The organism is Actinophytocola sp., from assembly GCF_009379765.1.
In the GTDB taxonomy this organism is placed as follows: Bacteria; Actinomycetota; Actinomycetes; order Mycobacteriales; family Pseudonocardiaceae; genus Actinophytocola.
The window spans coordinates 1-57,671 of record NZ_WHTD01000029.1 but is presented as its reverse complement, the minus strand read 5'-3'; the positions used below and the strand labels follow the sequence as shown (position 1 = coordinate 57,671).

Annotated in this window: 50 protein-coding genes and 2 pseudogenes; 23 read left to right on the top strand and 29 right to left on the bottom strand. The window is 71.0% G+C overall.

Annotated features, from left to right (window positions below; translation table 11 throughout):
• Window positions 1-127: 127 nt before the first annotated feature.
• Entirely contained in the window at window positions 128-3,610 is a 3,483-nt protein-coding gene (locus GEV28_RS11810) for a hypothetical protein (protein WP_291411608.1), read from the top strand.
• Here GEV28_RS11810 and GEV28_RS42245 read toward each other — a convergent pair.
• From GEV28_RS42245 to GEV28_RS11775, 7 genes are all read right to left on the bottom strand, one after another.
• Complete coding sequence (locus tag GEV28_RS42245) at window positions 3,588-4,487, bottom strand: diguanylate cyclase (RefSeq protein WP_367115088.1); 900 nt, start codon at window positions 4,485-4,487, stop codon at window positions 3,588-3,590. The two genes, GEV28_RS11810 and GEV28_RS42245, sit on opposite strands and share 23 nt — an antisense overlap.
• A 124-nt stretch (window positions 4,488-4,611) precedes the next feature.
• The gene (dnaB, locus tag GEV28_RS11800; RefSeq protein ID WP_291411604.1) at window positions 4,612-5,985 is read right to left on the bottom strand and encodes a replicative DNA helicase; all 1,374 of its coding nucleotides are present in this window, start codon (window positions 5,983-5,985) and stop codon (window positions 4,612-4,614) included.
• Between the two features lie 501 nt (window positions 5,986-6,486).
• Window positions 6,487-6,939 carry a 50S ribosomal protein L9 gene (gene rplI / locus GEV28_RS11795; RefSeq protein WP_291411602.1) on the bottom strand — a complete coding sequence of 151 codons (453 nt, stop codon included), beginning with the start codon at window positions 6,937-6,939 and terminating at the stop codon, window positions 6,487-6,489.
• Between the two features lie 14 nt (window positions 6,940-6,953).
• A complete protein-coding gene (gene rpsR / locus GEV28_RS11790) occupies window positions 6,954-7,205 on the bottom strand; it encodes a 30S ribosomal protein S18 (RefSeq protein WP_291411600.1) in 252 nt (83 codons plus the stop codon).
• A 43-nt stretch (window positions 7,206-7,248) separates the two neighbouring features.
• Window positions 7,249-7,740 carry a single-stranded DNA-binding protein gene (locus GEV28_RS11785; protein ID WP_291411598.1) on the bottom strand — a complete coding sequence of 164 codons (492 nt, stop codon included), beginning with the start codon at window positions 7,738-7,740 and terminating at the stop codon, window positions 7,249-7,251.
• A 17-nt stretch (window positions 7,741-7,757) separates the two neighbouring features.
• On the bottom strand, window positions 7,758-8,054 hold the full coding sequence (rpsF, locus tag GEV28_RS11780; RefSeq protein ID WP_291411596.1) for a 30S ribosomal protein S6: 297 nt from the start codon (window positions 8,052-8,054) through the stop codon (window positions 7,758-7,760).
• A gap of 73 nt (window positions 8,055-8,127) precedes the next feature.
• Window positions 8,128-9,135, bottom strand: coding sequence for a hypothetical protein (locus GEV28_RS11775; RefSeq protein ID WP_291411594.1), 1,008 nt, complete (start codon window positions 9,133-9,135; stop codon window positions 8,128-8,130).
• A gap of 192 nt (window positions 9,136-9,327) precedes the next feature.
• Here GEV28_RS11775 and GEV28_RS11770 point away from each other — a divergent pair, with 192 nt between their 5' ends.
• Both GEV28_RS11770 and GEV28_RS11765 read left to right on the top strand, forming a co-directional pair.
• Window positions 9,328-10,098 carry a deoxyribonuclease IV gene (locus tag GEV28_RS11770; protein ID WP_291411592.1) on the top strand — a complete coding sequence of 257 codons (771 nt, stop codon included), beginning with the start codon at window positions 9,328-9,330 and terminating at the stop codon, window positions 10,096-10,098.
• Between the two features lie 128 nt (window positions 10,099-10,226).
• The gene (locus GEV28_RS11765; RefSeq protein WP_291411627.1) at window positions 10,227-11,600 is read left to right on the top strand and encodes a glycosyltransferase 87 family protein; all 1,374 of its coding nucleotides are present in this window, start codon (window positions 10,227-10,229) and stop codon (window positions 11,598-11,600) included.
• A gap of 3 nt (window positions 11,601-11,603) precedes the next feature.
• Here the strand turns inward: GEV28_RS11765 and GEV28_RS11760 are convergent, their stop codons facing one another.
• The 3 genes from GEV28_RS11760 to GEV28_RS11750 all read right to left on the bottom strand — a co-directional run bounded on the left by GEV28_RS11760 (window position 11,604) and on the right by GEV28_RS11750 (window position 16,669).
• Window positions 11,604-13,115, bottom strand: a complete 1,512-nt coding sequence (locus tag GEV28_RS11760) for a glycosyltransferase 87 family protein (protein WP_291411625.1) — start codon at window positions 13,113-13,115, stop codon at window positions 11,604-11,606.
• A gap of 225 nt (window positions 13,116-13,340) precedes the next feature.
• On the bottom strand, window positions 13,341-16,193 hold the full coding sequence (locus tag GEV28_RS11755) for a transglycosylase domain-containing protein (protein ID WP_291411590.1): 2,853 nt from the start codon (window positions 16,191-16,193) through the stop codon (window positions 13,341-13,343).
• Between the two features lie 71 nt (window positions 16,194-16,264).
• Window positions 16,265-16,669, bottom strand: coding sequence for a DUF5318 domain-containing protein (locus tag GEV28_RS11750; protein WP_291411623.1), 405 nt, complete (start codon window positions 16,667-16,669; stop codon window positions 16,265-16,267).
• A gap of 247 nt (window positions 16,670-16,916) precedes the next feature.
• Between GEV28_RS11750 and GEV28_RS11745 the strand changes: the two genes are divergently transcribed.
• Both GEV28_RS11745 and GEV28_RS11740 read left to right on the top strand, forming a co-directional pair.
• Window positions 16,917-17,486, top strand: coding sequence for a PadR family transcriptional regulator (locus GEV28_RS11745; protein ID WP_291411589.1), 570 nt, complete (start codon window positions 16,917-16,919; stop codon window positions 17,484-17,486).
• A 98-nt stretch (window positions 17,487-17,584) separates the two neighbouring features.
• Window positions 17,585-18,676 (top strand): inositol-3-phosphate synthase, encoded by a 1,092-nt coding sequence (locus tag GEV28_RS11740; protein ID WP_291411586.1) that lies wholly within the window; start codon window positions 17,585-17,587, stop codon window positions 18,674-18,676.
• On the opposite strand, the gene GEV28_RS11735 is transcribed toward GEV28_RS11740, so the two are convergent.
• Complete coding sequence (locus GEV28_RS11735; RefSeq protein ID WP_291411584.1) at window positions 18,673-19,053, bottom strand: helix-turn-helix domain-containing protein; 381 nt, start codon at window positions 19,051-19,053, stop codon at window positions 18,673-18,675. The two genes, GEV28_RS11740 and GEV28_RS11735, sit on opposite strands and share 4 nt — an antisense overlap.
• A gap of 110 nt (window positions 19,054-19,163) precedes the next feature.
• On the opposite strand from GEV28_RS11735, the gene GEV28_RS11730 reads away from it, so the two are divergent.
• The 5 genes and pseudogenes from GEV28_RS11730 to GEV28_RS11710 all read left to right on the top strand — a co-directional run bounded on the left by GEV28_RS11730 (window position 19,164) and on the right by GEV28_RS11710 (window position 23,521).
• On the top strand, window positions 19,164-19,805 hold the full coding sequence (locus tag GEV28_RS11730; protein ID WP_291411582.1) for an LUD domain-containing protein: 642 nt from the start codon (window positions 19,164-19,166) through the stop codon (window positions 19,803-19,805).
• Window positions 19,806-19,850: 45 nt separating this feature from the next.
• Window positions 19,851-20,402 (top strand): sigma-70 family RNA polymerase sigma factor, encoded by a 552-nt coding sequence (locus tag GEV28_RS11725; RefSeq protein ID WP_291411579.1) that lies wholly within the window; start codon window positions 19,851-19,853, stop codon window positions 20,400-20,402.
• On the top strand, window positions 20,402-21,106 hold the full coding sequence (locus GEV28_RS11720) for a hypothetical protein (protein ID WP_291411577.1): 705 nt from the start codon (window positions 20,402-20,404) through the stop codon (window positions 21,104-21,106). The genes GEV28_RS11725 and GEV28_RS11720 overlap by 1 nt, the downstream gene beginning before the upstream one ends.
• A 13-nt stretch (window positions 21,107-21,119) precedes the next feature.
• A pseudogene (locus GEV28_RS11715) lies at window positions 21,120-22,773 on the top strand (PhoX family phosphatase).
• 67 nt (window positions 22,774-22,840) lie between these two features.
• Entirely contained in the window at window positions 22,841-23,521 is a 681-nt protein-coding gene (locus tag GEV28_RS11710) for an SDR family oxidoreductase (protein ID WP_291411575.1), read from the top strand.
• A gap of 146 nt (window positions 23,522-23,667) precedes the next feature.
• On the opposite strand, the gene GEV28_RS11705 is transcribed toward GEV28_RS11710, so the two are convergent.
• The 11 genes from GEV28_RS11705 to GEV28_RS11655 all read right to left on the bottom strand — a co-directional run bounded on the left by GEV28_RS11705 (window position 23,668) and on the right by GEV28_RS11655 (window position 34,291).
• The gene (locus tag GEV28_RS11705) at window positions 23,668-24,990 is read right to left on the bottom strand and encodes an amidohydrolase (RefSeq protein WP_291411573.1); all 1,323 of its coding nucleotides are present in this window, start codon (window positions 24,988-24,990) and stop codon (window positions 23,668-23,670) included.
• Window positions 24,991-25,012: 22 nt separating this feature from the next.
• A complete protein-coding gene (locus GEV28_RS11700; protein ID WP_291411571.1) occupies window positions 25,013-26,086 on the bottom strand; it encodes a nitric oxide synthase oxygenase in 1,074 nt (357 codons plus the stop codon).
• A gap of 32 nt (window positions 26,087-26,118) precedes the next feature.
• Window positions 26,119-27,639, bottom strand: a complete 1,521-nt coding sequence (locus GEV28_RS11695) for a PH domain-containing protein (protein WP_291411569.1) — start codon at window positions 27,637-27,639, stop codon at window positions 26,119-26,121.
• Window positions 27,636-28,124, bottom strand: coding sequence for a PH domain-containing protein (locus GEV28_RS11690; protein ID WP_291411567.1), 489 nt, complete (start codon window positions 28,122-28,124; stop codon window positions 27,636-27,638). The genes GEV28_RS11695 and GEV28_RS11690 overlap by 4 nt, the downstream gene beginning before the upstream one ends.
• Window positions 28,117-28,728 carry a TetR/AcrR family transcriptional regulator gene (locus GEV28_RS11685; RefSeq protein WP_291411565.1) on the bottom strand — a complete coding sequence of 204 codons (612 nt, stop codon included), beginning with the start codon at window positions 28,726-28,728 and terminating at the stop codon, window positions 28,117-28,119. The genes GEV28_RS11690 and GEV28_RS11685 overlap by 8 nt, the downstream gene beginning before the upstream one ends.
• Before the next feature lie 48 nt (window positions 28,729-28,776).
• Entirely contained in the window at window positions 28,777-29,409 is a 633-nt protein-coding gene (gene trmB, locus GEV28_RS11680) for a tRNA (guanosine(46)-N7)-methyltransferase TrmB (RefSeq protein ID WP_291411621.1), read from the bottom strand.
• A 73-nt stretch (window positions 29,410-29,482) separates the two neighbouring features.
• Entirely contained in the window at window positions 29,483-30,076 is a 594-nt protein-coding gene (locus tag GEV28_RS11675) for a hypothetical protein (RefSeq protein ID WP_291411563.1), read from the bottom strand.
• Window positions 30,077-30,504: 428 nt separating this feature from the next.
• Complete coding sequence (locus tag GEV28_RS11670) at window positions 30,505-31,266, bottom strand: ABC transporter permease (protein WP_291411561.1); 762 nt, start codon at window positions 31,264-31,266, stop codon at window positions 30,505-30,507.
• 5 nt (window positions 31,267-31,271) lie between these two features.
• Window positions 31,272-32,231: an ABC transporter ATP-binding protein gene (locus GEV28_RS11665; RefSeq protein WP_291411559.1), complete on the bottom strand. Its 960-nt coding sequence runs from the start codon at window positions 32,229-32,231 to the stop codon at window positions 31,272-31,274.
• Between the two features lie 242 nt (window positions 32,232-32,473).
• Complete coding sequence (locus GEV28_RS11660) at window positions 32,474-33,130, bottom strand: response regulator transcription factor (protein ID WP_291411557.1); 657 nt, start codon at window positions 33,128-33,130, stop codon at window positions 32,474-32,476.
• An 18-nt stretch (window positions 33,131-33,148) separates the two neighbouring features.
• Window positions 33,149-34,291, bottom strand: coding sequence for a sensor histidine kinase (locus GEV28_RS11655; RefSeq protein WP_291411619.1), 1,143 nt, complete (start codon window positions 34,289-34,291; stop codon window positions 33,149-33,151).
• A 131-nt stretch (window positions 34,292-34,422) separates the two neighbouring features.
• Here GEV28_RS11655 and GEV28_RS11650 point away from each other — a divergent pair, with 131 nt between their 5' ends.
• The 8 genes from GEV28_RS11650 (at window position 34,423) to GEV28_RS11615 (ending at window position 43,254) form a co-directional block, all read left to right on the top strand.
• A complete protein-coding gene (locus GEV28_RS11650) occupies window positions 34,423-34,857 on the top strand; it encodes a hypothetical protein (RefSeq protein WP_291411555.1) in 435 nt (144 codons plus the stop codon).
• Between the two features lie 3 nt (window positions 34,858-34,860).
• Window positions 34,861-36,471: a dynamin family protein gene (locus GEV28_RS11645; protein ID WP_291411553.1), complete on the top strand. Its 1,611-nt coding sequence runs from the start codon at window positions 34,861-34,863 to the stop codon at window positions 36,469-36,471.
• Window positions 36,472-36,479: 8 nt separating this feature from the next.
• Window positions 36,480-37,049, top strand: a complete 570-nt coding sequence (locus GEV28_RS11640) for a nucleotide exchange factor GrpE (RefSeq protein WP_367115087.1) — start codon at window positions 36,480-36,482, stop codon at window positions 37,047-37,049.
• A complete protein-coding gene (locus GEV28_RS11635; protein WP_291411551.1) occupies window positions 37,046-38,908 on the top strand; it encodes a dynamin family protein in 1,863 nt (620 codons plus the stop codon). Before GEV28_RS11640 ends, GEV28_RS11635 begins: the two co-directional genes overlap by 4 nt.
• Window positions 38,909-39,018: 110 nt before the next feature.
• Complete coding sequence (locus GEV28_RS11630; RefSeq protein WP_291411549.1) at window positions 39,019-39,756, top strand: hypothetical protein; 738 nt, start codon at window positions 39,019-39,021, stop codon at window positions 39,754-39,756.
• Window positions 39,757-40,087: 331 nt separating this feature from the next.
• The gene (locus GEV28_RS11625; protein WP_291411548.1) at window positions 40,088-41,938 is read left to right on the top strand and encodes a phosphoenolpyruvate carboxykinase (GTP); all 1,851 of its coding nucleotides are present in this window, start codon (window positions 40,088-40,090) and stop codon (window positions 41,936-41,938) included.
• A 137-nt stretch (window positions 41,939-42,075) separates the two neighbouring features.
• Window positions 42,076-42,309 (top strand): hypothetical protein, encoded by a 234-nt coding sequence (locus GEV28_RS11620; protein WP_291411546.1) that lies wholly within the window; start codon window positions 42,076-42,078, stop codon window positions 42,307-42,309.
• A gap of 360 nt (window positions 42,310-42,669) precedes the next feature.
• Window positions 42,670-43,254: a peroxidase-related enzyme gene (locus tag GEV28_RS11615; RefSeq protein WP_291411544.1), complete on the top strand. Its 585-nt coding sequence runs from the start codon at window positions 42,670-42,672 to the stop codon at window positions 43,252-43,254.
• Here GEV28_RS11615 and GEV28_RS11610 read toward each other — a convergent pair.
• The 6 genes from GEV28_RS11610 to GEV28_RS11585 form a co-directional block, all read right to left on the bottom strand.
• Window positions 43,251-44,177 carry a helix-turn-helix domain-containing GNAT family N-acetyltransferase gene (locus tag GEV28_RS11610; protein WP_291411542.1) on the bottom strand — a complete coding sequence of 309 codons (927 nt, stop codon included), beginning with the start codon at window positions 44,175-44,177 and terminating at the stop codon, window positions 43,251-43,253. The two genes, GEV28_RS11615 and GEV28_RS11610, sit on opposite strands and share 4 nt — an antisense overlap.
• A gap of 54 nt (window positions 44,178-44,231) precedes the next feature.
• The gene (locus GEV28_RS11605) at window positions 44,232-45,128 is read right to left on the bottom strand and encodes an ROK family protein (protein WP_291411540.1); all 897 of its coding nucleotides are present in this window, start codon (window positions 45,126-45,128) and stop codon (window positions 44,232-44,234) included.
• Entirely contained in the window at window positions 45,128-45,931 is an 804-nt protein-coding gene (locus tag GEV28_RS11600; protein ID WP_291411538.1) for a peptidylprolyl isomerase, read from the bottom strand. The genes GEV28_RS11605 and GEV28_RS11600 overlap by 1 nt, the downstream gene beginning before the upstream one ends.
• Window positions 45,928-50,025 (bottom strand): NEW3 domain-containing protein, encoded by a 4,098-nt coding sequence (locus GEV28_RS11595; protein WP_291411536.1) that lies wholly within the window; start codon window positions 50,023-50,025, stop codon window positions 45,928-45,930. The genes GEV28_RS11600 and GEV28_RS11595 overlap by 4 nt, the downstream gene beginning before the upstream one ends.
• Window positions 50,026-50,510: 485 nt before the next feature.
• Entirely contained in the window at window positions 50,511-50,669 is a 159-nt protein-coding gene (locus GEV28_RS11590) for a hypothetical protein (RefSeq protein ID WP_291411534.1), read from the bottom strand.
• Window positions 50,670-50,889: 220 nt separating this feature from the next.
• Window positions 50,890-52,086: an AAA family ATPase gene (locus GEV28_RS11585; protein WP_291411532.1), complete on the bottom strand. Its 1,197-nt coding sequence runs from the start codon at window positions 52,084-52,086 to the stop codon at window positions 50,890-50,892.
• 172 nt (window positions 52,087-52,258) lie between these two features.
• Between GEV28_RS11585 and GEV28_RS11580 the strand changes: the two genes are divergently transcribed.
• Window positions 52,259-52,768, top strand: coding sequence for a CHAP domain-containing protein (locus tag GEV28_RS11580; protein WP_291411530.1), 510 nt, complete (start codon window positions 52,259-52,261; stop codon window positions 52,766-52,768).
• Here GEV28_RS11580 and GEV28_RS11575 read toward each other — a convergent pair.
• Entirely contained in the window at window positions 52,765-54,042 is a 1,278-nt protein-coding gene (locus GEV28_RS11575) for an acetyl-CoA C-acetyltransferase (protein ID WP_291411528.1), read from the bottom strand. The two genes, GEV28_RS11580 and GEV28_RS11575, sit on opposite strands and share 4 nt — an antisense overlap.
• A 117-nt stretch (window positions 54,043-54,159) precedes the next feature.
• Here GEV28_RS11575 and GEV28_RS11570 point away from each other — a divergent pair.
• From GEV28_RS11570 to GEV28_RS11555, 4 genes and pseudogenes are all read left to right on the top strand, one after another.
• A pseudogene (locus GEV28_RS11570) lies at window positions 54,160-55,529 on the top strand (3-oxoacyl-ACP reductase).
• Between the two features lies 1 nt (window position 55,530).
• Window positions 55,531-56,385, top strand: a complete 855-nt coding sequence (locus tag GEV28_RS11565; protein ID WP_291411526.1) for a MaoC/PaaZ C-terminal domain-containing protein — start codon at window positions 55,531-55,533, stop codon at window positions 56,383-56,385.
• 10 nt (window positions 56,386-56,395) lie between these two features.
• Window positions 56,396-57,100 (top strand): YafY family protein, encoded by a 705-nt coding sequence (locus GEV28_RS11560; RefSeq protein ID WP_291411524.1) that lies wholly within the window; start codon window positions 56,396-56,398, stop codon window positions 57,098-57,100.
• Between the two features lie 67 nt (window positions 57,101-57,167).
• Window positions 57,168-57,536: a VOC family protein gene (locus GEV28_RS11555; RefSeq protein WP_291411522.1), complete on the top strand. Its 369-nt coding sequence runs from the start codon at window positions 57,168-57,170 to the stop codon at window positions 57,534-57,536.
• Window positions 57,537-57,671 lie beyond the last annotated feature (135 nt).

Below are 57,671 nucleotides of genomic sequence, written 5' to 3'. Positions count from 1 at the left end.
GTCTCCACGTCGACCCGTGTCCGGCCACCCGCCAAAACCCCCAAGGGAAATACGAAAGGAGCATCACACGATGCAAACCTGGGCGAAGCGGGGTCTCCAGACCGCGCTAGTCACTGGTGGTTTGCTGATGCTGGGTACCGGCATCGCTTCTGCCGACGAGGACGTCAACCCGGACAAGCCGGCATCGCCGCTTGACGGTTCGATCACCGTCCCCGTCCACATCGACAACAACGCGCTCGGCACGCCGTTCGGCCAGAAGGCCGTGCCGACGATCCACAAGGACCTCCGGGTCAGCGTCGCCGACCTGACCGGCGCCGTGCCGATGGCGGACAAGGCCGCCCCGGCCGTCGCGCCCGTGGTGGACAAGGCCCGGCAGGCCGCGGCCCCGGTCGCCGGCAAGGTCACCGACCAGGCCCAGCCCGTCGTCGACGGCGTCACCGCCAAGGTGACCGACCAGGCCCAGCCGGTCACGGACAGGGTCACGGACAAGGCCACACCGCTCACGGACAAGGCCGAGGCCACCGCCGCCAAGGCGGGCCTGAACGTCCCGAGCACCCCCGCGCTCCCGCGGACGCCCGGTCTGCCCGACGTCGAGGGCGTGCTGGCCGGCAACCGGGTCGACGGCGACGTGGTCGTGCCGGTGGTCATCACCGGCAACGCGGTCGCGATCGCCGGCAAGGCCGAGGTCGAGGACGAGTCCCACACGCGGTACGACGCCGGCCACGAGAACGTCGTGACCAACGGCGAGGGCACCTTCCTCGGCGGCAACGTGGTCGACCTCGACTACGCCGCGCCGATCCAGATCACCGGCAACGCGATCGCCGCGCTGGGCAAGGCGTCCGCGGAGAGCTCCGCGACGCACGAGACGACCGCGACGAGCGACGTCACCACCGACGGCAGCAACGGCTTCCTGGCCGGCAACGCCGTCGCCGGCCACGGTGCCACCCCGGTGCAGGTCACCGGCAACGCGATCGCCGGCGCCGGCAGGTCCGAGGCCATGTCCGAGGCGGAGACCTCGGCGACCTCGGGTGGCTACGTGCTCACCTCCGGCATGGACAGCGCGGGCTCGGGCAACGCCGCGGGCGTGCCGGTCGCCACCCCGGTCGAGCTCAACGGGAACGCGGTCGCGGGCCTCGGCAAGTCCGACGCGGAGTCCGACTCCACCGCGGACGCCCAGGCGGGCAAGGAGCGGCCCGGCCTCTACGGCGTGCCGACCTACATCGAGACCAACGGCGACCCGGCGCTGCTCGCGGGCAACGTCGCGCAGCCCGCGGCCAGCGGTCCGGTCCTGCTCTGCGGCAACGCGGGTGCGGCGGCCGGCGGCTCCTCCGCGGACTGCACCAGCAGCACCGAGACCGACGCGGGCGGCGGCAACCGCAGCACCGGTGAGGGCTCGGTCGCGTCCGGCTCGATCGCGCACGCGCCGGTGGCACTGCCCGCCGACGGCTTCGGCAACGCCGCGGCCGCTGTGGGCAACGCCGAGGCCACGGCCGACAACACGGTCGACTCGACCGCGGGCGGCGACTCGTACACGCGTGGCCACGACAGCGTGCTGTCCGGCACCACCGCCACCGCCCCCGTCGGCGGCCCGGCGGAGGTGTTCACCAACGCCGCGGCCGGCGCGGGTGCCGCCTCGGCCGACTCCGTCAACGACGTGACCTCGACCGCGGGCGGCAACACCGGTACCACCGGTGACGACTCCGCCGGTGGCGGCAACGCGGTCACCACGCCCGTCTCGCTCCCGGTCGAGGGCTTCGGCAACACCGGCGCGGCTGCCGGTGGCGCCCAGGCCGCGGCCGTCGAGACCAAGGAGACGACCACCGGCGGCGGCAGCAACACCGACGACGACAACGGTCTGCTCGCCTCCAACCTGGTGAGCACTCCGGTCGCGGGCGCGGCGCAGGCGTTCGGCAACAGCGCGGGCGCGGTGGCCTTCACCGAGGCCATGGCCGCGACCGACAACGTGGTCACGGCCGGCGGCGACAACAAGGCCACCGGTACGGCGGGCCTCGGCTCCGGCAACATCGGCACGGTTCCGGTGTCCGTCCCGGCCCAGGTGTTCGGGACCGGCGTCAGCGGTCTCGCCGCGGGCCAGCAGGCAGCCATCGCCGACACCGAGACCACCGCCGGTGGCGACAACATGAGCGACGGCGCCAACTCCGCCGGCTCGGGCAACGTCGTTTCGGCCCCGGTCGGCTCGGCCGCCCAGGCGTTCGGCGAGTCCGCCGCGGCGCTGGGTCTCAACGACTCGGCCGCGTCCTCGGACACCGAGTCCACCGCGGGTGGCGACACCGAGACCGACGGCACCGCCGGCCTCATCTCCGGCAACGTCGTCAGCCCGCAGGCCCTGCCGGTCGCGCAGAGCTTCGCGGCGGTCGCGTCCGGCGTGGGCGGGGTCAACTCGTCCGTGGCAGACAACGACAGCGACGCCACCTCGGGCGGTGACATCGACACCGCGGGTGACGCCGGCTTCCTGTCCGGAAACCTGGTCGACGTGCCGGCGGGCGCGGTCGCGCAGCCGTTCGGCGACGCGGTCTCCGCGGTGGAGAGCCAGTCGGTGGCGTCCGGCGACAACGTGAGCGAGGGCTCGGTCGGTGGCACGTCCACCACGAGCGGCGAGTTCGGCTCGCTCTCCGGCATCGACGGCACGCTGCCGGTCGGCGCCAACGCGCCGGTCTACGACGTGCCGGTGGAGGTGCTCGCCCAGGCGATCACCGAGTCGGCCAACGACAGCGAGCTGTCCGTCGGCGAGGGCCAGCCGCAGCTGGACCTGCCGGTGAGCGGCGGCCTCTCGCCGACCGAGCTGCCGTCGATCCTGCCGACGCAGGGGCGTTCGATGCCGCGTGACGTCGCGCTGCCGGCCGCCGAGCTGACCCCGTTCGCGGGGTCGTTCAGCGGGGTGCTGACCGGGTTCGCGGACGGCATGACCGGGCTCCCCGGCCAGGACCGGGTGACCGAGGTCGCCGACACGGTCACCGGTGCGGACGAGTACCACATCCTCCCGTACCCGATGCCGCGGTCCCGCCAGGACATCCCGTTCGAGACGGTCAGCGGCACGCTGTTCAGTGCCGCCGACCCGGCCGCCGACCCGGCCGCCGCCGTGCTGGCGGTGCCGGCCGGCGCGCTCAGCCTGGGCGACGCCCGTTCGGCGTCCGAGCTGCCGGTGGGCCTGCCCGCCGTCGGTGACGTGCCGATGAACGAGATCCCGCTGGAGGAGCTGCCGATCAGCGACGAGCTGGCCGGTGCGCCGACCATGCTGTCCGGTGCCACGGAGTCGTTCCCGGCCGTGGGCGACGCCACCGACGCGACCACCCTGCTGCCGGCGGTTCCCGCCGTGGGTGACCTCGCCGACGTGACCACCCAGATGCCCGCCCTCCCGGCGGCGCCGCAGGTGGCCGGCCTGACCGACGTCACCCAGGTGGTGCCCACCGTTCCGGCGGTCGGCGATGTCACCGCGGTGCCGGCCGTGCAGGCCCCGTCGCTGAACACCCTGCCGGTCGAGGCCCCGGCGCTGTCCGATGTCGACGCCACGTCCGCCCTGGACGACGCGTCGCTGTCCGACACGCGGGCCGCGCTGGCGAACCTGTTCACCACCCACCCGATCGGCTGATCGGGATCCATGACGAAGGGCCCGGGAGCCGTTGGGTTCCCGGGCCCTTCGCTATGCGAGCCGTCTTTGGGCCTGACACACGAGGTCGTACACGGTGTCGGCGCCGTGGCTGGTCGCCCACCCCACCCGCACCGGATGCCCGACGAGCCGGGAGACCCGCTCCGCGAGCACACCCCCGGCGTTCCGCGGCTGCTCCCCCACGACGGCGAACGCCGCCGCCGTACCGGGCGACGGTGTGGTCCTCACGCAGCCCGCCGGTCAGCCGCTCGGCGACCGTGCGCAGCAACCGGTCCCCGTCCTCGACGGGCAACGCAGCGAGCCCACGAAGATCGGCGAGCACGAACGTGACGACGGACCCCCGCGCCCGGCCTCGGCGCAACGCCTGGTCGAGCCGGTCGAACAAGAGCACGCGGTTGGCGAGCCCGGTTAGCGGATCGAGCAAACCCTTGCCCCGCCAGATATCCGTGTACACCGGCCGCAGCACGACGAGCACAAGTCGTTCCTCGCGAAGGGTTGCCGGGTAGAGCTCGAGCCACAATCTGCGTGGCGGCGGGTGCCGAGCGGTGACCACGACCGGGATGGTCGCGGGCGTGTCCGCGTCCCTTGCCTGTGCCGCAAGGACATGGAGTTCGGGCAGCGGTGCGCCGTGATCGTCGCGGAGCCGCCAGCCGTCCGGCCGCGCACCTCCGGGATCGCACCCGAGGAGCTGGGCCGCGGCCTCGGAGGTCGCCCGCACGGCGCCGTCCGCATGGATGAGCAGCAACCCGACCCCGAGCTCGGCGACCAACTCCGCCCAGCAGGCCTCGGCCAGGTGCGGCACACCGGCACGGCGACAGTCATCGACAACCTCGGATCCGCATGTGCCCCCGCACCTCATGACGAATGTCCGTGCAGCCTCTCGTGTCCACCATGGACAGAGCAAGCGCCGCATACCCCCGTAGCGGTGAATCCGTTGCCATTTGGTGCGCTTACATCCGTGGCGATGGCTGAAAGCGGCGGGGTCAGCCCTGGGCGAGGTCCGCGAAGCGGGAGTAGTGCAGCTGGTGCGCGACGGTCACCGTCGCGGTGGGGCCCGCTCGGTGCTTGGCCAGGATCAGGTCGGCCTCGCCCGCCCTCGGGTCGTCGCGTTCCCAGGCGTCCGGGCGGTTGATCAGGATCACGATGTCCGCGTCCTGCTCCAGGGAGCCGGACTCACGCAGGTCGGCCAGCATCGGCCGCTTGTCCGTGCGCTGCTCGGGGCCACGGTTCAGCTGGCTGATCGCCACGACGGGCACTTCCAGCTCCTTGGCCAGCAGCTTCAGCTGCCTCGAGAACTCCGAGACCTCCTGCTGGCGACTCTCCACCCGCTTGCCGGACGTCATCAGCTGCATGTAGTCGACCACGATGAGCTTGAGGTCGTGCCTTTGCTTGAGGCGCCGTGCCTTCGCGCGGATCTCCATCATCGTCAGGTTCGGGGAGTCGTCCACGAACAGCGGCGCCTCGCTGACCTCGCTCATCCGGCGGGCCAGCCTCGTCCAGTCGTCGTCGGTCATGCGGCCGCCGCGCATGTCGGCCAGGCGGATCTTGGCCTCCGCCGAGAGCATGCGCATCACGATCTCGGTGCGGCTCATCTCCAGCGAGAAGATGACGCTGGTCATCCCGTGCTTCACCGAACAGGACCGGGTGAAGTCGAGGCCCAGCGTCGACTTGCCGATGCCGGGCCGGGCGGCCACGATGATCATCTGGCCGGGGTGCAGGCCGTTGGTGACCGCGTCCAGGTCTTCGAACCCCGTTGGTACGCCCAGCGACGAGCCGCCACGGGAGGCGATGGCGTCGATCTCGTCCATGGTCGGCTGCAGGAGCTCCTCGAGCGCGACGTAGTCCTCGCTCATCCGGCGCTCGGTGACCTCGTAGATGGACGACTGCGCGCGGTCGACCACCTCGTTGACGTCCGCGCCCTCGGCGCCGGCGTAGCCCAGCTGCACGATCCGGGTGCCGGCCTCGACGAGGCGCCGGAGAATGGCCTTCTCCGCCACGATCTCCGCGTAGTACCCGGCGTTCGCCGCCGTCGGCACCGTCGCGATCAACGTGTGCAGGTACGGCGCCCCGCCGACGCGGAGCAGCTCGCTGCGTCGCTCCAGCTCCGCGGCCACGGTGACGGCGTCGGCCGGCTCGCCTCGGCCGTAGAGGTCGAGCACACAGTCGTAGACCATCTGGTGCGCCGGCCGGTAGAAGTCCCCTGGGCGGAGCACCTCGACCACGTCGGCGATGGCGTCCTTGGACAGCATCATGCCGCCCAACACGCTCTGTTCCGCTGCCAGATCCTGCGGCGGCTGCCGGTCGAGCCCACTCCCCGCGGGAGCGGCCGCGGGTGGCCGATCATCGGTCAGCGCCACCGAGAACCCCTCCTAGAACATCGCACAGGTGTTCGATACTACACGTTAGGCACCCGCGGCGATGGCAGCAAGGACCCCGGGCCCACCGGCGTGTCGCGAGTGGGGTGACGGGGAGCGCTGCGCCTACACAGAGCTAGGAGCCACGCGAGAGGTTAGGGGTCTTGATCGAGTCATGCCAAACCCTGCTGGGGACGCTTCTGTGGACAGCCTGGGGATGCATGCGCGCAACGAACCCCAGGGCGGAGAGAAGGTGGGGACAACTTGTGGACAGCTCTCTCAACATACGATAAACGCGCAGCTCAGGGCTTGTGTACAGGTTGTGGAAAAACTAACCGGTCCGACTGCGGCGTGTCGCGTGAAAATGCCTTGTCGGCGTGTCGTCCGGCGGGCTCCCCGTGCGGGTTAACCCACATGTGGATAACTCGACCGGACAGCATCAGCCCCGTGTCGCGCTCGGTGAGCCCGACACGGGGCTGAGGATGATCGTTACTCTCTGTCAGCTCAGCCGGCGGTGACGTCCAGGTTGAAGGCGACGGTGACCTCCGGGTGCAGCCGCACGCTGACCGAATGCTTGCCGACGGTCTTGATGTGACCGGTCAGCTCCACGGAGCGCTTGTCGAGCACCGGGCCGCCGGCGGCCTTGACCGCGGACACGACGTCGGCCGTGGTGACCGAGCCGAACAGCTTGCCCGAGCCGGCCGCGGCCTTGGCCCTGAACGGCACCGGGTCGATGCTCTGCAGGGTGGCCTTGACCTCCTGCGCGTGGTCCAGACCCCGGATCGACCGCGCGGTCTGCGCCCGGCGGATGGTCTGCACCTGCTTCTCCGCGCCCTTGGTGGCGACGATCGCCAGCTTCCGGGGCAGCAGGTAGTTGCGCCCGTAGCCGTCCTTGACCTCGACGATGTCGCCCGGCCCACCGAGGCCGGACACGTCGGCGGTGAGGATGAGTTTCATCTGCGGACTCCTGATCAGCGCGCGGTCGACGTGTAGGGCAGCAGCGCCATCTCCCGCGCGTTCTTCACCGCGATGGCGACGTCGCGCTGGTGCTGGCTGCAGTTGCCGGTGACCCGGCGGGCACGGATCTTGCCGCGGTCGGAGATGTACTTCCGGAGCAGCGTGGTGTCCTTGTAGTCGATCGCCTGGGTCTCGCCCTTGGACTTCTTCGACTTGCAGAACACGCAAACCTTCTTCTTGGGCTTGCGAATGGGTGGCTTGGCCACGGTTGGTCTCCCGAGTAGTCAGTGAAAGCGATGCGTGTCGGTGTCAGAACGGTGGCTCGTCGCTGAACCCGCCGCCGGAACCGGCGGGCGGGGCGGAGCCCCACGGGTCATCAGCGGGGGCGCCGCCGCCGGAGCCGCCGGAGCCGCCGAAGCCACCCCCGCCGGAGCCCCGGCTCACCTTGTTGACCTTGGCGGTGGCGTACCGCAACGACGGGCCGATCTCGTCGACCTCGAGCTCCACGACGGTGCGCTTCTCACCCTCGCGGGTCTCGAAGGACCGCTGCTTGAGCCGCCCGCTGACGATCACGCGGGCGCCGCGGGTGAGCGACTCGGCCACGTTCTCGGCGGACTGCCGCCAGATGTTGCACCGCATGAAGAGCGCCTCGCCGTCCTTCCATTCACCGCTCTGGCGGTCGAATGTCCGGGGTGTCGAAGCGACGGTGAAGTTGGCCACCGCGGCGCCGGACTGCGTGAACCGCAGCTCGGGGTCGGCGGTGAGATTGCCGATGACAGTGATGACGGTGTCGCCAGCCATAGCTGTACCTCCCGGTCTCAGGCTCCTGCGGGGTCGCGCCGCAGGACCTTGGTCCGCAGCACCGACTCCTGGAGTCCCAACTGGCGGTCCAACTCCTTCACCGCGTCCGGATCCGCGTTCACGTCGAGCACCGCGTAGATGCCCTCGGTGTGCTTGTTGATCTCGAACGACAACCGACGCTTGCCCCACACGTCGACCTTCTCCACGTTTCCGCCGGAAGTGCGGATGACGTTGAGGAACGTGTCGAGGGACGGAGCGACTGTGCGCTCGTCGAGCGTGGGGTCGAGGATGACCATTACCTCGTAATGACGCATGAAGACCACTCACCTCCTGTGGACTCGGCGGCCACGGACTCTCCGTGGCAGGAGGGGTCTTGCGAGAGACAGGCTACAGGGCGGCCGCGGGCGTGCGGCGCAGCACCCAGGTACGCACGAGCGCGGCGGTGACCATGGACAGCGCGAGCACCGCCAGCAGCACCGGGAAGGCGATCTTCTGGCCCTCCGGCGGGGTCAGCGCCTCGGCCCGGCCGGCCGCCTGCACGCCGTCGCCGGGGTTGTCGGTGCCGAGGATGCCGAACTGCGGGGTGTAGCCGGGCACGCTGCCGCCGTAGCGGACGCCGGGCGACGGTGCGAACAGGCCGGGCCGGGCGAACGGGATCGAGCCGTAGTCGGCCATCGGCGAGCGGCCGAAGTTCCACAGGCCTGGTTCGTACAGCGACCAGCCACCGGGCTGGTAGCCGCCGAGCGGGGGCTGGTTGGGACCGGGCATGCCGGTGTTCGGGCCGCCGCCGGTGCCGGGGGTCTGACCGCCGGGAGTCTCGCCGCCGGGGTTGCCCGGGCCGAGCCCGGTGCTGCCTCCGGGGATGATGCCGGCGACGGCCTTCTCGGAGGCGTCCGCGACGGCGTCCGTGCCGTCCTGGACCGGGGCGGCGACGGTGTTCGCGACGTCCACGACGATGCCGCAGCCGGACGTCAGGGCGCTCTGGACGCCGCCGAGGATCTGTGCGAGGACGCCGCCGATGAGCGGGATGCTCTTGATGGCCGCCTGGATCCGCGGCAGCGCGGCCGAGGCGATCTGGCTGCCGGAGACCGACGTGTCGGTGGCGGGCAGCGTGCCGAGCGGGATGTTGCCCATCTTCGAGACCTGCGTGCTGACCGCGCCGACCAGGCCGGGGCCGAGGATCGGGACCGCGCGGACCACGTTGAGCACCGGCGCGAGCACGGCGGAGGGGCTCAGCGCGAGCGGCTGGCCCGGCGTGCCCTGGACAGTGGTGGAGCAGTCGCCGACCACGATGGGCTCGGCCGCGCTCGCCGTGCCGCCCGAGACCAGCCCGGTGGCACACACGGCCAGGACGAGAGCGGCCGCGGCCGCGGCACCTCGCACGCGCCCTCGCATGTCGCCTCCCGCTCGGAGTACTGGTCGGTAACACCTACCAGGTCTAACGACCGTAACCTGCGACGGTGACGGTGACCAGGCGGATCGAATCGGCGGACCGGCCGGACCCGCACGGGGTAGGCCGACCGGAGTAGTCGAGAGCGGGCGGGCGCCTCCCGTTTGTGTCCGACCCGCCGACTACGCTCGCGGGCCATGAGCATCGGCGCGCACATCCACAGCGACGACCCGCTCGGCGCCGCGCGTGCGCGAGGTGCGGACGTCGTGCAGTTCTTCCTCGGCGCCCCGCAGAGTTGGAAGGCGCAGCCGCCGCACCCGCAGGCCGACGCCCTGCGCGAGGCCGGCATCGACGTGTTCGTCCACTCGCCGTACCCGGTCAACATCGCCTCGACCAACAACCGGATCCGCATCCCGTCGCGCAAGACGGTCACCCAGTACGCCGAGTCGGCCGCGGCCACCGGCGCCAAGGGCCTGATCGTGCACGGTGGACACGTCATCCAGGGCGAGGATCCGGCGCAGGGACTGGTCAACTGGCGCAAGTTCTTCGAGCGGCAGGCCGAGGCCGGCGGGTTCCCGCTGCCCGTCCTCATCGAGAACACTGCGGGCGGCGACAACGCGATGGCCCGCAAGTTCGACATGCTGGCCCGGCTCTGGGACGAGGTCGGCGAGTTCGGCGCCGGGTTCTGCCTCGACACCTGCCACGCGCACGCCGCGGGCGAGGAGCTGTCCGGCATCGTCGACCGGGTCAAGGCCATCACCGGCCGGATCGACCTGGTGCACCTGAACAGCTCACGCGACGAGTTCGACTCCGCCCGGGACCGGCACGCCAACATCAAGACTGGCATGATCGAGCCGGAGCTGCTGGCGGCCGTGGCCAAGGAGGCGGGCTCGCCGGTCGTGGTGGAGACCCCGGCCGAGGGCCAGGCGGAGGACATCGCGTTCCTGCGCGAGGCCACGGGGCGGTGAGCGCGCTGCCGGCCGGTGCGGCGGCGAAGAGGAAGGCGGACGATCCCGTGTCCGAGGAGGTCGCCCCCCCGGACGAGGCCAGTCGGTCCCGCGGACGGGTCCGCCGCACCGCGTCCCGGCTCGGTCCGCTGGCGCTGATCGCGCTGGTGCTGTTCTGCGGCGGCACGCTCATCCTCGGCTTCGTCAACAAGGACAGGTGCACCGGTCCGGAGTTCAACGAGCTCGGCCGCAGCGGCCCGGACTACGACCTGCGCAGCAAGCAGGACGTCTGCTACTCCGACATCCAGTTCCTGTGGATCGGCAGGGACATCGACCGGCACGTGTTCCCTTACGTCGACGGCAAGCTCACCGACGATGGCCAGCCGGTCGGCGGGGTCGTCGAGTACCCCGTGCTCACCGGCGTGGTCATCTGGGCCTCGGCGCTGTTCGCGCACACGGACGCCCAGTTCCTGCTGCTGTCCGCGCTCGTGCTCGCGCCGTTCGGGCTGTGTACCGCGTGGCTGCTGGGCCGGATGTCCGGCTGGCGGGCACTGCTGTGGGCGATCGGGCCGCCGCTGGTCATGTACGCGTTCCACAACTGGGAGCTCCCGGTCGTGCTGTGCGCGGTGGCCGCGTTCTACGTGGTGCACCGCGGCTGGGGCGCGCGTGGTGCGGATCGGCCGCTACTGACCAGGGCAACGGTCTCCGCGGTGCTGCTGGGGCTCGGCTTCGCGTTCAAGGTGTACCCGGCGATCTTCGTGCTGCCGCTGATGCTCTACGTGTTGACGGGCGGCCGCGGCGGCGCCGAGTTCGCCGGCCGGGTCAAGGGCAGGGCGCTGGACTGGGCCGGCGCGGTGCGGGTGGGCGCGGCCGCGCTCGGCACCGCGGTGCTGGTGAACATCCCCTTCGCCGTCGCCGGGTTCGACGGGCTCAAAGCGTCGTTCACGTTCCAGATGCTGCGCAAGGCCGACATCACGACCAACTCCATCTGGTTCTGGGGCCTGCGCCCCGAGTCCGACCCGGACAACGAGTCCGTGCAGGAGCTCATCAGCGTGCTCTCGCCGACGCTGATGCTGGTCTCGTTCGTGGTCGCGTGCGCGCTGGGCTGGGTGCGCTACCAGCGGCAGGGCACGTATCCGTGGCTGGCGGTCTCGGCGGCGATGCTGTGCGGGTTTTTGTTGCTGCACAAGGTGCACTCGCCGCAGTACACGCTCTGGCTCGTGCCGATGTTCGTGCTGCTGCGGATCCGGTGGGGCTGGATCGTGGCCTACTTCCTGGCCGATCTCGCGATGGGCATCGGGATCTTTCGCTGGTACTACGAGATCTTCTACGGCAAGCACGGCGGGATCTACGACGGCCTGGCCGCGCAGGCCGTGATGGTCGGGGTCTGGGGCCGGGCCGCGCTGCTGGTCGGGCTGTTCTACGCGTTCCTGGTCGCCAGGTCCACGATGGACGACGACCCGCCACTCGCCGGCGGTCCCGGCACACCGGCCGAGCCGACCACCGCGCCGGGCCGCGCCTGAGGTTCAGCTCGGCGCGGCGACCGCTTGCTTCTCGACCCGGCGGGGGCCGACCCGCAGGATGAGCTTGTCCTTGGCGCCGTCGAGCACGCCGCCGCCCGGGTCGTCCACCGGGGCGTCGCCACCGCCGCGGCGGACCAGGTCGCGGGACGGGCGGTAGATCTCGTAGACCACCAGGACGCACAGGGCGATGACCGCGAGGTCCCGCAGCACGACGAAGGACAGGAACCAGTCGATCGGCAGGCCCTTCTTCTCGTCGCCGAGGTAGAACGCCATGCGCGGGGCCCACACCAGGGCGTCGACGGTCATCCAGGCCAGCAGGATCCGCCAGCGGGGTACGGCCAGCACCGCCAGCGGCACCAGCCACAGCGAGTACTGCGGGCTCCACACCTTGTTCGTCACCAGGAACGCGGCCACCACGAGGAACGACAGCTGCGCCAGCCTCGGCCGCACGGGGGCGTGCAACGCCACGAACGCGATCCCGGCGCAGCAGAGCAGGAACAGGGTCGCGCTCACGGCGTTGAGCCACACCGGGGTCTGGTCGAAACCGAGCGGACCGTCGAAGCCGGACCAGCCGCTGAACTGGCTCACCACGTTGTACAGCGAGTCCGGGTCCGCGCCGCGCAGGTTGTTGCGGTGGAAGAACTCCCACCATCCGCGCGGGTAAACGATCATGATCGGCGCGTTCACCACGGCCCAGGCGAGGATCGCGGCCAGCGTGCAGCGCGCCCAGTCGCGGGTCTTCCCCGCGCGCAGGCACAAGATCAGCAACGGGCCCAGCAGGAACAGCGGGTAGAGCTTCGCCGCGCCACCCAGGCCGAGCAGGACGCCGGCGAGCACCGGCTTCTTCCGTGCCCAGGCGAGCAGGCCGGTGGCCGCGAAGGCGGTCGCGAGCGTGTCGAAGTTCGTGAACGCGTGCACCATCAACAGTGGCGACGCCGCGATCAGGGCGGCGTCCCACGGGCGCAGCCGCGCGGTTCTCGTCACCGCCCAGATCGTCACCAGCCAGGCCAGCGCGAGCCAGAAGGCGGAGATGTCGAAGAAGATCGTGACCGGTAGACCGGTCGGTAGCCAGCCGGCGTCGGCGATCGCCGTCCAGCCGTCGGTGAGCTTCGCGTTGACCCACTGGAAGAGCCCGGTGAGCACCGGGTACTCCATGTACCGGACGTGCGCGGTCGGCTTGCCCTCGTCGTCGACCCAGCTGGTCTTGTACGGGAAGCCGCCCTCGTTCAGCCGCTCCGCCGAGTACAGCGGGATGATGTCCGAGTAGCACATCGCGGCGAACGGCCGGTTCGACCGCCAGTCGAGCTCCAGCTGCTTCTGGTCCTCGTTGTAGTACTGCTGGACGCACGCCGCCTTGCCGAACCAGCCGATGGCCAGGCCGATCACCGCGAGCAGGAGAGCGACGCGCAGCGGCGTCCAGAACCAGTGCCGGCCGACCGCCGCGTGCGTGCCGAGTGGTCCGCCGACGGGCGCGCTCGCGGCGCTCGCGAGCGGCTCGGTCCAGGTGGGCACCACACGCTGTTCGGGGGTGAGCGTCGCGGTGTCGCTGACCTCGCCGACCCCTGCCGAACGGCCGACGACCCCGCCGTCGCGCCCATGTGCGCGCTCACCGGCGGGGTCGTCGTTCAGGTCGCTCAGGTCGTCGCCGCGATCGCCGTGATCGCGGGGAGACTCCGTTTCGCCTGGCACGCGGGCGATGCTACGGGGCGCCCTACGCCGTCTGGCGAGCTACCTCAGCCGTCAGGGAGCATCTCCCCCGTTGACTCCCGGGAAGGGTGGGAAGGGGTTGGTCTCGTCGCTCGTCGTCGGGTCGGTCTCACTCGGGTCGGGCGGGTCGGTGGTCCCGGTGTCGGGCTTGTCGGTCGTCGTCTGGCCGCCGCCGTTCCCGCCGCCGCCGTTGCCGCGCCCGCGGCCCCGGTTCTGGTCCCGGTTGCCGTCGGGCTTGTCGTCGGACTGCTTCGTCTGGGTCTCCGCGTCGTGGAAGTCCTCGCCGATCGGGTCGAACCGGCCGAACGTCTCCACCGGCTTGCCCTTGAGGTAGCTGTCCATGAACTTCATCCAGATCTGCCCCGGCAACCCGGAGCCGTACACGATCCGGCCTTCGGAATTCTTCAGCGGCATCTGCTTCTTCTTCTCCTCGGCACCCATCGACACCGCCGTGGAGATCTGCGGCGTGTAGCCGACCATCCACGCCTTCGCGTTGTCCTCGGTCAGGCCGAGCTGGTGGGTGCCGGTCTTGCCGGCGCACTCGCGGTCGTCGGCGCACTCCAGGTGGGAGTAGTCGACCACGGGCTCGAGCGACTCGGTGACGTTGCGGGCGATCTTGTGGTTGTTCTGCCCGTCGTCGGGGTCGAACGCCGGCTTCGAGGTGTCGGGCGCCTGCCAGTAGGTCTTGCCGTCCGGCCAGACGACCGACGAGACCATGTGCGACTCGTGGTAGGTGCCGCCGTTGGCGAACGTCGAGTACGCCGAGGCCATCTCCAGCGTGGACACGCGGGTGTCGCCACCGCCGATCGCGATGTTGCCGTCCGGCGCGGCGTCCGGGCCTTTCTTGGGGCCGTTCAGGTCGGACTCGATGCCGGCGGCCTTCGCGGCGGCGGCTACCCGGTTGGTGCCGACGGTGTTGACCGCGATGTCGTAGAACACGGTGTTGATCGACCGCTTCATCGCCTCCGCGACCGTGCACTCCTTGCCGCAGGACGCGCCACCGGAGTTGCGCACCTCGGACTCGCGGCCCTCGAACCGGCGGCCGGAGGTTCCGTCGTAGCGCTCCGTGAGCCCCTTGCCCTCCTGCAGCAACGCGACCAGGTCGAACGGCTTGAACGAGGAGCCGGGCTCCTGGGGCTGGGCGGCCCAGTCGATGCCGATCCCGTTCTCACCGCCGTAGTAGGCGACGACCGAGCCGTCCTTCGGGTTGACCGCCACCAGCGCGGGCAGGATGTTCTTGGGCTGGCCCGCCATCACGTCACGCACGGCCTTCTCGGCCATCGTCTGGGCCTTCGGGTCGATGGTGGTCCGGATGACCAGGCCCTTCTCGTGGAGCTCCTCCCGGGAGATCCCGGCCTCCCGCTCGACCTCGTCGAAGACCGCTGTCTGGATGTGTGCGCGCGGGCCCGTCAGCGCCTTCGGCCGCGCCTTGTCCAGCGGCTGCATCTTCGGGAACGGCTCGGCCTTGCGCTTGTCCGCCGGGAACCAGCCGTGGTTGACCATCTGGTCCATGACGTAGTTCCAGCGCTGCTCCAGGTAGGCCTGTTCCTCGTACCGGCCCGGGTTCTGGATCATGCCGGCGAGCAGGGCGGCCTCGGAGGCGCTGACGTCCTTCAGGTCCTTGTTGTAGTAGGCCTTGGCGGCGGCGGAGATGCCGTAGGCGCTGCGACCGAAGTAGATGGTGTTCAGGTAGGCCGTGATGATGTCTTCTTTGTTGTACGTGTTGTTCATCTTGTAGGCCTGGACGACTTCCAGCGCCTTACGGGTGACGGTCTTCTCCTCGTTGCCCGTAGCCTTCTTGATGTACTGCTGGGTGATGGTCGAGCCACCGCCCTCGCCACCGGTGACCTGGTTCCACCCGGCACGCATCACACCCGTGATGTCGAAGCCCGGGTTGGTCATGAACTCGGCGTCCTCGGCCGCGAACACCGCGTGCAGCACGGTCTCGGGGATGTCCTTGTACTTGACCATGGTGCGGTTCTGGCCGTTGTCGGGCGCGACCTTGGCCATCTCGGACTTGTCCGCGTACTGCAGGACGACGCTCTGGCCTTGCTGGTCCTTGATCGACTCCGGGGAGGGCACCTCGACCATCTGGTACGCGACGAAGAAGGCGATCATCGGACCGATGATCATCAGCGCGATGAACACGTAGGCCGTGCGGCGGACCCGGCGCCAGATCTTCTTGCGGCGCTTGAGGCGCTGCTCGTCGGTGAGCGGACCGTCCTCGTCCTCGTCGGTGAGCACCCGCTCGCGGTCGAGCTCCCGCTCGTCGTAGGGGTCCTCGTCGTAGTCGAGCTCGCGGTGGGTCAGCAGCTCCGGCTCGGGACCGGTGCGACCACCATGCACCGGGGGCAGCATCTCGGTGGGGCCGTCCGGGATGTCACCGGGGCGGCCAGGGCCGCCGAGACCAGCAGGGCCGCCGGGTCGTGGCGGGCCCGCGGGCCCGGGACGCACCATGCGGGTGGGCGGGCCGGCCGGCGGGCGGGCGCCGTTCATACCATTGGGACCACCCGGGCGCTGCGGACCGGGTGGCGGCTCCTCGCTCGGCCACGCCGGGCCGGCGGCCGGGCGTGGCGCCGACCGGGGGGACGGCGGGCCGCCGCGGTGCGAGCCGTTGGCGTCACGGTCGGGCAGCTGGTGGGACGCGCGGCCGTTGGACCCGTTGGACCCGTTGGACCCGGTCGGTCGGGGGTGGTGTGCCCCGTGACCGTTGGACCCGTTGGACCGGCCCGCGGGCCGGTCGTCATGGTCGTCCTCCCACAACGGGCTCCAGAACCCGGTGCGCTCCTGCGGCTGCTCGCGCTTGGCGTGCGTGTCGTGGTCGTCGCCGGTGGGCCACGCCGGCGACTGGCTGGCACGTCGCCGGTGGCTGCTGTGGTCGTTCACTTACGGGCCTCCCAGAGCGGCGCGGTAAGCGGGGCGCGCCGTGCGGTGGTCATCCGCGGCCGACCGATCGCTCACTCGGCCGCTGTCCTTCTGCGTGGCTTTCGGGTGTCGAGTCCACGCGTTCCCAGGACGTATGACTGCACCAGGTGGTTCCACCCACAGGTGCGGCACACCTCCACTACATACACGGTGAACTCCTCGAAGAGGTTCGCCATCCTGGCGAGTTCCTCCGGTGCCCTCGCCGATCCCGAGGCGTGCTTGAGCTCGTCACCATAGACCCAGGACACCCTGGTCAGGGGTTCTTTACGGCAGACGGGACAGGTCACGTCGCTCGGTGCGCCGTGGAACTTCGCGGCTCGCAGCAGGTAAGGGTTCGCGTCGCACACCTCCATGGTGCCGACGCGGCCAGCGTGAACCTCCGCGAGCAGCGCCTTGCGCTGCAGCGCGTAGTCAACCACCTGCCGCTGTGTTCGCACGACCCACAGCGTACGCGGCACCGTTATCACGTCGAGACGCTGATTGGCATACGGCACGCGGGCGTTCAGGCACTCTGCGTCGCTCCCGTGATCTGACCAGCGATCATGCCGATTCCGGTGCCGGATTCGCGGCGGGTCGCGGATCGGAGTCGTGATCAACACCACGTCCGCCTTTCGTTACCCCACTCTGATGTATCGGCGCGATATAGTGAACGAGTAGGTCAGCAAGGACGGAGAAAGGGCGCCTGTGCTCGAGTTCGCGATCCTCGGGCTGTTGCACGAGGTCCCGATGCACGGCTACGAGCTGCGCAAACGGCTGAGCGACATGCTCGGCACGTTGCGGGCGTTCTCCTACGGCTCGCTGTACCCGACACTGCGTCGGCTGCTCAAGGCGGGACTGATCGTCGAGGAGACCCCGCCTCCCAGCGTCGACGAGCGCGGGGCCAGGAGCTGGGGAAAGCGGGCCAAGCGGGTCTACAAGCTCTCCGCGGAGGGCAAGGAGCGGTTCGCCGAGATGCTCGCCGACGCCGGGCCACAGGCCTACGACGACGACGGTTTCGGTGTTCACATGGCGTTCTTCTCCCGCACGCCGGCCGAGGTCAGGATGCGCATCCTGGAAGGCCGCAGGCGGCGGGTCGAGGAGCGGCGCGAGGGGCTGCGCTCCTCGATGGCACGGGCGGGTGAGCAGATCGACCGCTACACCCGCGAGCTGCACCGGCTCGGGCTCGAGCACAGCGAACGGGAGGTTCGCTGGCTCAACGAGCTGATCGCGAGTGAACAGAGGGAACAGAAGGAACGGCAGGACGGCAGCCCTTAGGAATCGACCAGGGCGCCGGCAGGTCAGCGCGGATCTGCGACTCGGCACTTCCGCGGCACACGAGCGGCCGCGGACACACAGGGAGAAGGAGAACCGGCATGGGCGAACAGCGCCGCAGTGTCCGGGTAGCCATCATCGGCGTCGGCAACTGCGCGGCGTCGCTGGTGCAGGGCGTGCACTACTACCGCGACGCCGACCCGACCTCTCGCGTTCCCGGCCTGATGCACGTCCAGTTCGGCGGGTACCACGTGCGGGACGTCGAGTTCGTCGCCGCGTTCGACGTGGACGCCAAGAAGGTCGGCCGCGACCTGTCCGAGGCGATCGTCGCGAGCGAGAACAACACGATCAAGATCTGCGACGTCCCGCCGCTCGGCGTGACCGTGCAGCGGGGGCACACGTTCGACGGGCTCGGCGAGTTCTACCGCGACATCATCACCGAGTCCGACGAGTCGCCGGCCGATGTCGTGGCGGCACTGCGTGAGTCCGAGGCCGACGTGCTGGTGTCCTACCTGCCGGTCGGATCCGAGGACGCGGACCGGTTCTACGCCCAGTGCGCGATCGACGCGGGGGTGGCGTTCGTCAACGCGCTCCCGGTGTTCATCGCGTCCGACCCGGAGTGGGCGGCCAAGTTCACCGAGGCGGGCGTGCCGATCGTGGGCGACGACATCAAGTCCCAGGTGGGCGCCACGATCACGCACCGGGTGCTCGCCAAGCTCTTCGAGGACCGAGGGGTCGAGCTGCTGCGCACCTACCAGCTCAACTTCGGCGGCAACATGGACTTCATGAACATGCTGGAGCGCAAGCGGCTCCAGTCCAAGAAGATCTCCAAGACGCAGTCGGTCACCTCGCAGATCCCGCACGAGATGGCGAAGGCCGATGTCCACATCGGACCCTCGGACCACGTGCCGTGGCTGGACGACCGCAAGTGGGCCTACGTGCGGCTGGAGGGCAAGGCGTTCGGCGACGTGCCACTGAGCCTGGAGTACAAGCTCGAGGTGTGGGACTCGCCCAACTCCGCCGGTGTGATCATCGACGCGGTGCGTGCCGCCAAGATCGCGCTGGACCGGGGCATCGGCGGGCCCATCCTGTCCGCGTCCTCCTACTTCATGAAGTCGCCGCCGGAGCAGTACTCCGACTCCGAGGCCTACGACGCGGTGGAGAAGTTCATCGCGGGCGAGCTGGAGCGTTAGGAGCTCTGCTGGTCGGTGAGGCGCGCGTCGTACTCGGCACGCGCCTCGCCTATGTCGTCGGCGTGCTCGACGGCCCAGCCCATGAGGTCGCAGACGGTGTCGAGCAGGGTGAGGCCGAGCTCGGTGAGCCGGTAGTCGACCCGGGGTGGCACCACCGGGTGGACCGTGCGGTGCACGAGCCCGTCCCGTTCCAGGGTGCGCAGCGTCGCGGTGAGCATGCGCTGGCTGATGCCCTCGATCTCGCGCTTGAGCTCGGTGAACCGCATGGTGGTGGCGCCGAGCGAGTGGATCACCGCGATCGACCACTTGTCGCCGACCCGGTCGAGGATCTGTCGCGCGAAACACAGTCTCGCCGACTCCGCGTTCTGTACCTGCACGGTTACCTCCGCCTCACCGAGGGAGACCGAAGTGCCTCCTGTCGCGTCCTTCCATAGTTCCTCATGATGGGGTCAGTTACCAATCAGAACCACCATCGAAGGGGACACAGGTGACAGCCGAGACCGTGATCGAGCCAATTCCGGTCGACGAGTCGTTCGCCGTGCCGGCGACCGGCGAGCAGCTGAGCCGGGCGGCGAAGGGGTTGGCCGAACGCGGCTACACCGCCCATGTCGTCGATACCGTCGCGGACGCCCGCGCGCTCGTGCGCGACCTCCTCCCGCGGGACAAGGCGGTGTTCACCGCGGCCAGCGAGACGCTGCGGATCTCCGGCATCCAGGCCGACATCGACGAGTCGGGTGAGTTCCGGTCGATGCGGACCGAGCTCTCCGACGTCGACCCCACCGACATCCGGGCGCAGATCAGCATGGGCGCCTCGCCCGACGTCATCGTCGGCAGCGTGCACGCGGTCACCGAGGACGGCGTGCTCGTGGCCGTGTCCGCCAGCGGCAGCCAGCTCGGCCCGTACGCGGCCGGCGCGGAGCGGGCAGTGTGGGTGGTCGGCGCGCAGAAGGTCGTGCCGGACCTGGACACCGCGCTGCGCCGGGTGCGGGACTACAGCTACCCGCGTGAGCACGACCGCCACCGGGCCAAGGGCATGGCGTCGTTCATCGGCAAGCTGCTCATCATGGAGCGCGAGTTCCTGCCCGGCCGTGGCACGGTGGTCCTCGTCCGCGAGGAGATCGGCTTCTGAGCCAACCCGGCTAAACCCCGACGCCGTCGCGGGCGTCAAGGGAGCGTGGACACGGCGACCGACAGCGTTGACGAACCCCGCACCGACTCCGGTGCGGGGGTCGACGCAGCGTTCGACTCACTGTTCGACTCACTGTTCGACGAGACGTTCGAGACCATGAAGCGGCTGGCATATCTGCTGGGTGCGGACGACCCGGAGAACATCGCGCAGGAGTCGTTCGTCCGCCTGCACAGCCGATGGCAAACGCTTGCGAGCGGGGAGAAGGCGGCGGCGTACCTGCGCCGGACCGTGGTCAACCTGTCCCGGTCCCGGCTGCGCCACCTGCGGGTCGTGCGCCGAGCACCCGCCGAACGCCCGCGCGACGCGGCGTCGGCCGAGTCGCAGGTGCTGTCCGGGCAGGACCACCACCGGCTGCGCGAGGTGCTCGCCGGCCTGCCGCGGCGGCAGCGCCAGGTGCTCGTGCTGCGCTACTGGCTCGACCTCGACCAGAACGCGATCGCCGAGACCCTCGGCATCGCGGTCGGCACCGTGAAGGCCACCACCAGCCACGCACTCGCGAACCTGCGCAAGGCGTGGCCCGAGCGGGAGGAACGCTGATGCCCGAGCTCGAGGACAGGGTGCGGGGCGCGCTCGGCGGGCTGGCGGACGAGGTGCCGGGCAGCCAGAACGCCCGGGCCGAGCTGGACCGCCGGCTCGGTGCCGACCGTCGGGCCCGCCGCCGGCGGCCCGCGCTCGTCGCCGCGGCCGCGGCCGTCGTCGTCGCGGCGGTGGTCACCCCGGTGGCGCTGAACCAGAACGACCCCACGGCGGACCGCACCCGGCCGGCCACGTCCGGGAGCCCGCCGCCGTCGCTGCTGGAGCAGGTCGCCGGCCCGTTCGAGCTCGGCCGGTTCACCACGAGCGAAGGGCCGTGGCAGGCGGTCGGCTATCTCCAGGAGACCCGGTACTGCACCGTGGTGGTGCCCGACGGCGCTCCGCTCGACGGGGCCACGTTCACCTGTGAGCCGGTGCCCACCTGGCCGTCGGGTCCGGCGGACTCGCTGGTGCAGAGCCGGTCGCCGATCAACGGTGACGCCTCGCACGACACCGGGCCGCTCCCGAACCGGCTGGTGTTCCTCGCCGACCCGCGGGTGGCGACGCTGGCGGCGCGGCGCGGCGACGGCTCCGAGGTGGCCGTCTCCACCCTCGGCCGCACGGACCACGCGGTCGCGTTCCTCGCCGAGTTCGGTGGCTCTACGCAGGGGTTCGGCTACACGGCGCGGGACAAGAACGGCGCGATCGTGGAAGAAGCGATCACCTGAACCACGTGTTCGCCTGGGCGGCGTGTTCCGCTGCGGCGACGCTTGCTCGCACGACGTGCCGAACACGTCGGACAACCAGTACTTCGGCGACGTCGTCCAGGAGGTCGTCAACCGCCGCCCGATGCTCAAGGCCGGCGCGGGTGTCGCGACGGTCGGCGCCGGTACCGCCACGGCGACCAACGGCCACGGGCCCGACAACGGGCCCGACAATGGCAACGGGCACGGCAGCGGCCTGGACTTCGAGCCGGTCGCGCCGAACATCGAGGACCGGATCGTCCCGCCGCGCGGCTACGACCAAGACATCGCCCTTGGCGCGCGCGGTGGTCAGGTAGTGTGATCCGCTGGAGCGACCCGGTGGTGCCCGGCGCGCCGAGGTTCGACTTCGCGCACCAGACCGCCGCGGCGCACGGTCTCTCGGTGGTCGCGGTGGAGAAGGCCCGCCGCGGCGGGCTCGAGGTCAAGCTGGACAGGTACTACAACCGGCGGATCACGCTGACCACGCCGTTCGCGGTGACCGGCCCGGCCGCCGGCTCGAAGTACCTCAGAACCTCGGCCGACCCGACCGGCCGGCGGGTGCTCGGTACGCAGAACAACTGCGCGGGCGGGATCACCCCGTGGGGCACGATCCTGTCCGGCGAGGAGAACGTCAACCAGTACCTCGCCAACGCCGACCTGGTCGCCGACCCGCTGGGCCGGCTCAAGCACGAGGGCGCCAACGTCATCGTCGCCAAGGGCGGCCGGGTGGTCGCCTACATGGGTGACGACGAACGGTTCGAGTACCTGTACAAGTTCGTCTCCGCCGGCAAGGTCAAGAAAGGCGACAGCCGCTACGCCCGCGAGCACAACCAGACGCCGCTCGACTTCGGCACGCTGTACGTGGCCAAGTTCCGCGGCGACAGCCCGGCCTCGGAGATCGACGGCTCGGGCACCCTGCCCACCGACGGCGAGTTCGACGGCAGCGGCGAGTGGGTCCCGCTGGCCCGCAACGACAAGTCCTATGTGGACGGCTTCACGGCGGAGGAGGTCTACGTCTTCGCCCGGCAGGCCGCGGACGCCGTCGGGGCGACCAAGATGGACCGCCGGAGGATGTGGAACCGAGCCTCAGGTCGGGCCGGATGTACGCGGCGCTGACCAACAACACCGACCGTGGCAACCCCGGCAAGGAGGGCGCGACCGAGATCAACCCGAGGGTCACCAACCGGCACGGGCACGTGCTGGAGCTGGAGGAGGCGCGCAGGGACAACACGGCGACCCGGTTCTCCTGGCAGCTGCTGCTGGTCTGCGGTGACCCGAGCTCGCCGGACACGTACTTCGCCGGTTACGACAAGACGCAGGTCAGCCAGATCTCGTGCCCGGACAACGTCGCGTTCGACAGCGGGGGCAACCTGTGGATCTCGACCGACGGCAACGCGCTCGGCCAGAACGACAGCCTGTTCGCGGTGCCCGTCGAGGGCCGGGAACGCGGGCACGCCAAGCAGTTCCTCACCGTGCCGCACGGAGCGGAGACCTGCGGCCCGGTGGTGCGGGACGAGTTCGTGACGGTGTCGGTGCAGCACCCTGGCGAGCTGGACGGCGCGAGCGCGGACAACCCGATGTCGCACTGGCCGGACAGCGGGGACAGCCAGCCGCAGCCGTCGGTCGTGGCGGTGTACGAGAGACGTCGCTGACCGGAAGGGCCGCGCTCCACCGGGGCGCGGCCCTTCCGTACCGTTGCGGCTCCGTACTGTTGCGACCATGACCGACCGGCCGCTCGCCCTGATCACCGGCGCGTCCCGCGGCATCGGCGCCGCCGTCGCCACCGCGCTCGCCGACACCCACGACCTCCTGCTCGGCGGCCGCGACGAGGCCGCGCTCGAGGCCGTCGCGGCGTCCCTGCCGAACGCCCGCCCGTGGCCGGTCGAGCTCACCGACGCGGTCGCCCTGTCGGCGGCCGCCGCCGGCGTGGATCGCCTGGACGTGCTGGTGCATTCGGCGGGCATCGTCCGGCTCGGCGCGCTGGCGGACGTGCCGGCCGCCGACTGGCGCGACTCCTTCGAGGTCAACGTCGTCGCGGTGGCCGAGCTGACCCGGATGCTGCTGCCCGCACTGCGTGCCGCACCGGGTCACGTCGTGCTGGTCAACTCCGGTTCGGGCCTGCGCGCCAACCCGCGATGGGGTGCGTACGCGGCGAGCAAGTTCGCCCTCCGCGCCTACGGGGACGTGCTCCGCGCGGAGGAGCCGACCCTGCGGGTGACCTCCGTCCACCCCGGACGAACGGCGACCGACATGCAGCGCGCCGTGCGGACCTTCGAAGGCGGCGACTTCGAGGCGGACCGGTACATGGACCCGGCGTCGGTGGCGAAGATGATCGCCGCCGCCGTCGCCACCCCCGCGGACGCGCACGTGCACGAGATCGTGATCCGCCAACGCCCGTAGCGGGGTTGTCCACAGCTACGGCCGGCACTGCCCAAACCTGTCGGTACCGCTCCGTAGACTGAAAAGCGGGGGGCCCCGCGGGCCCGGACCTGTCCACAGCCTTGATCAACTCAGTCCGGAACTGTCGGTGCCCGGCGGTATCGTGGTCACCGGGGGCCGGAGGCCAGCCGCCGGGTCACCGCGCCCGCCGCCTCCTGCACCTTCTGCCGGTCCACAGTGGTCGGTTCGCGGTCGGCGATCACCTGGTCGCCCGCCACCCACACGTCCCGCACCAGCCGGGTGCCCGCCGCCCACACCAGGTTCGCCAGCAGGTGCTCGTCGCCCACGTCCAGGCCCGCGGAGAACGCCGGGTCGTCCACGCCCACGTGCACGATGTCCGCCCAGCGGCCGGCCTCCAGCGCGCCGATGTCGTCGCGACCCAGCGCGTCGGCACCACCGCGGGTGGCCAGCAGCAACGCATCCGCGGCCACCAGCACCGCGGAGTCCATTGCGGACAGTCGGGCGAACATGGCCGCCAGGCGCATCTCCTCCCACAGGTCGAGGTCGTCGTTGCTCGCCGGACCGTCCGTGCCCAGGCCGACCGCCACCCCCGCCGCCCGCATGGCCGTCACCCGCGCGATACCCGAGGCGAGCTTCGCGTTCGAACCGGGGCAGTGCGCCACCCCGACCCCGTTCGCCGCGAACACCGCGATGTCCTCATCGGACAGATGTACCGAGTGCGCGGCCAGCACCCGGCCGCCGTACAGGCCCACCTCACCCAGCATCCGCGGCACCGACCCGTACCGCTGACGCTGCACCGCGTCCTCCTCCGCCGACTCCGCGACGTGGACCAACACCAACGCGCCCCGCGCCCGCGCCGCCTCGCCGACCAGCGTCAGCGCCTCCGGCGGCAGTGTGTATGCCGAATGCGGCCCGTAACCGATCTCGATCCGGCCGTCCGGACCGGTGAACCGGCCGTCGACGTCGATGCGGGCGCTGATCTCGTCCAGCTGCGCGCGCCAGTTGTAGCCGGGGGTGTCCACGATCGCGGGCCCCAGGACCGCCCGCTGGCCGGTGGCCGACAGCGCACGCACCACGTGCTCGGTCTGGAAGTACTGCTCGACGCTGGTCGTGATGCCGCCGCGGAGCATCTCCACCGAGCCCAGCAGCATGCCCGCCTCGATGTCCGACGGCGTCAGCCGGGCTTCCGCCGGCCAGATGATCTCCCGCAGCCAACGCAGCAGCGGCAGGTCACCGCCCATCCCGCGCAGCACGGTCATCGGGCTGTGCGCGTGCATGTTGATCAGACCGGGCAGCAGGATCCCCGGCAGCGACCGGGTCGGCGCGTCGGTCGGCGGCGCGTCGGCTAGCGGGCCGCAGTGGCCGATCCGGCCGTCGGCGGCCACGTCGACGACGGCGTCCCGCAGGACCGAGCAGCTGGGGTCACAGGGCAACACGATCGGGGCATGCAGCCGAACCGGAGAACGCATGCGCGCGATCCTGCCAGGCGACTCAGCGCGACGACTCGTCCTCCCAGGGCGTGAACGCGGGCCGGTTCGGAGCGCCGTCGGCCGGCAGGAACCCGTCGACCGAGTGCTCGATGGTGACGCCTGCCGCGTCGAACGAGTGCACCACCGCACGGTTGAGCTCGACGACGGCCCGGTCCCGCCACAGCGTCCGCTCCGACGACACGTCCAGGCCCAGCCGCTCGGCGATGTGCCGGACCAGGCCGTATGCCCCGTCGTCGGCCAGGACGTCCTCGCCGATGGCCTGGCAGATGTACACGCCGTTGTACGGCGCGGCCGGGTAGGTGATGCCGCCGATGACCAGGCGCATGTTGCTGATCACCGGCACCGCGTGCCAGCGCAGCCCGAGGCCCACGAACCAGAGCAGCTCAGGATGCTCCAACGGCACCTCGCGCACCACGTCGCGCGGCAGCGGGAACAGCGATACGCCTTCGTGCGCGGTCTGCACCACCAGCGGCAGCTTGTCGAACGCGCTGCGCCCGGTGGGTGGCCGCCAGCCCAGCCGGCACACCGCGGTGGTGAAGTCGACGTAGCGCCGGTCGCCCAGCGTGCGGCCCTGCTCGGCGTAGCCCGCGTAGCGCACCAGCTGGTCGTTGCGGATCCGCGGGCCCGGCCGCCACGGCGTGTCCGGCGCGAACACGCTGACCATCGGCCGGACCCGGCCGCCGTTGGTCGCCGCGCGGAGGTGCTGCACGCACTGCGCGGCGACCTCGGCGCTGTCCCGGATCTCCCGCAGGTCGCGGACGAGCAGACCGCGCCACGGCACGTCGGCCGGGCACCATCCGCTGTCCCGCAGCGCGAGCCTGGCGCCGAATGCCAGCTCGGCGGGCTTGTGCCGGTAGGTGCCGGTGGCGGCGATCTCCGCGCGCACCTTGGCCAGGCGAGCCTCGACCTGGCCGGCCTTCGGGCGCGCGCGGTGGAACGCGTGCAGGAACTCCTCTGCGTCGGTGTAGGTGGACCGCTTGCGGGGCACGACGTGCCTCGGGTCGCCCGCCCCGGGTCGCCCGGCGGCGGCGAGAGGTCGGAAGGACGGAATGGCCTCGTCGCGCAGTGCGGTCACATCTGTGGGTATCGGCCCCGCTAGGGGCGCCCTCAATTACCTGGTCGTGTGGCGTGTGGTGGCTCGGCGTTACCCACGGTTGAGCGAAGTTCGGGCATTTCGCCCAGGTGCCGACTGATCAGGCCGGGTACGGCGTCGTCGGCGAGCGTGCCGGCGTCGTGAACCAGCACGTCGGGCGCCGGATAGCCGCCGCGGCCGGCCGCCGTGGTCGCCTTCACCGTCACCAGTCCGAGCCGCCGCTGCAGGACCGACTGCCGGAACGTCCACCCGATCACCGCGTCCCGCCGCAGCACGACGGTCGACCGGTTCACCCCGTGCCTGGTCACCAGGTGCGGGCCGACGAGCGCGTGCCCCAGCGCCCGGTACGCCAGCACGGCGAGCCCGACCGCGACCGGCAGCACCACCCAGAGCCACGGCAGGTCGACGACCACCCCGACCGCGCCGGCCGCGACGCCGACCAGAACGGCCCGGCCGAGCCTGCGCCGCAGCGCCGCCCTCGGGTGCGTGGTGAGCGGCGTGGCCAGCGGCCGTTCGTCACCCAGTACGGCGGAGGTGGCGCGGCGTGCGTCGGCGAGCGGCACCCGTGGCAGGATCGCGCTGCCGCCGGCCGAGGAGAGCCCGCCGGCGGACAGCCCGGTGGACACGACGGTGACGTCCGCGCCGCGCGCCCACCGCCAGGGCAGCGGCTCGCGGATCTCGACGCCGCGCAGCCGGGCCTCGTCCCGGTCGACCTGCCGGGTGCGCAGCAGCCCGTGGCTGGTCCGCAGCACGGTGCCGCTGGCCAGCCGGACCCTGCTCAGCCGGAACCCCCAGTACTGCCCGACGAACGCGACCCCGACACCGACGACGCCGACCACGCCCGCGGCCAGCACGGCGGCGGCGATGGTCCAGCCGAGCCCGAGCGCACTCCAGTCGGCGGTCCCGGCGGCGAGGGCGAGGAGATCGACGCCGACGGGCTTGCCGAGCCAGTACGCGCCCCAGGCCAGTCCGGCACCGGTGAGGAAGGCCCAGACGGTGAACGCGTTGTAGGGCACCCACTGCCACCGGAAGTGGGCGATCGCGGACCCGGTGGCGGCCGGGGCCGCCGGTTCTGGTGCGACGGCTCGGCCTGCGGGCAGCTCGGCCTGGAGGCGTTCCGCCGTCGCACGGGACACGGCGTCGAGGCGCAGCGGCGCGGTCTCGCCCGTCGCGGTGCGGTCGCCTGCCCGGATGGCCACCACCCGGAGCCCCGCCAGGCGGTGGCGCAGCTTCGCGGTCGTGTCGACGCTGCGGATCCGGTCCCGGCGGATCGACCGGTGGCCGCGCACCACCAGTCCCGTTCGGCACTCCACCCGTTCGTCGGTGATCCGGTACCTCGTCCTCGCCCAGCGCAGCAGGTCGGCCAGGGCCGCGCCGACGCCGGTCACCGCGATGATCGCGGCGGGCCACAGCACCGAGCCGTCCAGCGCGCCGCCGAACACCAGCGCGATCACCGCCATCGGGACCAGCGACACCAGCATGCGGCCGAGATCGACCCGGATCACCCGGGCGTCGAGCCGCTCCCAGCCGGTCATGTCGCGTCGCCCGGCGTCGCCTGGGTGATCTCCGCCAGCTCGCGCGCCACGGTCGCCGCCGTGCGGTGGTCCAGCCCGACGAGAGCGATCGGCCCGCGCGCCGACGCCGTCGTCACCGTGACTGTCGCGAGGCCCAGCGCCTGCTGCAGCGGTCCGCGCACCGTGTCCACCGTCTGCACCCGCGAGATCGGCGCGATCCGCCACTCCCGCACGACCCACCCGCTCCGCACGTACACCGCGTCCTCGGTGACCTCCCACCGGTGCACCGCGTACCGCCACGCGGGCGCCACCACGAGAAGCACGACACCCGACCCGACGACGACCACCAGCACGATGCCGAGCCCCGATCGCCACGGCGTGACCAGCAGGTACGCCAGGCCGAGAACCCCTCCAGCGACTACCGTTCCCGCCAACACACGCAGCGCCCACCAGCCGATCGCCCGCCGCTGCACCCGGTGCCGAGGCGGCCGTAACACCTCATCCACGTCTCCTCAGTCCCTCACGTCGCACCGCCCGTTCGAACGTCGAGGCCAGCTCGTCCGCGTACGCGGCGGCGTCCGTGTCGGCGCGCGAGTAGAGCTCCCGCGGCACCGCCTCGAGCGCCGCGTTCAGCGTCAGCGCCATCAGCCGCGGCGAGAACTCGCGGAACTCGCCGTGTTCCTGGCCATCCCGCAACATCCCGGCCAGCTGGCCGACCGCGTCGTCCTGCTCCACCGGCCCACCGTTCGCGGCGATCTCGCGCAGCGCGTACATCTCCGCCCGGTGTTCGGCGCAGTAGTGGACGAACCCGCCGATCACCGCACGCAGGGCCGCCAGGTAGCTCCCGGCCCCGGCCGCCCGCTCGCCGATCGCCCGGTCCATCGCCTCCTTGATGTCCGCGGCGACCTGTCCGATCAGCTCGTCCTTGCCCGCGAAGTGGTAGGAGATCAGTCCCGCGCTGATGCCCGCCCGCGCCGCGATCCGCGCGAACGAGGCCTTCGCGAAGCCGACCTCGGCGATCGTCTCGACGGCCGCGCGCACGATCTGCGCCCGGCGGGCCCGCTCGATGAACGAGCGTGGCTGGTCGTCCGACTCATTTTCTGGGCGCACAATCAGAATTCTAGGCAGATGTTCAGGAAAAGCGCAACAAAACGGACATCAGCGACGTTCGAAGATGAGGTCCCGGCTGATCCGCCCGGCCTCCTCGGCCCGGCTCTCGAACTTGGTCGACGGCCGCCACTCCGGCCGCGGGGACCAACCGTCGTGGACGTTGCGCAGCAGCGGCTCGGCCGAGAGCACCTCGAGCATCTGCTCGGCGTAGTTCTCCCAGTCCGTCGCCAGGTGGACCCGGCCGCCGGGCTCGAGCCGGGACGCGACGAGCGCCATGAACTCCGGCTGCACCAGCCGCCGCTTGTGATGCTTCTTCTTCGGCCACGGGTCGGGGTAGAAGATTCGCACGCCGTGCAGCGCGTCGGCCGCGACGTGCCGTTCCAGCAGCACCACCGCGTCGCCGCGCAGCAGCCGCAGGTTGTCGATGCCCATGGCCTCCGCGCGCATCATCAGCTGCGCCAGGCCCGGCTGGTAGACCTCGACGGCGAGGTGGTTCAGCTCGGGCGCGGCGTGCGCGAGCTGTGCCGTGGTCTCACCCATCCCCGAGCCGATCTCCAGCAGCACCGACGCCTCCCGGCCGAACCAGCCGGAGAGGTCCAGCGGTCCGGCCGGCAGCGACGCGACCTCCCGGCCGAGCGCCGGCCAGCGCCGATCCCAGGCTCGCGTCTGACCGACGGTCATCCGGCCGCCGCGGTTGACGAAGCTGACGACCGTGCGGCGGCCGGTGAGATCGGGCGTTTCCACCCGCGCGAGCCTAGGCGGGGGCCAGCGACTCCAGGTGGGCGAGGTTCGAGCGCAGGTCGGCGAGCCCTTTCACGGCCACCGGGTCCGGGGTGACGCGAGCATGCACACGGATCACGTCGATCCAGCCGGGATGCCGGTCGGTGAGCATGAGCGTGGTGGGCACACCGGGCTCGGCGAGCTTGCGCTCGGACGGCACGTACTCCCAGTAGCCCGAGTCGCCGTCGACCGACCAGGGTACGAACACCCAGCCCGGTCTGGCGGAGAGCAGCTTGGCCACCCGGTCCTCCACCGCGAAGCCCTCGGCGCGGGTCTCGAGGTTGCCGGCGGCGAGCGCGCGCAGCCACCACGGCGCGGGCGCGTGCGGGTCACTGCGGCGGATCGTCTGGTAAAGCGCCATCACCTGCTGCTCCGGTGCGCGGTGCAGCCACGAGCGGCGAGTGCCGGAGGGCGTGGTCGCGTCCTCGCCGCCCCATTGCTCGATGGCCTGGGACCACTCGAGACCGATCAGCGGCTCCACCCGAAGGGCGCCGGCCGTCAGCGGCGCCGGCCGTGGCGGTGGTGGCGGTGGCGGTGGTGACGCCGGGTCGGGTATCGACTGGGACATCGACGGTGGGTTGGACGAGCGTCGTTGCTCAACCGCCGGGGCGGCTTCGGGAAACGGGCCGGTGTCAACCACCGTCACAAGTCCACCTCCAAGGGCGCCCACGTTGTGTAGTTAGGCGCGATTCGGATTGTTCACCATCGATATGACCCTGTGAACAGGCACTCTGTCCGCTAGCTGTGGCCGAGGTCACAGGGACTTAACGTGGTCTTTACCGCGCCGTCTGGTGTAAAACACGTGGCCCCGGCCCACACCGATCATCGGACGCGGGCGTCCAGTCGTTACCGCTTCGCGACTTTTGGTGTGTTTCAAAGACAGCACAGAGCCCGGGCCACCCCCGAAAGGTGACCCGGGCTCTTCCCCCTGGCTACCGCGACCGCTCGGTCGCTTCCCTGTGTCGCGACGCGGGCGGTCCGCGGCGTCGGTCGGTCCTACGCGTCCCGCTTGTTGGCGCTGAACACCGCGATGGCGAGCAGCACGGCCGCCACACCGGCGAAGTAGGCCAGCGCCCACCACGGGCTCAGCGCCGCGTCCGACAGGGGCGGACCCTCGCCGATCGGCCGGTTGGTCACATCCGGGTCGCCGGTGAGGAACTTGTTGGCCACGTAGAACGGCATCCACTTCTGGATGTCGTCGCCGACGCTCGGGATCAGCGCGACCAGGCTTTCCACCAGCAGCACGTAGATCAGCGTCAGCGACACCGCGCCGGCGGAGTGCCGGACCAGGAGGCCGATCGCCACCGCGATAACCGCGGAGATCGCGTACACCAGCCCGACGCCGGCGGTCGCCCGCCACTCGAACGCGGTGTTGATGCCGAGGTCGGCACCGGAGCTGATCAGCTTGGAGATGGCCACCGAACCGAACGCCGCCAGCTCGCCGATCAGGCCGGCGAACAGCGCCACGACCGTGGTCTTGGCGAGCAGCGCGCCGGTCCGGTTCGGGATCGCCTGGAAGGTCGCCCGGATCGTGCCGAAGCGGTACTCGGTGGTGATCGCCAGCGTGGCCATCACCATGATCACCATCAGGCCGAAGTTCATGCCGAACTGGCTCGAGGCGATGGTGGACGGGTTGTCGGTGTCGACGCCGGCGATCAGCGCGGCGAAGCCGATGGTGACCGCGAGGGCGGCCAGCGTGCACCACAGCGGCGAGCGCGTGGTGAAGAGCTTGATTCGTTCGACTGCGAGCAGAGTCATCTGGTTCACTTCCCCGCGGGCATGAGGTCGGTGGCGGGTACGGCGGCCGGATCGGAGCCGTTCTCGATGGCGGCGTGGTACTCGACGGAGTCGCCGGTGAGCTGGATGAAGGCCTCCTCGAGCGAGCCGCGCTGCGGGCTCAGCTCGTGCAGCACGACACCCTTGGCGGCGGCGAGCTCACCGATGTCGGCACTGCCCATTCCGGACACCACAAGGCTCTCGCCCTCGTCCCGGACGGTGACGCCCTGCTGGCCCAGCGCGGAGCGCATGAGCGCGAGCTGCGGGCTGCGCACGAGCACGGTGTTCTCCGTGGCCTGCGCGACGAACTCCTCGGTGCTGCACTGCGAGATGAGCTTGCCGCGGCCGATCACCACGAGCTCCTGCGCGGTCAGCGCCATCTCCGAGAGCAGGTGGCTGGACACGAACACGGTCCGGCCCTCGTCGGCCAGCCGGTGCATGAACCGGCGGATCCAGAGGATGCCCTCCGGGTCCAGGCCGTTGACCGGCTCGTCGAACAGCAGCACCCGCGGGTCACCGAGCAGCGCGGCGGCGATGCCGAGCCGCTGGGACATGCCGAGCGAGAACCCGCCTGCGCGACGGTTCGCGACCCCGGTCAGGCCCACGGTCTCGAGCACCTCGTCGACCCGTTTGACGGAAAGCTTGTTGGACCTGGCCAGCCAGTGCAGGTGGGCGCGGGCGGAGCGGTTGGGGTGCATCCACTTGGCGTCCAGCAGCGCGCCGACGGTGCGCAGCGGCTCGTGCAGCTCCCGGTACCGCTTGCCGTCGATGCGGACGCCGCCGGCGGTCGGCGCGTCCAGGCCGAGGATCATCCGCATCGTGGTGGACTTGCCCGCGCCGTTGGGGCCGAGGAAGCCGGTGACCCGCCCGGCTTGGACGGTGAAGGACAGGTCGTCGACCGCCACTGTCTTCCCGTACCTCTTGCTGAGGCCTACTGCCTCAATCATGGTCTCTCCCTGTATGTCTGTGTTCCCTCGACGAAAATGATGGCGGTACAACGGGCTTTCGCACGTCCACCTGTGGTCGCCAGTTCAGGTCAGCTTCTGGGAGTAGCGTCCATCAACCAAAAGGGTGGCGGGATCGGTAACCACCCTGAGCTGACCCTGATTCGACGTCACCCTCAGGTAGGGGTCCCACCGGAGTTCGCGCGTACGGCCAGGAGTTTCGCGTACCGGAGCTGAGTGAACTCTCAGTGCTCGCCGGGCCGGACGAGGCCCGTCTCGTAGGCGAGCACGACCGCCTGCACCCGGTCCCGCAGGTCCAATTTGGACAAAACGCGCCCCACGTGTGTTTTCACCGTCGCCTCGGACAGGAAGAGCCGGCGCGCGATCTCGGTGTTGGACAAACCTTCCGAGATCAACAGGAGTACCTCGCGTTCCCGCTCGGTGAGCGCGTCCAGCACCGACGCGTCCCGCAGCTGGCCGCCCGCGGCGCCGAGGAACCTGTCCAGCAGCCGCCGGGTGACGCTCGGTGACACGACCGCGTCACCGCTGGCCACCGAGCGCAGCGCGGACACCAGCTGCACCGGCGGCGTGTCCTTGAGGAGGAACCCGCTCGCCCCGTTGCGCAGCGCCGAGAGCGCGTACTCGTCCAGGTCGAACGTGGTCATCACGAGCACCTTGGCGAAGCCCTGCGCGGTGATCAGCTTGGTGGCCTCGACCCCGTCGAGCACCGGCATCCGCACGTCCATCAGCACCACGTCGGGGCGCAGCTCGCCGGCGAGCTCGACGGCCACCTTGCCGTTGCCCGCCTCGCCGACGATCTCCATGTCCTCCTGCGCGCCGAGCACCATCCGGAACCCGACCCGCATGAGCTCCTGGTCGTCGACGAGCACCACCCTGATCACGTAGCTCAACGTAGCGCCTCACTCGGTCCCCAGTGGGAGCCTCGCGCGAACCTGCCAGCCACCGCCCGGCCGTGGCCCCGCGTCGAGCGAGCCACCGAAAACCAGCGCCCGCTCCCGCATGCCGATCAGCCCGTTGCCGCCGGACACCCCGACGAGCGAGCGCACGGTCTGCCGGCCGTCGTCGGAGATGTCCAGGTCCACCCGGTCGCCGGTGCGCTCCACCCGCACCACCGCCTTCGTGCCGGGGCCGGCGTGCTTGATCGAGTTCGTCAGCGCCTCCTGCACGATCCGGTAGATCCCGAGGCCCACGCCGGCCGGCAGGTCGTCGACGTCGCCCACGATCTCCAGCCGCACCGGCAGCCCCACCGCGCGCACCCGCTCGGCGAGCTCGGACAGCGACTGGGTGCCCGGCTGCGGGGTGAGCTCGCCGCCCGCGTCCTCGCTGCGCAGCACGCCGAGCAGCCGGCGCAGCTCGGTCAGTGCCTCGCGCCCGGTCGAGGAGATCGTCTTGACCGCCCGCTCCGCCAGCTCCGGCTGGGAGCGCACGGCGTAGGCGGCGCCGTCGGCCTGCACCACGATCACGCTCACCGCGTGCGCCACGACGTCGTGCAGCTCGCGGGCGATCCGGGCACGCTCGGCGGCCACCGCGATCCGCGCCTGGTGATCCCGCTCGACTTCCAGCAGGGCGAGGCGTTGCTCCACCTCCGCCTGGTAGGCGCGGCGGGCGCCGACGAACTCGCCGACGGCCCAGCTCAGCGCGAGCATCAGCGCGACGACGGTGAGCGTCACGGCCCCCTGCTGCACGGACTCGAACTGCAGCGGGATCTGGATGCCGCTGATCGCCGCGTTGGCGAGCACGTAGAGCAGGGCGGGCTTGCGGCCCACGTACGCGACCAGCGTGTACAGCATGATGCAGGCCGAGAGCAGGCTCGCCGCGCCGAGCTCGAGCGCCGAATGGGGGATGCCGACGAGCATCGTGGTGTACGCGGCCAGGATCGGGTACTTGCGGCGGAAGACCAGCGGCACGACCACGCCGAGGATGATCGGTACCGACACGTACCAGGGCGTGGCCGCGGTGGCGGGGTCCATCTGGGCCCGGCTCACGAAGGCCACCAGGTCGAGGAACGCGAGCAGGCCGGCGAGCAGGCTGTCCCCGACCATGGGGTGTGCCTTCATCCACAGGCTGAACCGACGCACGAACGAAGCGTAGGCAGCCGAGCCCTTGATCGGCGTCAGGCGCAGGTCGCACGGGCACTACGCCGCAGGGTTGACGCCCGGGCTATGGACTCGCGGTGGGTGGAGAACACACCTCGCCCCCCGCGCTCATCGCCGCCGTGCCGCTCGTGGTGCGGCCACCGGTCTCGTGCCTCGTCCTGCCAGCGGTGGACGACCAGACGCCGGCCGCCCTCGTCGTGCCGCGGCTCGTGGCCAACGCCCGGCTCGACTTCCCGACCGGGATCGGCCTCTCCGGCGAGCGGCCCGGAGCCGAGAAGTCGTCGACCCGGACAACGGGGTCGCGCCGTGGCAGCGGGGTCCGCGACCAGCTCGTGCACCTGGTGCGGGTCGGTGCGCAGCCGGCTGCCGGCCATCCGCCCTCGCCACCGGCCAGGGACCCGCTTGCCGCGCTGGCCGACCGGTGCCCCACCGTTGTGCAGTACCGCCCCCCGGGTGTCGTCCTGTCATGGCACGATCAGTTGTGCATGGCCGGTGCCATTCGAGGGGAGTGACGCGTGACGACGGCTACCGAGCAGCAGCATCTCGCCGGTCCGTTGTCGGCCGCGGTGGCCAACCTGTGCACCCGGCTGCAGCCGCAGGTGTCCGCGCGCACCGCCGCGGGGTTCCGCGAGGTGTTGCGCCGGCTGTCCGCGCCGCTGCAGGTCGCGGTCGCCGGCCGGATCAAGTCCGGCAAGTCGACCTTGGTCAACGCGCTGATCGGGCGCCGGGTCGCGCCCACCGACGTCGGCGAGTGCACCCGGCTGGTCACCCGGTTCCAGTACGGCACGGTCGACCGGGTCGAGCTGGTGTTCCTCGACGGCAAGAAGCAGGTGCTGCCGTTCGACGCGGGCGGCATGATCCCCAACGACCTCGAGGTCGACTTCGACAAGGTCTCGCACCTGGAGGCATACCTCACCAACGCCGTGCTGCGCGACCTCACGGTCATCGACACCCCCGGCCTCGGCTCGCTCGACGACGCGTCGGTCAAGCGCACCGAGCAGCTGCTCGGCGCCGCCAAGCACCGCAAGCCCGACGACGCGACCGGCGACGCGACCGGCGACGCGACCGGCGACTCCGCCGCCGACGATGACGACGACGAGCTCGACCCCACCTCGCGCAACGCGGTCGCCGGCGCGGAGGCCGTGCTCTACGTCGTCACCCAGGGCGTGCGCGCCGACGACCAGCAGGCACTCGCCGCGTTCACCGCCGCCACCGCCAGCCGCGAGGCCGGCCCGGTCAACGCCATCGCGGTGCTCAACAAGGCCGACACGATCACGCCGGAGTCGGTCACCGGCTCCGACGGCGACGTGTGGAAGGCCGCGAGCCTGCTCGCCGAGAAGCAGGCCCAGACGCTCAAGCCACGAGTGGCCGACGTCATCCCGGTCATCGGCCTCCTCGCCGAGTCCGCCGAGTCCGGCGGGTTCACCTCGGCCGACGCCGACGGGCTCCGCTCGCTGTCCAAACTGGACGATGCGACGTGGGAGACCATGCTGATGTCCGCGGACATCTTCGCCACCTGGGACTGCGAGGTCCCCACCGGCACCAGGACCCGGCTGCTCGAGAAGCTCGACCTCTTCGGCATCCGGGTCGCGGTCGACGCGCTGCGGGCCGACCCCGAGCTCACCGCGGGGTCGCTTCGCCGCACGCTGCTCAACGCCTCCGGCCTCGCCGGCGTGCGGGGCCGGCTGGACGCGGTGTTCCGGGCCAGAGCCGACGGCATCAAGGCGGCCGCCGCGCTCGCGTCGGTCACCGCGCTCGCGCACGCCTCCGGCGACCCCGGCGAGCGGCAGCGCGTGCACGACGCCATCGAGGTCCTGCTGGCCAAGCCCGAGGCCCACCAGCTGCGGCTGCTCGAGGCGCTCACCCTGGTCACCTCCGGCGCGGTGGCGATGCCCGAGGACCTGGCCGAGGAGGTGCTGCGGGTCGGCAGCACCGCGGACATCGGCGAGCAGCTCGGCCTGCGCGGCCGGCCGCACAAGGAGCTGTCCGCCTACGCACTCGAGCGAGCCGGCTGGTGGCGCTCGTTCGCGTCGTTCGGTGCCACCCCTGCGCAAAGCCGGGTCGCGCACGTCGTGCACCGCGCATACTTCCTTATCTGGCAACAACTTCGCGAACAGGCGGGGTGAGTGGGGACATGGCTTCCTGGTTCAAGCGTGGCAAGGACGACGAGGACGCACCGGACTTGGCCGGCTCGGCGGAGTCCACGATCGAGGTCAAGGCACACGTGATCGCCGAGGCGGCCCGGGCGGCGAGCCAACCCCGGCACCAGGCCCAACACCAGGTGAACCAGGTCGGACCGCAGGCCGGCATCGCCGCGGACGGCCTGGTCGCCGGCGGTGACGTCGGCGGTGACGTCGCCGACCCGGACGCCTCGGCGGAGCCCGCGCCCGGTGCGGGCGTGCTCGACCTGGCGCTCTCCGAGCGGCGGACGCTGGTGCAGCTGTGCCTCTACGCGCTCGACCGGGCCCGCAGCGCGGGCGTGGCCGAGCGCATCGAGGAGGGCCTGGCCGGCATCGGCGTCTCCGCGCTGCGGCCGGACGGCAACCGGTTCGACCCGGCGTTCCACGAAGCCGGCGGCACGGTGTCCACCACCGACGAGACGCTCGACGGGCTGGTCGCCGAGACGGAGGTGGTCGGCTTCGCCGATCGCGGCGAGGTGCTGCGGGTACCGGTCGTCACCGTCTACAGCAAGGCGGCGCAATGAGTGCTCCGGCCCAGCAGCTGTCGCTGCCCAAGCAGGTCGCCCAGGCCCGCGAGAAGCTCCTCGCGCTCGTTCGCGAGTCCGACGAGGACGCGGCCAAGTGGGTCGAGGAGATCCGGGCCAAGCGCAAGGGCAAGCCGTCCGCGGTCGTCGTCGGCGAGACCAACCGCGGCAAGAGCTCGCTCGTCAACGCGCTGTTGGGCCGGTCCGGACTGTCCCCTGTGGACGCCGACGTGGCCACCGCCACCTACCTGGTGTTCGGCCACGCGGAGAGCTGGGAGGCCCGCGCCTGCTACCCCGGCCAGCTCGCGCCGGTCCCGGTCGACCTCGGCGAGCTCATCCAGTGGGTGTCCGCGTCGCACCCACTGCCGGCCGGCGAGCTGCCGCCGCGCTACGTCGAGGTCGACGGCCCGGTCGAGTTCCTCGCCAAGCTATCCATTGTGGACACCCCGGGCGTGGGTGGGCTCGAGTCGGTGCACGGCGAGCTCGCCGCCGAGGCCGCCGCGTCGGCCACCGCGCTGCTGTTCGTCGTGGACGCCTCGGCCCCGTTCACCTTGGGGGAGCTCAACTTCCTCGCCAACGTGGGTGAGCGGGTCGAGACCGTGGTCTTCGCGTTGTCCAAAGTGGATCAGTACCGCGGCTGGCGCCAGGTGCTCGAGGCCGACCAGGCACTGCTCGCCGAGCACTCGCCGCGGTTCGCCGGCGCCACGTTCCACCCGGTGTCCGCCCGCATGTACGACATGGCCAACAAGGCGCCCAACGCCGAGGCCGCCGCCATGCTGCGGGAGCGGTCCGGCGTCGAGGCCCTGCGCACCGCGCTCACCGACCTGCTGATCGGCCGGTCGGTCATGCTGTCCGAGGCCAACACGATGCGCGCGCTGTCCACCGCGCTCACCGAGCTCAACATCAAGCTGGAGTCCGAGCGGCGGGCGCTGTCCACCGGCGAGGAGGAGGCCGAGTCGTTGCGCGGCCGCAAGGAGGAGCTCACCGGCGAGCGGCGCTCGTCCACCAAGGGCTGGCAGGTCCGGATGCGCAGCGAGATCCAGCGCGCCCGCCTGGAGAACACCCATGAGGTCGCCCGGCAGATGCGCGACATGCAGTCGTGGTTCCGGCAGGCCATCGACGCCGCCGACCGGGACATGCTGCCCACCCTCCCCGGCCAGGTCGACGCGGCCATGCAGATGGTGTCCGGCCGGATCGGCGCGTCCGTCGGCGCGCGGCTCAACCGGGTGACCGAGACCGTGCTCGCCGACCTGTTCTCCATCGAGGAGCTCGAGATGATCCGCGCGCAGTTCGCCCGCGCCGGGCATCCGCCCGTCGTGCTGCGCCCGCCGGAGAAGCGCCAGCCCACCACCGAGGACAAGCTGCTGGTGTTCACCGGCGCCACCGGTGGTCTCGGTGCGGGCTCGATGGTCGCGCGGTTCCTTCCCGGCCTCGGCGCGGTCGGCGCGGGTGCGGGGGTCGGGGCGAGCCTGGTCGCGCTGGCGCCGGTGGCCATCATCGGCCTCGGCGCGGGCTGGTGGCTGCAGCGCACCCGCAAGCACACCGCGGACAAGCAGCACATGAAGCAGTGGCTGTCCGAGTCGATCACCGACGCGCGGTCCACTTTGGACCAGCTGGTGTCCGAGCAGCTCATCGAGGCGGAGTCCCAGCTGGCGCTCGCCCTGGACGAGGCGCTGGGCAAGCGCATCGCGGGTATCGAGGAAGAGCTCCGCGAGGTGGACAAGGCGTTACGACTCGACGCCTCCGAGCGCGCCAAGCGGTTGGGCGTGGTAAACAAGCGCCTGGCCGAGGTCACCGCCGGGCGGGACCGCACGGAGAAGCTCCTCGCCAGCATCCGGTCGGTCCGCGACCGCGCCTGACCCGGTCGGGGGCCGTTGGCGGACTGTCGTTGGCCCGGGAACCAACCGGGCCTACGGTTAGTCATAGTGGCGCGACAACACATCAAGACTTTCCAATAAGGGGGCAACCCGTGTACGTGGACGACGACACCTCGGCCGACGACACCACTGACACCGACACCACCGACACCGCTGGTCACGACGAGCTGACCGTCGAGGTCGACGGCGAGGAGTACGAGGTCGAAGAGAACTACGACATGGACCGCGACGGCGCCAACGACACCGCCGTCGTCGAGACCGGAGACGGTTACGTGGCGTACGCGGACACGGACAGCGACGGCACCGCCGATGTCGCCGTGCAGTACGACGAGGACGGCAACATCGTCGCCGGCGCCGAGTACGACGAGACCACCGGCGAGTGGCAGGAGGAGAACGTCGAGACCCTGCCGACCCCCACGGGCGACGGCGCCGACGGCACCACCGGTTCGGACGACTCGAGCGACACCACCGACACCAGGGACTCCGGCGACGACTCGTCCTCGGACAGCGAGAGCATCACCGTCGACATGCCGGGTGAGGACGTCGACGCGGGGCCGGCCACCTACGACACCGACGGCGACGGGGACAACGACACTGCCGTGGTGACCGACACCGACGGCACGACCTACGCGTTCACCGACACCGACGGCGACGGCGATGCCGACCAGGCCGTCGTCATCGAGTCCGACGGCGACGTGACCGTGGCCGAGCACACCGGTGACGGCGAGTGGACCGTCGCCGAGGAGGGCCACATCAACTCCGACGGCTCCTACGAGTCGGACGGCTCGTCGTCCACCAGCGGGTCGGACTCCGCGTGGGCCGAGCGCTGACCCTCGCCTGACCAGTCGCGGCACAACTGCACAACGATCGATCCCGGTGCGTTTCGGCGCACCGGGATCGATCTTTTTCGGGGTCTGTGTGGGAGCCCACTCGCGCAAAGGAGTGCTGAATCGATTTCAGAATCGGTCTTGTGAGGGAGCCGACACGTTAGGACTCGGTTAGCCGCCGTTCATCTGGTTAACCTCTTGACATCCCAACGCGGCATGACCCGTCCGGTTCCCGGACGGGAGCTTTGCCGTTTCATCCAGGACGCCGATGTCCGCACTACAGGACAGCGGGGTCCTAGCGGCATTTCGGCGTTCAGTCAGGAGACGAAGCGAGATGACGGCAGTGGCAATTCCAGGTGTGGACAGCGCACCGACGGCCCACAAGCGGCTTCTGTCATGGGTTCGTGAAGTCGCCGAGCTGACGATGCCGGACGAGGTGGTCTGGGTCGACGGCTCCGACGAGGAGTGGAGTCGGCTGACCGACGAGCTGGTCGAGGCCGGCACCTACACGCGCCTGGCGAAGAAGCCGAACTCGTTCTGGGCCGCCTCCGATCCCGACGACGTCGCCAGGGTCGAGGAGCGGACCTTCATCTGTTCCGTGGATCCCGCGGACGCGGGGCCGACGAACAACTGGATGGAACCCGCCGAGATGAAGACGATCATGACCGACCTCTTCCGGGGGTCGATGCGTGGTCGGACGATGTACGTGATCCCGTTCTGCATGGGCCCGCTGTCGGCGGAGCAGCCGATGCTCGGCGTGGAGATCACCGACTCGGCCTACGTCGTGACCTCGATGAAGATCATGACGCGGATGGGTACGAAGGCGCTGGAGAGGTTCGTCGACGACGACGGCAACGAGCGCGACTTCGTGCCCGCGGTGCACTCGGTCGGCGCACCGCTCGAGCCCGGCCAGGAGGACGTGCCGTGGCCGTGCAACGAGACCAAGTACATCACCCACTTCCCTGAGGAGCGGGCCATCTGGAGCTACGGCTCCGGTTACGGCGGCAACGCCCTGCTCGGCAAGAAGTGCTACTCGCTGCGGATCGCGTCGACGATCGGCCGGGACGAGGGCTGGCTCGCCGAGCACATGCTCATCCTGAAGCTGATCTCGCCCGAGCAGAAGGTCTACTACGTCGCGGCCGCGTTCCCGAGCGCCTGCGGCAAGACCAACCTGGCGATGCTCGAGCCCACCGTCCCGGGCTGGAAGGTCGAGACCCTCGGCGACGACATCGCGTGGATGCGGTTCGGCGGCGACGGCCGCCTCTACGCGGTGAACCCCGAGGCCGGCTTCTTCGGCGTGGCGCCGGGCACCGACTACCACACCAACCCGAACGCGATGCGCACCATCGAACACGGGAACTCCCTGTTCACGAACGTCGCGCTCACCGACGACGGGGACATCTGGTGGGAGGGCATGGGTGAGCCGCCCGCGCACCTGACGTCCTGGAAGAAGCAGGACTGGACGCCGAACTCCGACGAGCCCTCGGCGCACCCGAACTCGCGGTACTGCACGCCGATGGCGCAGTGCCCGATCCTCGCCCCCGAGTGGGACGACCCGAAGGGTGTGCCGATCTCGGCGATCTTCTTCGGCGGCCGCCGCGCGACGACGATTCCGCTGGTCACGGAGTCGCGTGACTGGCAGCACGGCACGTTCATGGGTGCCACGCTGTCGTCGGAGACCACGGCCGCGGCCAAGGGCAAGGTCGGCGTCGTGCGCCGCGACCCGATGGCGATGCTGCCGTTCATCGGCTACCACGTGGGTGACTACTTCAAGCACTGGATCGACACCGGCAAGCGGGCCGACGCCGCCAAGCTGCCGAAGATCTTCTACGTGAACTGGTTCCGGCGCGCCGACACAGTGTCTGATGCGGGACACCCGCGCCCGGGCAAGTTCCTGTGGCCGGGCTTCGGGGAGAACTCCCGGGTGCTGACGTGGGCCATCGAGCGCATCGAGGGCAAGGCGGCGGCCGCGGAGACCCCGATCGGCTGGGTGCCGACCGCGGACGACCTGGACCTGTCGGGCCTGGAGGCGTCGCACGCGGAGATCGAGGCCGCGCTGAAGGTCGACGTCACCGAGTGGCGGGCCGAGTTGCCGCTCATCGAGGAGTGGTTCGACAAGATCGGCGAGAAGCTCCCGACGCTGCTGCGTGAGGAGCTGGAGGTGCTCAAGCAGCGCCTCGGCTGAGGTCTCGCGCAGAGGTCTCGCACGGATCGGGGAGATCACTCGGAAGAGTGGTCTCCCCGATTTTCTGCAAGTTGCACCATGGCTCCGTGATAGCTACGTCTGCACAGACAGTAGCGCCGGGATCGTGGAGGTCGGGCATGTGCGAGACCGACAGGTGTGAGATGTGGGCGTGGCAGCTGTCCCGTTACGACGAACGCGTGCACGCCTTCGTCACCGGCGAGCGACCGGCGAGCTTCGTCGAGGCGGCCTGCAGCCACAGCGTGCCGATCGACAAGATCACCCGATCGCACGCGGGGCCGCGATGCATCGCCTGCCTGCTGATCGTGGGCGATCACCTGGCCGAGCATCACCGGATGGGTGCTGGCTGTTAGCTGTCCACCAGCTTTGTCCACAACCTGTGGACAAAGCTGTGCACAGCATGGGGTAGCCGATTGCCGGCAGAACCCGTAGCCAACGCCCTGGCAACGTGTCGGACATGCCCAGTTCATCCACCTGTCAGCCCGTTGTCCACAGTGACGGGGATGCCCGCTCGTGACGCACCGTGAGCGTCGGCTTCACTCGGCCCGATGGCTCACGCACCGGTCGAGCTGTCGTTCGAGGAACCGCCGGTTCGGCGTCGAGGTGGGCCAAGTGGTCAGTCATCGCGCACGGTGAGCAGCGTGTCGCCAACCCGGCCGACGTTCATGGACACAGCCCGAGGTTCTTGCAGGTCAACGGGTAGCGTGTGGGACGTGGCTGAGGATGTGAGCAGGTTCCCGGTCGTCGATGTCGACGGCCTTCCCGATGATCTTCGGGTGCGAGTCGGTCAGATCGCCGAGAAGTCCGGGTTCGTGCCCAACGTCTTCCGCGCTCTCGGGCACCGGCCCGCCGAGCTGCGTGCGTTCCTCGACTACCACGACGCGGTCATGGAGCGTGACTCCGGGCTCAGCAAGGCCGAGCGCGAGCTGGTCGTCGTCGCCACCTCCGGGGCCAACAGCTGCACCTACTGCGTCGTCGCGCACGGGGCCATTCTTCGCATCCGTGCCAAGGACCCGCGGATCGCCGATCGCGTCGCGGCCAACCCGTGGACCGTCGAGCTCACCGAGCGGCAGCGGGCCGTCGTCGACCTGGCGCTGGCGCTCGCCGTCGATCCCGTCACCTTCAGCCGTGTCGACCTCGACGCCGCTCGCGACGCCGGGCTCACCGAGGACGAGATCTGGGACATCGGCGCCGTCACCGCGCTCTTCGCGCTTTCCAACCGGATCGCGCACCTCACCGCGCTGCGGCCCAACGACGAGTTCTACCTGATGGGCCGGCTACCCCGGGACCAGAACTAGAGCGCGAGCCGCCACGTCTGGCCGGTCAGCCGGTGCCCGAACCGCACCGACGTGTCCTCCTCGACCAGCTCGAACCCCGCCCGCTGGTAGATCCGCCGCGCCGGCTCCAGCACGGACACCGTCCACAGCTCCATCGACGTGTAGCCGGCCTCGCGCGCGAACCGGATGCACTCGTCGACCAGCACGGTGCCGACGCCCGCGCCTCGGGCGGTCGGCTCGACGTGCAGCAGCCGCAACTTGGCGGTCGTGTCGTCCTTGCGCACGCAGAGGACCGCGCCGGCCCGCTCGCCGTGCAGCTCCGCCACCCACGCCGACTCCCGCTCCGGGTCGTGCTTGTCCAGGTAGCCCGCGACGATCCGCGCGACCAGCGCCTCGTAGGAGGAGTCCCACCCGTGCTCCTGCGCGTACAGCGCGCCGTTGCGCTCGATCACCCAGCCGTGGTCACCGGCCGCGGGCGGGCGCAGCCGCACCTCCGGCCGGGCCTCGGAGCTCGCCAGCCGCCTGCGGATCATGTCCATCGCGTCGACCAGGCGTTGCTGCTCGTCGTGGCTGAGGTCACCGAGCAGCGCCCGGATCTGCGCGATCGACTTCGTGTCCAGCACCCGGAAAGCGTCCCGGCCCTTGTTCGTCAGCCGGATCACCTGACGCCGCGCGTCCGAGGCCGACCGTTCGCGGCGGACCAGCCCGCTCTCCTCGAACCGCCCGAGCAGGCGGCTCAGGTACCCGGCGTCCAGCCCGATGACCCGCCGCAGCTCCGCGACCTCGGTCTCCTCGCGCTGCCCCAGCTCGAACAAAACTCTTGCTTCTGTCAACGAATAAGGCGTGCTCAGCAAGTGATCATCGAGCGCGCCGAGGAACTTCGTGTAGCTGCGGTTGAACGCCCGAACGCTCGATATGCGCTCGACCGGCACCTCAGTTGACATGGGTAGCGCCTCGTTTCCCGTGAAACAATTGCTTGACTGAGACAAGCATATGTCTCAGAGGGTCCGGAACGCCAGTGCCGCGGCGCCGAAGAGCCCGGCCCGCGTGCCGAGCTTCGCGGGTTCCACCCGAAGGTCCGCGAGATAGGACAGCCCCGCGTGCTCGGCGACGGTCTCCCGCACCGGCCCGAACAGCACCTCGCCCGCCTGCGCCACCCCACCACCGATCACCACGAGGTCGAGATCGCACACCGTCGCGGTCGCCACGACGGCCATCCCCACGGCCCGCCCACCCCGGCGGAACGCGGCGAGCGCGATCGCATCCCCGCCCGACGCGGCGGCGGCGAGTTCGGCCGCCGACGCCGACCGGTCGCTGGTCCAGCCTTGGCGCCGGGCCCAGCGGACCAGGTTCGGGCCGCTCGCCACGGTCTCCACGCAGCCCCGGCCGCCACAGGTGCACGGGTCGCCGCCGGCCGGCTCCGCGACCACGTGGCCGACGTGCGCCGCGTTGCCGGTCCGGCCACCGAACGGTCGCCCGTCCAGCACCAGACCGCCGCCCACGCCCGTGGAGACGACCATGCCCAGCATCGAGTCGCTGCCCTGCCCAGCACCGAGCCAGTGCTCGCCGGCCGCCATGCACAGCCCGTCCCCCGCCAGCGCGATCGGCACGCCCGGCAGCACCTCGGCGAGCCGTGACCGCAGCGGAAAACCGCGCCACGTCGGGATGTTGATCGGGCTCACCGTGCCGGCCGGGCCGTCCACCGGACCCGCGCTGCTGAGCCCCACCGCCAGCACGGACCCGGGTCGAACGGCGTCGATCGCGGCGTGGACCGCGTCGAACACCGGTGCCGCGGTCGGCCGGGTCGCGTGCCGCACCAGCCGCCCGGTGCGGTCGACCAGGCCGGCGGCGATCTTGGTGCCACCGATGTCCACCGCGAGCACGAGCCCGGACATCAGTGCCGGTGGGTGTTGTCGGGCTGCCCGGGATCGCCGGGATGCTCGAACCCGGGCGCCAGCCGGACCTCGTCCGCGGCGTGCCGGTCCAACCAGGCGGTGAACGCCCGCCGCCGCGCCGCCGACCGCAGCCGCGCGGTGATCTCGTCCCGCGCCTCGTCCACCGACCGCACCCGACCCGGCCGAACCTCGACGACCCGCACCGTGTGCCACCCGAGCGAGTCCCGCACCGGACCGACCACCGCACCCTCCGCCGCGTCGAACACCGCCTCCTCGACCCGCCCGGCGAGCTCACCGCGCCGCAACGTCCGAAGTGGACGGCCAGCCGGGTCGACCGGCGCCGGCGACTCGGCGATCGCGTGCCGGACGACCCGAAGCTCGGGAACCCGAAACCCCTCCGGATTGGTGAGGTAGTACTGCCGAACCCGCTCCCGCGCGACGACGACCTCCGCGGTGACCGCCACGAACACCGCCCGCGCCGGCGCGTTCCGGGCCAGCAGGTCGGCCGCGACACTCCCCAACCCGAGCATCGCCGCCCGATCCGGCGCGAGCTCGAGCAGGTCGGGCGCATCGGCCGCGGTCAACCCCCGCGCGAGAGCCTCCGCCGCCACCAACCGCTCGGCGACGAGCACCTGCACGAGCCACCGCCGCAGCTGCCGCCCCTCACCGGTCCCCGGCCGCGGCAACGTCGCCGCCACCGGCCTGGCCCGCAGCGACGCCTCCCGTTCGTCCACGTCGGACACGTCGACGGGGTCGCCGGACACCCACGCCACCGCCGACGCGCCGGGGGCGGCGGAGCTCATGGCAGCACTTCCAGCGGAACCGCGGGCGAGTAGAGCACGCGCCCCGCCCCGGCCACCCGGACCAGGGCCCACCACTTCCCGGGCGGTGCCCAGGGCGGCGCGGCGACATCGAACCCGAGCTCCACCTCGCCGTTCGCGGGGACCTCGGCGCCGACCGCCCGCGGCCCGGCCAGCTCCCACGTACCCCACGGGCTCACCAGCGCCGCCTCCAGCGCGAGCGGCGCGGAAGCCGACGACGCCACCCGCACCGCCAGCCGCGCGCGCGAACCCGTCCGCACGCGAACCGGTGACGGATCCGCGGCCAGCCGGATCAACCGATCCCCCGGCGGCGGGCCGACCGTCAGAATCGCCACGTCCTCCACCTCCTGCCGCCAGCTCGGCGGCAGCGAACCGGCCGGCGAGAGCCGCGCCCGCACCGGATACCGCCCGGTGACGGCGTCTTCGGGCGCGGTCACCGTCACGTCGGCGGACAGGTGGCCACCCGGCCGCAGACCGAACGGCACCTCGTCCGCGTCGGCCCGCCAGCCGGCCGGCAGCACCAGGCGAACGATGCCGGGCAGGTCCGCGTCCGTGCAGTCGGAGGCCACGGTCAGCCGCAGCGTCGCCGACCCGCCGGGCTCGACATCGGCGAGCGTCGGCGCCAGGTGCACCGCCAGCGGCAGGCCACCCAGCGGTGCCGGGCCGCGGTTGTGCAGCCAGTACTTCGCGTACAGCGGCTGCGCGGGCTCCGCCTCTGCGCCGATCGATGTACCGTCCACAGTGGAGTGAGCGGCGAGGACGGGGGTGGCCAGCACGGTCACCGCGTCACAGCCGTCGACCTCCACCACGTCACCGGACATGGGAGATGTGGCCTCCTCCAGCAGGTTCGCCACCGCCAGGTCGGTCAACTCGATCACGTCCGAGCCGATCCGCGCGGCCACCGGCTCGCCGGTGTGGGCCACGACCCGCAACGCCACCCGCGCATGCGGCGACGGCGCCACGGCCGAACCGCGGACCAGCGGGTTCCCGGCCGCCTTCACCGCCGCCAGCCGCACCCGGTCGGCCGGCTCGACCCGCAGCAGCGAGCCGGAGGAAGGCAACGAACCCGACGACGCGGGGATCACGGCATGCAGCGGCCGGCTGAACTCGGCGCTCACCTCGGCGATCCCGGCCGAACGCCAGTCGCCGGAACCCGAGGCCAGCGCGTACCGGAACTCGTGGGTCCAGTGCTGCAGCTGGAAGTTCGACCCGTCCGGCACGGTCCGCCGAGGCGGGTCGACCCACACCCCCGACGGCCAGCCCGTGCACGACCGGAGCAAGGACGCATGCAGCGTTCCCTCCGAGTCCACCGCGAAGCCCGGCAGCCCACGGTTCAGCAACGCCACCGTCTCCCCCGCGAAGGGCGGCTGCCCCGGGTCCCCGGAACCGACCTCGACCACGTGGTCGGCCAGATCCTCCACAATGGACTCGACCAGCGCGGGCAGGTCGGCGTGGGAGGCGGACACCACCAGCACGCCGAGCGCGCCGGCGTCCCGCAGATCGGCACTCGGTTGCCACACCTCCGCCAGTGGCTTGTCCGGCGCCACCCAGAAGACGCCCGTCTCGGAACCGTCGAAGACCGATGCGGTGAACGCGTTCGTCTCCGCGTCACCCAACGTGATCCGCACGTCCGGCAGGTTCGAGTCGACGGCCAGGTCGCCGTACCGCGGCCCGGTGGCGGACGACACCGTCGCGGTCACCCCGGACCGGGCCAGCGCCACCGCGAGCGACCTGGCCAGCGGCGAGGCATCGGCCGGCGACGGCACGATGATCTCCGCGACACCGATCGGCCGCAGTGCCCCGTCGGCCAGCCGCAGCGCCGCCGCCGAGGAGAGTCCGAACCACGTGTGCGCCGGGTTGTCCAGCGTCCACGGGTGCTGCGCCGAGTCGACGTCGACGAGCCCGAAACCACGTCCCACCACGGCGTTCCCGACCTCGGACACCGGCAGCGCTCCCGGCACCGGGCACGGCCAGCGCACCCGCAGCAGCTGGTCGGACCCGGTGAAGTCGTCGACCGTCGTGGTGCAGTCGACCCGGTCCACGCCGTGCCACAACGTGATCACCTGCGTGTACGCCACCGACCCGACCGCGCCCGTGACCGTGGTCCGCTCCCCGACCGGGCCGCGCGCGACCGAAACCGAGGCCGCCGCGGACGCCGACGTCGTGACGGGACCCTTCGGCAGCAGATGCCAAGGCCCCTCGCCGAACGTGGGATGGTCCGCGTACTCCTCGTACACCGCGAGCTCGTTGCCCACCCGCCCCTCGGCGATCAGCTCTCGCCCGGACGCGAGCTCCAGCAGGCTCGCCACGCCACCCCCACGCGCCGGATCGACCGTGACCCGGTAGCGTTCCGACGACGCGGCCACGCCGTCGACCGGGACCCACCCCTGGTCGTCCGCTGTGGACGGTTCGACGCGGTAGGCGCGCCAGCCCAGTGGCGGCACGCCGGTGGCGCGGAAGGTCACCGAGTGCCCGTCGTGCTCCACGAGCGCCGGCAGCGCCGCCCCGGACTCGTCGACGACCGTGACGCCGGCGAGCGGCGCGGAGAGCCGCACGGTCACCAGGTCGGATCGGCTGTGGCTCAGGGAGTTCCACACCACGACCGGCAGCCCGGCCCCGGGCAGCGGCGAGACCTGGCCGGACAGCGCGGAAAGTGCTTGGTCGCGGACATCCGCGGCGAGGTCGTGCGCGTCCCGCCAGCTGGTGACCAGGTCCAGGTACACCTGGTCGGACTCGGAGCCGGTGATCCCGTCGTGGTGCGCGCCGTACGCGAGCTGCACCCACGCCTTCGCGAGCGCCGCGTCCGGATAGGACGAACCGGCGAGCAGCGTGGCGAACACCGCGAACGGCTCGGCCTCCAGCACCGCGACCTCGGCGGCGCGCTGGGCCTGCTTGGTGTCGATGTAGGAAACGTCCTTGCCGGTGTAGATCGGGTTCATGTCCCGGGTCTGCGGCGCGGGCTCCTCCCCACACTCGGCGAGCTCCGCCCGGACCGCGGCGAAGAAGTCGCGTGGTAGCGAGCAGACGAACCGCGGCCATACATACCGCGCGGCGAAGTCGCGGTGCACGTCGGTGACCCACTTGTTGGGCGGCGTGTAGTCGCCACCGACCGGCAGCAGCACCGCACGCGTGGTGGCGACCTGCTTCAGCGCGAGGAACAACGCGTACGCGGCGTCGCACGCGGCTTCGACGCTGGGCGCGGAGTCCATGGCCCAGCCGGAGCCGTAGTGGTCGGTCATGTACGAGGTGAGCAGCCCGCGCCCGGACGGCGAGACCCACTCGAACTCGCTCGGGAACTGCATGCGCCTCGGGTCGCCCTGGCCGGCCGCCGTGCGCTCCATCGGGCCCCACTGGTGGAACGGGCCGCGTGCCCACGAGGTGGAGGTCAGTCCGGCGGCCGCGGCGAACCCGGGGAACGCGGGGTCGTGGCCGAACGCGTCGAGCTGCCAGGCGGTCGCCGGGTCGCCGCCGAGCACGTCCCGCTGGAAACCCATGCCGTGCACGAAGTTGCGGATGGTGGTCTCGGGGTCGGTGAGGTTGGTGTTCGGTTCGTTGTAGGCGCCGCCGAGAATCTCGACGCGACCCTCGGCCATGAGCCGGCGCAGTACCTCGCGGTCCTGCGGGTAGGTGTCCCAGTACGGCTTGAGGTAGTCGACCTCGGCGAGCACGAAGCGGTACGCCGGCTCGGCGAGCGCGAGGTCGAGGTGCGCGCGGACCAGGTCGAAGCCGGCGAGCTGGCGGGCGCCGCGGTGCGAGCCGGGGAAGTCGAGCTCGTCCCACGCGATCGTGTAGGCGGCCTGGGTGTTCCACCAGACGGGGTCGTAGTGGAAGTGGCTGACCATGTGCATGGTCCAGCCGGGCTCGGCCACGACGAGCTCGAAGTCGACCTCGACGCGATCGGTACCAGAGGTGACGACGGCCCGCGCGGGAAGTGCGGTGCCCGGAGCGGCGCCCCGGGTGTCGACCCCGACCTCGACAACGACCTGCCCCGACACCGCCACGTCGACGGGCTCGGGGGTGGAAACCCGTTGGCCCTCGACATGAACCCGGGCCGAACCGGCCCCGGTGAACGACACCCAAACAACGTGAAGCGGAGCCCCAACCGTCCCGACGAACAACTCGGTCGACTCCACGGACACAGCACTCATGCCAGGCACTGTGCTTGCTTGATCACAAGCACACAACCAGGAACACGAACTTTGCCCCAAGCTGGTCAATGTCCAACCGTGCGCCCTGAGTCTCCCCCGCCGAGAGCCCGCGAGCCCGCGAAGCGGCGAGCAATGACGAAGGGGTGGTGCGAGGCCGCGTCAGCGGCGAGTGGGCCGGAGTCGGCGGTGGTGACCACGCTGGGTTGGGTGGGTGTCGCACCGTGGGGGGTTGGGGGGCTCGGCCCCCCAGAGCAATGACGAAGGGGTGGGCGCGAGGCCGCGTCAGCGGCGAGTGCCCAGATGGAAACCCCGCAGTGCTGCCAGGTCGGGGGTCCGCCAGCACTGCGGGGTCAATCCGTTCATCGTGGGTGTCGCCTGGGGCGTTACACGGCCACGAAAAAACTTTGGCCGACTTATCGGACGTGGTTGGCCTGCCGCTGCGCCATGATCAGGATCTCGTCCCGCATGGCCGGCGTCTTGGCCTCGGCGACGGCACGGCTCACCGCCCGGCGGTTGCGGGCCTCGACACGGCGGGCTCGGAGCTTCGCGGCGATGTTCATCGGGTTCTGCATCTCCTTCTACGGCTTCGCTGGTTCCTCCAGCTACTGACCATTATGCCTCTTGCAACGTTAAAAGACACTCATCTATTCGGTGAGACGGACCACAAGCCAGTGATTCATCGGTCAACTGACTCATGAACCGGACGTAGCCGAACGGCACCCCGGGAGTCGATGTGGAAGTATCCAGATGTCTAGCAAGATCGCTAGACGCGACGAGAAAGCGGCAGAGGAACTAGTCGTCCATGTTCAGCAGGTACCGCCCGAAATGCGGCACGGTGAACGCGATCCGGCCCCGCTCGGCCGAGTAGATGAGGCCCTTCTTGATGAGCGAGTCCCGCGCGGGCGAGAGCGACGACGGCTTGCGTCCGAGGTGCGATGCGATGTCCGAGGTCGCCGCGCCCTCATCGGTCTTGCCCTTCGTCAGCTCGGCCATCGCACGCAGGTACTCCCGCTCGGCCGGCGTCGCCCGCTCGTAGCGCGAGCCGAAGAAGCCGACCGCGAGCTCCGCCTCCGCCTCCGGTGCGGCTACGCCGACGTCCTCCGCGGTGATCGGGTCGCTCGGCGCCGCGTCCCAGGCGGCCTTGCCGTAGGCCTGGATGAAGTACGGGTAGCCGCCGGCCGCGTCGAAGAGCGCGTCCAGCGCCTCGTCGGTGATGCTCGCGTCTTCGCGCGAGACCGGCGCGATGATCGCCTGGTCCGCGTCGGCGCGGACGAGCCGGTCGATGCGCACGTACCGGAACAGGCGCTCCGAGTACGACTTCGACGCCGACAGCACCGCGGGCAGGTGCGGCAGCCCGGCGCCGACGACCACGAACGGCGCACCGGACTGGGACAGCTCGTGGCAGGCGGCGCACAGCGCGGAGATGTCGTCGGCGATCACGTCCTGCATCTCGTCGATCAGCAGCGCGACGCCGGTGCCGACGTCCTGGGCCAGCTCGGCGACATCGGTGAACAGCTCGACGAGGTCGATCTCGATGTCACCGGAGTCGGCCCGCCCCTGCGTCGGCGGCACGTCGATGCCCGGTTGCCAGCGGTCGCGCAGCTTGGCGTCGCTCGGGCTCGCACGCAGCGCGAACGCCTTGAGCACGCCGAGGACCTGCTCGACCCGGTCCGGCGCCCGGTGCCGCACGGCGAGATCGCGCACGGCCCGGTGCAACGCGGCGGACAGCGGCCTGCGCAGTCCCGCGTCCGGCCTGGCCTCGATCTTGCCGGCGCCCCACCCGCGGCGCACGGCCATCGACCTCAGCTCGCCGAGCAGCACGGTCTTGCCGACCCCGCGCAGTCCGGTGAGCACGAGGCTGCGCTCCGGGCGCCCGCGCGCGACCCGCTCGAGCACCACGTCGAAGGCCGCGACCTCCTTCTCCCGGCCGGCGAGCTCGGGAGGGCGCTGTCCCGCGCCGGGGGCGAATGGGTTGCGCACCGGGTCCACGATCGCACCGTATCCAGGTTTCTAGCGGGAACCCGATATTGCGCCAGAAAGCCCTACGGCGTGTCGCGTTTCCTCCGGCAACGCATCCCGCTCACGGCCTGGTATCGCGCGGACGCGCACGGTAACGTCCCTGATCGTCAGTTGGAAAATCACATCTCGTCGGGGAGATTTCGTGAACATGTATCTGATCAGGTTGGCCCGCTCGGTCGCGATCGGCGCCGCCACGGTCGCGCTGGCCGCCGTCCCGTTCGCCGCGAGCGCCACGGCCGCGCCGGCGACCACACCGGCATCCGTCGCGATCGAGGACATCACCCCGGCGTCGCCCGGGGACGGCACGATCGAGGGCGCCATCCAGTGGATGGAAGGCCACGCCGGCAACTCCGGCTGGGAGGGCTACTGCGAGATGGCCGTGGAGAACGCCTACGGCACCACCGGCGTCTGGGCGTCGGCGATCGCCCACTGGCAGGGCGCGATCCAGTGGGGCAAGGCCCACCCCGGTGACTGGAACGCGCCGCGCGGCGCGTTCGTGTACTGGAACACGAGCCAGTGGGGCCATGTCGGCATCTCCGACGGCAACGGCGGCTTTTACTCCTCCAGCGTCGCGGGCGCGATCGGGCACCGCACCAACAAGAACTACTTCGTCAACTACCTCGGCTGGAGCGACGCCCAGGTGCCTGCCTAGTCGGCTTCGACGATCGCGGTGACCCCCTGGCCACCTGCGGCACAGATGGAGATCAGGCCCCGGCCCGATCCCTTCTCGTGCAGCAGCTTGGCCAGGGTGGCCACGATCCGCCCGCCGGTCGCGGCGAACGGGTGGCCCGCGGCCAGCGACGAGCCGTTGACGTTCAGCTTCGACCGGTCGATCGAGCCGAGCGGCTCGTCCAGGCCCAGGCGCTCCTTGGCGAAGTCCACGCTCTCCCAGGCCGCCAGCGTGGCCAGCACCTGCGAGGCGAACGCCTCGTGCATCTCGTAGAGATCGAAGTCCTGCAAGGACAGTCCCGCTCGCGCGAGCATCCGCGGCACCGCGTAGGCCGGCGCCATCAGCAGGCCCTCGCGGCCGTGCACGTAGTCGACGGCCGCGGTCTCCGAGTACGTCAGGTGGGCGAGCACCGGAAGGCTGCGCGCGGCGGCCCACTCCTCCGACGCCAGCAGCACGGTCGACGCGCCGTCGGTCAGCGGTGTCGAGTTGCCCGCGGTCATCGTGCCCTCGCCGCCGCCGAACACCGGTTCGAGCTTGGCGAGCTTGTCGGCCGACGAGTCCGGCCGCAGGTTCTGGTCGCGGGTCAGCCCGAGGTAGGGCGTGAGCAGGTCCCCGAAGAAGCCGCGCTCGTAGGCCGCGGCGAGCTTCTGGTGCGACGCGGCGGCCAGCTCGTCCTGCGCCTCCCGGCTCACGCCCCATTCGCGCGCGGTGACCGCCGCGTGCTCGCCCATCGACAGGCCGGTCCGCGGTTCCGCGTTGCGCGGGACGTCCGGCACGATCTGGGTCGGCCGCAGCTTGGTGAGCGCCTTGAGCCGCGCGCCGACGCTCTTCGCGCGGTTGAGCTCGAGGAAGATCTGCCGCAGGTCCTCGTTGAGGCCGAGCGGCGCGTCGCTGGTGGTGTCCACGCCGCCGGCGACCGCGGAGTCGAGCTGACCGAGCGCGATCTTGTTGGCCACCTGGAACACCGCCTGCAGGCCGGTGCCGCACGCCTGCTGGACGTCGTAGGCGGGCGTCTCGGGGGACAGTTTCGAGCCGAGCACGCTCTCCCGGGTCAGGTTGAAGTCGCGGCTGTGCTTGAGCACCGCGCCGGCCGCGACCTCGCCCAACCGCTCGTCCTGCAGGCCGAACCGGCTCACGAGACCGTCGAGCGCGGCGGTGAACATGTCCTGGTTGGACGCCGTGGCGTAGCGGCTGTTGGACCTGGCGAACGGGATCCGGTTGCCGCCGACGATCGCGACCCTGCGCACCTGGTCCATCTCTCGATCACTCCCCGACGGTCGACCCGCTCTGACATCGTCCCGGCTGGCAATCCTAACCTACTCGCGAGTAGGCTCGGCGTCGAATGAGGCGCCGAACACGGAAAGCGGAGCATCATGACCGACCGCTATCAGCAGTTTGCCCGGTCCGGTATCGGCCGGCAGGTCGTCCGCCGGCTCGGCCTGCCCAACCCGACGCCGCTGCGCCGATATCGCTCGGGCGACCCCGTGCTCAACGGTCCGGCCCTGGTCGGCGCCGCGCAGGGCGGCCGGCTGCTCGACAGCGTGCACACCGTGCTCAAGGCGGCCGGGATCGAGGCGCTCACCGAGCCGCTCGCCGCGGCCGACGGCGAGAAGCCGGCCATCTCGACAAGGCACGCCGCGCTGGTGTTCGACGCCACCGGCATCACCACGCCGGAGCGGCTGCGGGAGATGTACGCATTCTTCCATCCGGTGATCCGTTCGGTCGGCACCTGCGGCCGGGTGGTCGTGCTCGGCACGCCGCCCGAGTCGGCGGGCGACCGGCGTGCCGCGATCGCCCAGCGCGCGCTGGAGGGGTTCACCCGCTCGGTCGGCAAGGAGCTCAGGCGCGGCGCCACGGTCCAGCTGGTCTACGTCGCGCCGGGCGCCGAGGCGGCCGTCGAGTCGACGCTGCGCTTCCTGCTGTCGGCCAGATCCGCCTACGTCGACGCCCAGGTGATCCGGGTCGGCACGCATGGATCCGGCACGGCGGAGCCGGACGACTGGCAGCGGCCGCTCGCCGGCAAGGTCGCGCTGGTCACCGGCGCGTCCCGGGGCATCGGCGCGTCGATCGCGGACGTGCTGGCCCGCGACGGCGCGCACGTCGTCGCGCTCGACATTCCCGCGCAGGGCGACGAGCTTTCCGCGGTCGCAACCGGGTCCGCGGCACCGCGCTGCAGGTCGACATCACCGCCGCGGACGCTCCCGCGCGGATCGTCGAGCACCTGAAGGAGCGGCACGGCGGGGTTGACATCGTCGTGCACAACGCCGGCATCACCCGGGACAAGACCCTCGGCAAGATGAAGGAGTCGGCCTGGGACGCCGTGCTCGCGGTGAACCTCGCCAGCCAGCTCGCGGTGAACGACGCGCTGCTCGCGGCGGATGCGCTGCGGCACAACGGTCGGCTCATCGGCGTCTCGTCGATCGCGGGCATCGCCGGCAACGTCGGCCAGACCAACTACGCCACGAGCAAGGCCGGCGTGATCGGCATGGTCGACTCCTACGCCCCACGGCTCGCCGAGCGCGGCGCGACGATCAACGCGGTGGCTCCCGGCTTCATCGAGACCAAGATGACCGCGGCCGTCCCGCTGTTCATCCGGGAGGCCGGCCGGCGGATGAACAGCATGTCCCAGGGCGGCCTGCCGGTGGACGTCGCGGAGACCATCGCCTGGTACGCGAACCCGGGGTCGGCCGCGGTGAACGGCAACGTCGTGCGGGTCTGCGGCCAGAGCCTGCTGGGGGCCTGACGTGGCGATCACCCAGCTGTCGGCCGCGCCGAGCCTGGCCACGCTGTACCCGAGGGCCGTGCTCACGGGGTTCCGGCGCAAGGGCGGCGAGCTGCCGGACACGTCGTACTCGCTGGCCGGCGTGCGCGTCGACCCGCGGCATCTCGCGGCGTACAACCGGGTGTGCGGGTTCCGGCTCGGCGACGAGCTCCCGGCCACCTACCCGCACATGCTCACCTTTCCCTTGCAGATCAAGCTGATGGCCGCGGGTGACTTCCCGTTCCCGCTGGCCGGCTCGGTGCACGTGGCCAACCGGATCACCCAGTCCCGGCCGCTGCGCCTCTGCGACGAGCTGGAGCTGCGCGCGCACGTGGCGGACCTGCGCGACCACCCGCGCGGCAAGCAGTTCGACATGATCTCCGAGGCGCTGATCGGTGGCGACGTCGTGTGGACCGACGTCTCGACCTACCTGCGCCGCGGACCCGGCTCGGGCTCCGCGGAGAGCAAGGAACATCGCGAACCGCCCGCGCCGACCGCGGTCTGGTCCGTGCCGGCGGACATCGGCCGGCGCTACGGCGAGGTGTCCGGCGACCGCAACCCGATCCACCTGCACAAGCTCACCGCGAAGATGTTCGGCTACCCCAGGGCGATCGCGCACGGCATGTGGACCAAGGCCCGGTGCCTCGCGGCGTTCGAGGGCCGGCTGCCAGCCGCGTTCACGATCGACGTACGGTTCAAGCTGCCCGTGCTGCTCCCGTCGAAGGTCGGCTTCGCGGCGTCCCCGGACGGCGCGGGCTGGCGGTTCGAGCTGTTCGGCGCCCGCAACGGCAAGCCCCACCTCGAGGGGACGATCAGTTCTGTCGGTGCCCCGGCCTAGCGTCGGCGGCATGAACCGCACGGATCGGCTGTACGCCATCGTCGAGGACCTCCGTGCCGTCGCGCCCCGGCGGCGGTCCGCCCGACACCTGGCCGAGCGCTACGAGGTGAGTGTGCGCACCATCGAACGCGACATCGACGCGCTGCAACAGGCCGGCGTGCCGATCTTCGCCGACCAGGGTCGCTGCGGCGGGTACGCCGTCGACCCGGCGATGACGTTGCCGCCGTTGAACTTCACGCCCGCCGAGGCGGTCGCCGTGTCGGTGGCCCTGCGCGGCGCGGCCGGCTCGCCGTTCGCCCGGGAGGCCCGCAACGCCCTGGGCAAGATCATGGCGGCCATGCCCGCGCGGCACGCGTCGGCCGCGCGCGAGCTGGCCGAGCGGGTCCAGTTCATGGCTGCGGCCAACGCGGACGAGCCCGTGGCCATCCCGCTGATCATCGAGCACGCGGTGGCCGCCCGGCGCGTGCTGCGCATCGACTACGTCGACCGCGACGGCGTGCCCACCGAGCGCGAGGTCGAGCCGGTGATGTTCCTCGCCGGGCTGCGCGGCTGGTACCTGGTGGCCTGGTGCCGGTTACGCGACGGCGTTCGGGTGTTCCGGCTCGACCGCATCATCGGCGGCCACGACACGGGCCGGCCGGCGCCCGCGCGGCCGACCGAGTCGATCGCCGTCTGCCTGCCCGGCAATGTGACGCGCGTCCCCGCACTCGCCTGAAAACACCGACAGGGGGCTGTCGCGAAGCCGTCCGATCCTGGTGTCACCAACCAGGAGGAGGCATCGGATGACACACGGAACGGTCGGCTGGATCCAGGTCGACACGGACGACCCCGCGGGCGCCGAGAAGTTCTACGGCGAGCTGTTCGACTGGACGTTCGCGGCCGACCCGAACGGCGGCGGCAAGTACCACCTGGCCACCGGCGCGGGAGCCGAGCACCCACACGGCGGGATCCTCGACACCGAGGGCAACTCCCCGAGTCGCGCGACGTTCGTGGTGATCGTGTCGGACGTGGCGAAGGCCGTCGCGGAGGCGGAGCGCCTCGGCGGCAAGGTCGTCAACCCGCCCACCACGACACCGTCCGGGCTGACCTTCGCGGACCTGCAGGACCCGGCCGGCAACCACTTCGGGGTGTTCACCCGGCCGGGGGCTTAGGAATTGTCTCAAATTAACTTGTACATGTCGTGATTGTTCTGTCATGGTTCTGGTATGGCCATGGTCGTGGAGATCGATGAGCAGGTCCTGGCGGCGAAGTTCGGGACGATCCTGCCGCACTTGGATGAGCGGCAG

Bases quoted from the DNA above. Each gene is read 5' to 3' on its own strand.
- GEV28_RS11810 (WP_291411608.1), top strand. From the start codon at position 128: ATGCTGGGTACCGGCATCGCTTCTGCCGACGAGGACGTCAACCCGGAC.
- GEV28_RS42245 (WP_367115088.1), bottom strand. From the start codon at position 4,487: ATGAGGTGCGGGGGCACATGCGGATCCGAGGTTGTCGATGACTGTCGC.
- rplI (WP_291411602.1), bottom strand. From the start codon at position 6,939: ATGAAACTCATCCTCACCGCCGACGTGTCCGGCCTCGGTGGGCCGGGC.
- GEV28_RS11785 (WP_291411598.1), bottom strand. From the start codon at position 7,740: ATGGCTGGCGACACCGTCATCACTGTCATCGGCAATCTCACCGCCGAC.
- rpsF (WP_291411596.1), bottom strand. From the start codon at position 8,054: ATGCGTCATTACGAGGTAATGGTCATCCTCGACCCCACGCTCGACGAG.
- GEV28_RS11775 (WP_291411594.1), bottom strand. From the start codon at position 9,135: ATGCGAGGGCGCGTGCGAGGTGCCGCGGCCGCGGCCGCTCTCGTCCTG.
- GEV28_RS11770 (WP_291411592.1), top strand. From the start codon at position 9,328: ATGAGCATCGGCGCGCACATCCACAGCGACGACCCGCTCGGCGCCGCG.
- GEV28_RS11740 (WP_291411586.1), top strand. From the start codon at position 17,585: ATGGGCGAACAGCGCCGCAGTGTCCGGGTAGCCATCATCGGCGTCGGC.
- GEV28_RS11720 (WP_291411577.1), top strand. From the start codon at position 20,402: ATGCCCGAGCTCGAGGACAGGGTGCGGGGCGCGCTCGGCGGGCTGGCG.
- GEV28_RS11710 (WP_291411575.1), top strand. From the start codon at position 22,841: ATGACCGACCGGCCGCTCGCCCTGATCACCGGCGCGTCCCGCGGCATC.
- GEV28_RS11705 (WP_291411573.1), bottom strand. From the start codon at position 24,990: ATGCGTTCTCCGGTTCGGCTGCATGCCCCGATCGTGTTGCCCTGTGAC.
- GEV28_RS11695 (WP_291411569.1), bottom strand. From the start codon at position 27,639: ATGACCGGCTGGGAGCGGCTCGACGCCCGGGTGATCCGGGTCGATCTC.
- trmB (WP_291411621.1), bottom strand. From the start codon at position 29,409: ATGACCGTCGGTCAGACGCGAGCCTGGGATCGGCGCTGGCCGGCGCTC.
- GEV28_RS11675 (WP_291411563.1), bottom strand. From the start codon at position 30,076: ATGTCCCAGTCGATACCCGACCCGGCGTCACCACCGCCACCGCCACCA.
- GEV28_RS11670 (WP_291411561.1), bottom strand. From the start codon at position 31,266: ATGACTCTGCTCGCAGTCGAACGAATCAAGCTCTTCACCACGCGCTCG.
- GEV28_RS11665 (WP_291411559.1), bottom strand. From the start codon at position 32,231: ATGATTGAGGCAGTAGGCCTCAGCAAGAGGTACGGGAAGACAGTGGCG.
- GEV28_RS11655 (WP_291411619.1), bottom strand. From the start codon at position 34,291: ATGGTCGGGGACAGCCTGCTCGCCGGCCTGCTCGCGTTCCTCGACCTG.
- GEV28_RS11640 (WP_367115087.1), top strand. From the start codon at position 36,480: ATGGCTTCCTGGTTCAAGCGTGGCAAGGACGACGAGGACGCACCGGAC.
- GEV28_RS11635 (WP_291411551.1), top strand. From the start codon at position 37,046: ATGAGTGCTCCGGCCCAGCAGCTGTCGCTGCCCAAGCAGGTCGCCCAG.
- GEV28_RS11625 (WP_291411548.1), top strand. From the start codon at position 40,088: ATGACGGCAGTGGCAATTCCAGGTGTGGACAGCGCACCGACGGCCCAC.
- GEV28_RS11620 (WP_291411546.1), top strand. From the start codon at position 42,076: ATGTGCGAGACCGACAGGTGTGAGATGTGGGCGTGGCAGCTGTCCCGT.
- GEV28_RS11610 (WP_291411542.1), bottom strand. From the start codon at position 44,177: ATGTCAACTGAGGTGCCGGTCGAGCGCATATCGAGCGTTCGGGCGTTC.
- GEV28_RS11605 (WP_291411540.1), bottom strand. From the start codon at position 45,128: ATGTCCGGGCTCGTGCTCGCGGTGGACATCGGTGGCACCAAGATCGCC.
- GEV28_RS11600 (WP_291411538.1), bottom strand. From the start codon at position 45,931: ATGAGCTCCGCCGCCCCCGGCGCGTCGGCGGTGGCGTGGGTGTCCGGC.
- GEV28_RS11590 (WP_291411534.1), bottom strand. From the start codon at position 50,669: ATGCAGAACCCGATGAACATCGCCGCGAAGCTCCGAGCCCGCCGTGTC.
- GEV28_RS11575 (WP_291411528.1), bottom strand. From the start codon at position 54,042: ATGGACCAGGTGCGCAGGGTCGCGATCGTCGGCGGCAACCGGATCCCG.
- GEV28_RS11560 (WP_291411524.1), top strand. From the start codon at position 56,396: ATGAACCGCACGGATCGGCTGTACGCCATCGTCGAGGACCTCCGTGCC.
- GEV28_RS11555 (WP_291411522.1), top strand. From the start codon at position 57,168: ATGACACACGGAACGGTCGGCTGGATCCAGGTCGACACGGACGACCCC.